The following is a 54826-nucleotide window of genomic DNA, read 5'->3' on the forward strand; positions in this document are numbered from 1 at the left end:
CCGACCCGACCCTGTACCGGGATTAACCCGAGACCTGCACCCGCCGGTCGGCTGCCGTCTTCGGCACCGTCGTCGTATCGGTGTCGCCGAATTGTTTGGTCCAGCAGGCGAATTCGAGGGTAATCCCGTCCGGGTCGAGGAAATAGAAGGACCGCACGTACACGCCGGGGTGCACAGTCGCCGAGACCTGCGCCTCGCTCTCGTCATGGTTGAGGACCGGACCGACCCGAACCCCCTTGTCCTTGAGCCGCTGCCGGTACTCGTCGAACTTCTCCGCAGGGACATGGAAGGCGAGGTGGTTCATGGTGCTCACCGCGCTGACGATGTCCCCGATACCGGGGATGGCCTCCGGCGACGAGATGCCCGGCACCCGGTCGGGCGCGTCGGCGAACCAGAAGAACGCGACACAGTCACCGTTGCCCGCGTCGAAGAAGAAGTGCTGCCCCATCCCGCCTGGCAGATCGAGCGACTTGACCAGCGGCATACCGAGCACGTTGGTGTAGAAGTCCACGGTCTTGCCCATGTCCGAACAGACCAGGGCCACATGGTTGATGCCGCCGAGCTCGAACTCGGTATTGGTGTTGTGTGGCTTGATCATGCTTCGGAGCCTTCCTGGAGCGCTGCCGAAATTGCATTCCAGCAGCGAAAGTTCGAGTGCGCGCCTGCTGGAATGCAATTTCGGCGCGCGGGTGTGAAACTGAATCTAACATCAGGTTCAGTTTCAGATCAATGACCGCAAGGAGTGCAGCGCGAGTGAGTATCAGTCCCCGCGAAGAGCTGCCGACGGTGCGCGGCCGCCAGACCCAGGCCGCGATCGACATGGCGGCACGCTCCGTCATCGCGCGCAAAGGGATCCTGGCCACCACCGTCGCCGACATCGCGGGCGAGGCGGGCCGGTCCACGGCGTCGTTCTACAACTACTACGACTCCAAGGAGGCGATGGTCCGCGAATGGGCGGTGCGCTTCCGTGACGAGGCGCGCACCCGTTCGGTGTCGGCGGCGCGACCGGGACTGAGCAACTGGGAGCGCTCGTACCAGGCGGCTGCCGCGCATTGGAACACCTACCGCAACCGGCTCGCCGAGATCATCGCCGTGAGCCAGATGGCGATGATCAGCGACGACTTCGCCGAATACTGGAACGAAATCTGTTCGCTGCCGATCGCATTGATCACCTCCCTGGTGAAACAGGCTCAGCGAGAAGGATTCTGCCCCGAAGACGACGCCCGCCTGGTGGCGGTGGCCCTGGTGTCGATGCTCAACCAGTTCTGCTACACCCAGCTCTCCGGGGTGAACGCCGACGCAAGCGCCGACATCGACGACGAGGCATGCATCAAGACCCTCGCCGACATCTTCTACCGGACCATCTACTACCCGGAGAACGGACAGCCATGACCCGCACCGCAGCCACCCAGATGCCGGGTGTCACCCGGGAATTCCTCGGGCTGGACTCGTCCACCGCACGGCGCGCAGGCTCGGGCGGGCATCCCTGCCAAGGCATCTACCACCGCGGCATGGGCCGCAAGCCCAAGGTGGCGATGATCGCGGCGCACTACCAGATCGACTTCTCCGAGCACTATCTGGCCGACTACATGGCCACCCGCGGCATCGGCTTCCTGGGCTGGAACACCCGCTACCGTGGATTCGAGAGCAGCTTCCTGCTCGACCACGCGCTTGTCGACATCGGTGTCGGTGTGCGCTGGCTGCGTGAGGTGCAGGGCGTCGAAACCGTGATCCTGCTCGGCAATTCGGGCGGCGGCTCGTTGATGGCCGCGTACCAGGCCAATGCCGTCGACAAGCACGTCACCCCGCTGGACGGCATGCGGCCGGCGGCGGGCCTCGACGACCTGCCACCCGCCGACGGGTACGTCGCCAGCGCCGCGCATCCTGGCCGCCCCGACGTGCTCACCGCATGGATGGACGCCTCTGTGATCGACGAGAACGACGCGGTGGCAACCGATCCCGATCTGGATCTGTTCAACGAACGCAACGGCCCCGGCTACGACGCCGAGTTCGTCGCTCGCTACCGGGCGGCCCAGGTCGCGCGCAACGAGGCCATCACCGACTGGGCGGAGGCGGAACTGGCCCGCGTCCGGGCCGCGGGCTTCTCCGACCGGCCGTTCACGGTGATGCGCACCTGGGCCGATCCACGCATGGTGGATCCCGCCCTGGAACCGACCAAGCGCCCGGCCAACATGTGTTACGCGGGCGTACCGGCCAAGGCGAACCGGTCCACGCACGGGATCGCAGCGGCCTGCACCCTGCGCAACTGGCTCGGGATGTGGAGCCTGCGCCACGCGCAGACGCGCGCCGAACCGCATCTGGCGCGCATCACCTGTCCGGCGCTGGTGATCAACGCCGAACAGGACACCGGCGTGTATCCCTCCGACGCGCGGCGCATCCACGACGCCCTCGGCAGCGCCGACAAGACGATGCGCTCGGTGGACACCGACCATTACTTCACCACCCCGGGCGCGCGGTCGGAGAAGGCCGATACCATCGCCAAGTGGATCACGCGCCGCTGGTGAGGGTGCTCGCGCATTTCGTTCCGGGTGGACCCGACAGCAAGGTCATCGAATTCCTTGCGCCGTGCCGTGATTGGCTTGATGTCCGATTCTGCGCCGAAGACGACGACGACACCTTCTACCGGGAACTGGCCGACGCCGAGGTGATCTGGCATGTACTGCGGCCGCTTTCCGGGGAGGATCTGGCCAGGGCGCCGCGGCTGCGGCTGGTCCACAAGCTAGGCGCGGGCGTCAACACCATCGACGTGGACGCCGCGACAGCGCGCGGCGTGGCGGTCGCGAACATGCCCGGCGCGAACGCGGAGTCGGTCGCCGAGGGCACGCTGCTGCTCATGCTGGCCGCGCTGCGCCGGCTCCCCGTACTCGACCGGGCCACCCGCGAAGGCCGCGGCTGGCCGTCGGATCCCACGCTGGGCGAAACGGTTCGCGACATCGGCGGCTGCACGGTCGGGCTGGTCGGCTACGGCAACATCGCCAAGCAGGTGGAGCGCATCCTGGTGGCGATGGGCGCCGACGTGATCCACACCAGCACCAGGGACGACGGCAGCGCGGGTTGGCGCAGCCTGCCCGACCTGCTGTCCGCCTGCGACATCGTCTCGCTGCACCTGCCGCTCACCGACGCCACCGCCGGATTACTGGGCCGCGATGCGCTGGCCCGCATGAAATCCGATGCGGTGCTGGTCAACACTTCTCGCGGGCCGATCGTCGACGAGGAGGCGCTCGCCGACGCGCTGCGCACCGGAAAACTCGCCGCGGCCGGACTCGACGTGTTCGCCGTCGAGCCGGTACCCGCCGACAACCCGTTGCTGCGCCTGCCCAATGTGGTGCTCACCCCACACGTGACCTGGTACACCGCCGACACCATGCGCCGCTATCTCGAGTTCGCCGTCGACAATTGCGAACGATTGCGTGACGGGCGCAACCTCGTCAACGTGGTGAACGATGTCGCCGGGTAACCTCGGTCCCAACCAACCGGTTAGCTAGCCACGACGTAGTGGAGAGGTGTAGCAGCCATGCCCATCGCCATTCTTGAAGAGCACAACGATCTGGCCGATTCGGTTCGCTCGTTCGTCGAGCGCGTCGCTCCGTCGGAGGTTCTGCACGACGCCCTGGAGAACCCGGTCCCCAACCCGCCGCCTTATTGGAAGCCCGCGGCCGAGCAGGGCCTGCAGGGGGTGCACCTCGCCGAGTCGGTCGGCGGGCAGGGTTTCGGCATCCTCGAGTTGGCCGTCGTGGTGGCCGAATTCGGTTACGGCGCGGTGCCGGGACCGTTCGTCCCGTCGGCCATCGCCAGCGCGCTGATCGCCGCGAACGACCCCGATGCCGCGGTACTCGGCGATCTCGCCTCCGGTGAGCTCATCGCGGCCTACGCGATCGACTCCGGACTGACGGCGACCCGGCACGGGGACAAGCTGGTGATCCGCGGTGAGGTCCGGGCCGTGCCCGCCGCCGCGCAGGCGTCACTGCTGGTGCTCCCCGTCGCGATCGAGTCCGGCGAGGAATGGGTGGTGCTCGACGCCGCCTCGCTGGAGATCGAACCGGTGCGCAGCGTCGACCCGTTGCGGCCGGTGGCACATGTGCGCGCCAACGCCGTCGAGGTCGGCGACGACCGGGTGCTGGCCAACCTGAGCCGTGGCCACGCCCGGGCGCTGATGTCGACGCTGTTGTCCGCGGAGGCCATCGGGGTCGCCCGGTGGGCCACCGACACCGCCGCGGCCTACGCCAAGATCCGTGAACAGTTCGGCCGCCCGATCGGCCAGTTCCAGGCCATCAAGCACAAGTGCGCGAACATGATCGCCGAGACCGAGCGGGCCACCGCCGCCGTCTGGGATGCCGCCCGCGCCCTCGACGAGGCCTGCGGAGCCGGCGATGACGCCGGAGTGCGCGAGAACCCGGACAGCTCCTACGAATTCGCCGCCGCCGTGGCCGCGACGCTGGCCCCCGTCGCCGCGCAGCACTGCACCCAGGACTGCATCCAGGTGCACGGCGGTATCGGCTTCACCTGGGAGCACGACACCAACGTCTACTACCGCCGGGCGCTGGTGCTGGCGGCGTCGTTCGGTCGCGCCTCGGACTACCCGCAGCGGGTGGTCGACCTCGCCACCACGACCGGGATGCGGGCCCTGAACATCGACCTGGATCCGGAGACGGAGAAGCTGCGCGCCGAGATCCGCGCGGAAGTGGCTGCGCTGAAGGAGATTCCGCGGGAGCAGCGGGCCGCCGCGATCGCCGAGGCCGGATGGGTCCAGCCGCACCTACCGGTGCCGTGGGGGCGGGCATCCAGCCCGATCGAGCAGATCATCATCGCCCAGGAGTTCTCGTCCGGCCGGGTCAAGCGGCCCCAGATGGGCATCGCGGCCTGGATCATCCCGTCGATCGTCGCGTTCGGCACCGACGAGCAGAAGCAGCGTTTCCTCCCGCCGACGTTCCGCGGCGAGATGATCTGGTGCCAGCTGTTCTCCGAGCCCGGCGCCGGGTCCGACCTGGCCAGCCTGACCACCAAGGCCACCAAGGTCGACGGCGGCTGGCGCATCACCGGCCAGAAGATCTGGACCACCGGAGCGCAGTATTCCGAATGGGGTGCGCTGCTCGCGCGCACCGACCCGAGCGCACCCAAGCATGCCGGCATCACCTACTTCCTGCTCGACATGAAGAGCGCGGGCGTGGAGGTCAAGCCGCTGCGTGAGCTCACCGGCAACGCGATGTTCAACACCGTGTTCATCGACGACGTGTTCGTCCCCGACGAGATGGTGCTCGGCGAGGTGAACCGCGGCTGGGAGGTCAGCCGCAACACGCTGACCAACGAGAGGGTGTCGATCGGCAGCAGTGAGCCGCCGTTCCTGCCCAGCCTGGACAAGTTCGTCGAGTTCCTCGGTGAGGGACAGTTCGACCAGATCGCGCAGAACCATGCCGGTGTGCTGATCGCCGAGGGCCACGCCGCCAAGGTTCTGAACATGCGGTCCACGCTGCTGACGCTGGCCGGTGGGGACCCGATGCCCGCGGCGGCGATCTCGAAGCTGCTGTCCATGAAGACCGGGCAGGGTTACGCCGAGTTCGCGGTGTCCTCGTTCGGCACCGACGCCGTCGTCGGGGAGCCGGACCAGGTCACCGGCCGCTGGGCCGAGTACCTGCTGGCCAGCCGCTCGACCACGATCTACGGCGGCACCTCCGAGGTACAGCTGAACATCATCGCCGAGCGACTGCTCGGGCTGCCGCGCGACCCGTAAACCGGGTTTCCGCGGCGCGAGAGCGGGAACCCCTCCCGTGATGTCCAACGATCGTGATTTCGTCGAGAAACGGTTCAGCCGGCCCGGGGAGTACCGCGCCGCGGTGATCTACACGTTCGTGGTCGTCGTGCTGGCGGCGATCGCGTTCGCGGTCTACGCGTTCGGTGACCGCAGCTCGGTGTTCAGTGCCGCGCTGGTTCCGGTGTTCCTGTTCGCCGGCGGCGTCGGCGCGCTGCTGCGTACTTACCGGCAGTGGAAAGGCGGCGGCGGCTGGACCGCGTGGCAGGGCGCCGGCTGGTTCCTGCTCCTGCTGATGCTGCTGACGCTGGCGGTCCCCGGCGGCGCGGCGTTCTCGAACTAGCCGCCGAACGAGGCACGAGCCGCCCGTCAGTCGCCGATGGCCTCGACGTCGACGAGCACGTGACGCGGCCCGCGGAAGATCTGACTCTGCCGGTACGGCGGAGGGTCGCTGACCAGCCGCGGCCGGTGCACGCGCCGCAGGAAGATCTCCAGCGCGAGGTTCACCTCCAGCCGCGCCAGCGGACCTCCGACACAGGTGTGAATGCCACTGCCCCAACCGAAGTGCTCGTTGTCCGGCCGGAAGATGTCGAACGTGTCGGGGTCGGCGAACCGGCGGGGATCGCGGTTCGCTGCGCCGTACATCAGGTGGACCGCGGCGCCCTCGGGGATCACGGTGCCGCCCACCTCGATGTCGGCGGTGGCGCTCCGACTGGGGAAGAACTGCACGGCCGACTGCAGGCGCTGCACCTCCTCGATCGCACGGGGGATCAGTTCCGGGCGGTCACGCAGCAGTTCGACGGTGCCGGGGTTGCGCAGGAAGGTCAGCACGCAGTTGGAGATGGTGTTGACCGTCGAGTCGTGTCCGGCGATGAGCAGCAGCACCGCGTTGGCGAGCACCTGACCGGGCGGCATCGCGCCGTCGGGACCGGAGGCGTCGTTGACCAGTGCGGACAGCAGGCCGTCGCCGCCGGCACCGCGGTAGCCCTCGATCAGGCCGGCCAGATAGTCGCGCAGCGCCGCCTGGGCGTCGCGTGCCCTCGCGGCTCTGCCCTGGCCCTCGTCGGTGGTGGCGTCGGGACCGAGGTCCACGCCGGCGAGCATGTCGAATATCCAGGCGTGGAACCTCGGCTCGTCCTCCAGTGGCACTCCGAGGATCTTGCAGATCACCATGACGGGCACGGGGTAGGCGTAGTCGTCGACAACGTCGATCCTGGTGCGCCCGTTGGCCTTCGCTGTGTCGAGCAGGTCGTTACACAGCGCGACGACGGCAGGCTCCATGCTCGGGATCAGGTCGGGTGAGTGCGGCGGCGCGAAGTGACGGCTGACCTGGCGGCGCGCCCTGTCGTGGCTGGGCGGGTCGGTGACGATCAGGCTGGGTTCCGATCCGTAGGCGCCGACGTCGTCGGCGGGTTCGGCCGGTGCCCGGTCGGAGCTCAGCGGACTGCGCCGGAAATCGGAGCTCACTCGCGGGTCGTGAGCCAGCGCGAGCAGCTCGTAGTACCCGGTCACGACGTAGAGGTCGTCGGCGACCCGCGCCACGGGCGTCTTGCGCAGCTCGGCGAAGAACGGGTAGGGGTCGGCGCGGTGGGCGAAGGCCATCGCCTGCGCCCAGGCCTGCGATGCGGTCGTCATCGGGTTTCCTCGGGCATCATCGGCGCAGGAATTCTGCGCCGCGGTCGGTCGGGTCGTGCCCGGTGAGAACCACGTCGGGAATCCCGGTGGGCACGCGGGGGTCGGGGAAACGCGCCGGCATGGGCTCGCCGAGGACCGGCCGGTCGAAGCCGGGCGGGGGCGGGGGGAACGGCGCCGAGCGCTCGATCAGATCGGCGTAATAGGGCAGCCACTTGCCGTGGTTGAAGGTGACCGCGCCGACGATGCGTCCGCGCCGGCCGTACGCCGCCGCGAACCGGTACTCCCCGGGCGAGCCTTGGGTGAACACGATCTCGTCGCCGAACGAGCAGACCCCGACACCCTTGATGTTCACCCCGAACTGACCGGACCAGAACGACGGCAAGGGCAGGTGCGGGCGCCGGCCGGTCTCCAGGTTGATCATGTTGTTCGCCGCGACCTCACCGCCCGAGACGGCGTTGTCCCAGTGTTCCAGCGACATGAACTGGTACTCGTAGAGCACGTGTGGCGCCCGGGCCACATCGCCGGCGACGAAGATGTTGTCGGTGACCACACCGTTGACGTCGAAGGCGCGGCAGCCGGCATCGCAGGCCACTCCCCAGAATCCCGTCGCCAGCCCGGCGTCGTCGAGCCATTCGACATTGCGGATCGATCCCAACGACGCCACCACCACGTCGACGGGCAGCGTGGTCCCGTCGGACAGCCGCGCGCTGCGCACGTGACCGGTGTCGTCACCGTCGAGTCCGAGCACCGACACCCCGGTGCGCAGGTCGACACCGGCATCGCGTTGCATCGCGGCGGCCAACTCGCCGATCACCCCGCCCAGCGCTCCGACCAGCGGTGCCGGACCGCGTTCGGCGACCGTGACGGCAAGGTCGAGTTCGCGGCACACCGAGGCCATCTCGGACCCGATGAATCCGGAGCCGACGACGAGCACCCGGTTCGGCCGCGCGTGCAGCGCCGCCTGCAATGCGGCGGCGTCGTCCCGGGTGCGCAGCGTGAACACGCCGTCCAGCGCCGCCTCATCCGGATTCGGCCACTGCCGGGCCCGCACCCCGGTGGCGATCAGCAGCCGGTCGTACTCCACCGCCGAACCGTCCGCCAGCAGAACGCGTTTGGCGCGGCGGTCCAGACCGGTCGCGGCGACACCGAGTCGCCAGTCCGCGTCCACCCGGCGCAGCCGCGGCAGCTTCGTGTGGTCGGCCGGCACCCAGCCTTTGAGGACCTGTTTGGACAGCGGCGGCCGGTCATAGGGCTCATGTGGTTCGTCGCCGATGATCGTCAACGAGCCGCTGAACCCGCCGTCGCGCAGCGCTTCTGCCGCGCGCAACCCGGCCAGCGAGGCTCCGACGATGACGATGCGGCCGGTTCTGCGGAACGAGTCGACGAGTTCGCCGATCAGTTCGACCGTCACAGACTGTCCCGATCCTCGGGCGGGTCAGCCTCGACGACGATCGCCTGCACCGGGCAGGATGCGGCAGCCCGCAGCACACGTTGTCGTTGGGAGACATCGGGGTTCGGGTCGTAGGCCAGGGCCTCCTCGCCAAGCATCTTCAACACCTCGGGAGCCAGCGGGACGCACTGCGCATATCCCTGGCATCGGTTGAGGTCCACCACGAGCCGCATCAGATCTCCTGTCCGCAGTGGTTACACGCAGCCGCTGACACTGATGCGCCCGCCCACTCCGGCGCACACATCGGCGGTCGCCGGCGCGGGCTCAGCCAGCAATGTGCACCCGGCGACGCCCGCAGACCGGTAGGCCGGAATCGCGATTCTGCCGCGCAGCGGCCAGTGGCACAGTGACTTCACGCGCCGATTCTGACGCCATCGTCAGAGCCGCGTCTTGGTTTCAGGCGACACAGCCACAAGATTTCGGTGGGTGTTCACGATCCGCGCCACCTGCCTACGCGACACCGGCCTCAGCCCGACTCGAACGCTCGCGCACCAGGCACCGGGGTGGGAGCAAACCCTGACGCGCGCCGGGTGTTCCCGATCGAGCGCGAGATCAGGGCAGGATCGCGTCGACGTAGCCGCCGTCGACGCGCAGTGCGCCACCGGTCGTCGCCGACGCCAGTGGCGACGCCAGGTAGGTGACCATGTTGGCGATCTCCTCGGGCCCGATGAGGCGCTCGATCAGCGACTGCGGCCGGTGTAACCGCATGAACTCGCGCTGCGCCTGCTCCCAGGGCAGCGATTTGTCGACCAGCTGGTAGACGAAGTCCTCCACCCCTGCGGTGTGGGTGGGTCCGGCGATGACGGAGTTGACGGTGACGCCGGTGCCCGACGCGTCCTTGGCGAAACCCCGCGACAGGGCCAGCAGCGCGGTCTTGGACACCCCGTAATGGATCATCTCCTCCGGGATGACGATCGCCGAATCGCTGGCGATCTGCAGCACCCGGCCCCACCCGCGATCCACCATGCCGGGCAGATAGTGCCGGATGAGCCGCGCGGCGGCGAGCACGTTGACCTCGAAATAGCTGCGCCACTGGTCGTCGGTGATCTCGCGCGCCGGCACCGCGCCGAAGATGCCGAGGTTGTTGACCAGGATGTCGATGTGCGGGAGTTCCGCGGCCAAGGCCTGCGCGCCTGCCGCGTCGGCGACGTCGGCCGCGACGCCGACGACATCGCCGTCGAGTGTCGCCACGGCCTCGTCGACCCGGTCCCGGCTGCGTCCGTTCACTGCGACGCGCGCTCCGGAGGCGGCCAGCGACCGGGCGATCGCGAGACCGATTCCCTGGGTCGAGCCGGTGACGAGAGCGGTCTTACCTGTCAGATCGATTTTCACGCACGGGTACGACGACCGCCGGCCGCCGAGTATTCCGCGAGCGTGCGCGAAATCGCGAGATCTGACGGCGTGGCGCCCGCAGACACGCCCGCTCGCGGGGTTAGTCCGGGATCTCCATCTCGCGCAGTTGGCGCTTGAGGATCTTGCCCGTGGGGTTGCGCGGCAGCTCGTCGAGGAAGACCACCTCGCGCGGCACCTTGTAGCGGGCCAGGTTGTCCCGCACGTACGCCTTGATCGCGTCCTCGTCGACCGCCGCGCCCTCGACCTTGACGACAAAGCAGCGCAGCCGGGCGCCCCACTCCTTGTCCTCCACCCCGATCGCGGTGGCCTCCACCACCTCGGGGTGGCCGCTGACGAGGTCCTCGATCTCGGCGGGGAACACGTTCTCACCGCCGGAGACGATCATCTCGTCGTCGCGGCCGCTGACGTAGAGCAGGTCGTTCTCGTCGAAGTAACCCACGTCGCCCGAGGACAGCAGCCCGTCGATGATCTGCTTACCGCCGCCGCCGGTGTAGCCCTGGAACGGGAAGAAGTTGCCGACGAAGATCCGGCCGACCTGACCGCGCGGCACATCATTGCCGTTGTCGTCGAGGATCCTGACCTTCATCCCCTTGACCACCGGCCCCACGGTCGCCGGGTTGATCGAAAGATGTTGTGGGCCTGCGATGGTCGCAAACGCCACCTCGGTGGAGCCGTAGAGGTTGTACACGACCGGTCCGAGTTCCTTGAGCGCCCTGGTGGCCAGTTCGGCGCCCAGCTGCGAGCCGGACACGAACACGATCCGCAGCGACGACAGGTCCGGCTTCGGGGAGGTCTTGTCGAGCTCGTCGAGCATCCGCGACAGCATCACCGGGACCACGACGATCGCAGTGGCCCTGTGCTTCTCGATGTCGGCCAGCACGGTGGCCGGCTTGAACCGCCGGCGCAGCACCAGTGTGGTGCCCAGCATCATCGCGATCGTCGCGTGCAGGAAGCCCAGCGCGTGGAACATCGGCGCGGGCAGCGACGTCACTTCCTGCGACTTGAACGGCACCGAAGACAGGATCCCGCCGATCGGCGCCAGAGACGGTGGCGCGCTGCGGTTCGCACCCTTCGGCGTGCCGGTGGTGCCGCTGGTCAGGATGATGATCGACGAGTGTTTGGTCGCCTTCGGCGGCGGGTTCGAGGTGGTGCGCGCGATCAACTCCTCCAGCGTCTCGTCGGTGCTGCCCGACGGCTCCTCCTTGTCCGGGTTCACGCCCAGGGAACGCAACTTGCCGAGCTCGGGCTCGGCGGCCGCGACGGCGGCGGTGTACTCGTCGTCGTAGATCACGAGCTTGGCGCCCTCGCGCTCGGAGACCTCCTTGATCTGCGGGCCGGAGAACTCGCTGTTGAGCAGGATGATTCGCGCGCCCACCTTCCCTGCGGCGTACACCGACACCAGGAACCACCGGTGGTTGCGGGCCAGGATCGCCACCCCGTCTCCGCCCTTGACGCCCTTGGCGAGCAGCCCGTTGGCCACCGCGTTGGCCGCGTCGTCCAGTTCCTTGAACGTCATCTCGCCGAAGTCGTCGATGACGGCCGCCCGGTGCGGGTAACGACGCGCGTTGAGCGCCGGGATCATCCCGAACTCGCCCCAGCGGCGCATGTCCGCCACGAACGCGGCGATGTCCTGCGGCGGCTCCAGTTTCAGTGCGCCCGCCTCGAACATCTTGCGTGCGTAGTGCAGCTCGGCCGAGCCCCGCTCCAGGTAGGTGCCGACGGTCTGCTGGAGCTTGGCGGCGGCCTGCAACGGAAGATCGCTGAGCTTGGGCATACGTCAACCTTATGTGACGGAGGTCGCAGCGCGGTCTGGAACCTACGATGAGGAGATGGCCGCTCGCGAGTCGTTCGAGATCGCCGGCGAGCAGGTGCCGATCACCAATCCGGACAAGGTGGTGTTCGGCGATCTCGGGCTCACCAAGCTCGACCTGATGCGCTACTACGCCGCCGTCGCCGACGGGGCGCTGCGCGGCGTCCGGGATCGTCCGATGATCCTGAAGCGGTTCGTCAAGGGCATCGAGCAGGAGGCCGTCTTTCAGAAGCGGGCCCCGGAGAAGCGGCCGGACTTCGTCGACGTCGCCGAGTTGAAGTACGCGTCGGGCACGTCGGCCAAGGAGGCGGTGCTGCACGACGCCGCCGGCCTGATCTGGGCGGTGAACCTCGGCTGCGTCGACCTGAACCCGCACCCGGTGCGCGCCGACGACCTCGAGCACCCCGACGAATTGCGGGTCGACCTCGACCCGATGCCCGGGGTGGGCTGGCGCCAGATCCTCGACGTGGCGTTCGTGGCGCGGGAGGTGCTGGAGGACCACGGCCTGGTGGCCTGGCCGAAGACGTCCGGCTCGCGTGGCTTCCACATCTATGCGCGCATCCACCGCCGCTGGCCGTTCAAGCTCGTCCGGCTGGCGGCCGAGACCGTTGCCCGCGAGGTCGAACGCCGGGCCCCGGAGTCGGCGACGGCGCGGTGGTGGAAGGAGGAACGCCAGGGTGTGTTCGTCGACTTCAACCAGAACGCCAAGGACCGCACCGTGGCGTCGGCGTACTCCGTGCGGGCCACCCCGGATGCGCGGGTGTCGACGCCGCTGTTCTGGGACGAAGTCGCCGACTGCCGCCCCGAGGAGTTCACGGTGCGCACCGTGCCGCGCCGGCTCTCCGAGCGCGGCGATCCCTGGGAGGGAATGGACGATGCCGCGGGCGGCCTGGAGGCCTTGCTCGACCTCGCCGACCGGCTCGGGCCGGCCGAGAAGGCGCCCAGGGGTGCCCGCAAGTCAGCCGACGGCCGCAGGGTTTCGGTCATGCCGTTGATCGAGATCGCCCGGACCAAGACCAAAGACGAGGCCATGGCGGCGCTGCAGCAGTGGCGCGACAAGTATCCGGCTGCAGCCGAAAAGCTGGAGCCCGCAGACGTTCTCGTCGACGGCATGCGCGGCCCCAGCTCGATCTGGTACCGGATCCGGATCAACCTGCAACACGTCGCCGAGGACGCGCGGCCCGCACAGGAGGAGCTGCTGGCGGACTACAATCCGTGGCACAACTACACCGGCGCGCAGCAACAGCGCCGCGACTAAGTTACCGACGAGTTTGCTGGCGGACCGTAACGAGGTTCTTAGCGAAGTATTAGTAGATACACCCAGCGGCCTTAAGTTGCCTCACTACCTTGAAGCATGTGTAGCCCACCGACGGGCTACGGGAGCTCTAGATCGAGGGAGGCTGCGATGTACGGCAATCCGACGTTTCACTGCGATGGCGCCGACATTCGGGCGCACTGCCGTCAGTTGGCTACCGTCGTGACGATCTCCGGCCATCTCGACGACGTCAACGTCGAGACCGCCAGCCACTACGTCGATCGCTTCATCCTCACCGAGAAGCCCTTCGTTCTCGACCTCTCCGGCGTCGATTCGTTTACCCGCGAAGCGATTTCGCTGCTGTTTGCCATCGACGACGTCTGCGCCTCGGCAGGCGTGGACTGGTCGATGATCGCCAGCCGTGCGGTCGAGCAAACACTGCGGGACGCCGGCATCGAGTTCCCGGCCGCCGGCTCGGTTCCCGAGGCGCTCAACCACTTCGCCGACGCGATGGTGGCACGCCGGCAACTGCTCCCCCTCCTGACCAAGACTGCGTAAGGATCACTGTGTTACTTGATGTCCGGTGGCTCCGGTACCTGCTTCAGCGTCACCACAGGTCGCACGTCGAGCACCTCGCCCTGACCCGCGGCTGAACCGTTCGCCCTCCGACCGGCCGGTTGGCCGTCGGTCGGCGCGCGCACTGATTTAGTGTGCAGCTATGGGCACTGATGCCGACCGGGTTGCCGACGCCGCCCGCCGGGTGGTCGACGAACACGACCCCAAGACCGTCCCGATTCCCGAATTCCTCGGCGCCTGCTTCGACGCGGGACTGTCGTGGGTGCACTTCCCCGAAGGCTTCGGTGGCCTCGGCCTGTCCCGCGGACTGCAGGCGGTTGCGGATCGCATCCTGCAGGGCGCCGGCGGTCCGGTCCCACTGGGGCTGAACCCGATGGGGTACGGCATGGCCGCCCCGACGGTGCGGGAGCACGCCCAGACCGACGAAGTCCGCCATCGGCTGCTGCGGCCGCTGGCGACCACCGAGGAGATCTGGTGCCAGCTGTTCTCCGAACCCGGCGCCGGATCGGATCTCGCAGGGCTGGCCACGTCGGCCGTCCTCGACGGTGACACCTGGGTCGTCAACGGCCAGAAGGTGTGGACCAGCCTCGCCCACCGCGCCAAGTGGGGGCTGCTGCTGGCGCGCACCGACCCCGACGTCCCCAAACACAAGGGCCTCACGTACTTCGTCATCGACATGCACGCCGACGGCGTGCAGACCCGCCCGCTGCGGCAGCTCACCGGGCACGCGGAGTTCAACGAGGTCTACATGACCGATGCCCGCATCCCCGACGCCTACCGGCTCGGCGCGGTCGGCGACGGCTGGCGGGTCGCGATGACCACGCTGATGAACGAGCGCAGCGCGCTCGGGGGCAGCGGCAGCAGGCGCGGGGCGGGCACCGTCTCGGACGCGGTCGCGCTGTGGGCGTCGCGCCCGGACCTGCACACCCCGGTGTTGCGCGACCGGCTGACCAGGCTGTGGCTCCGGGCCGAGGCGCAGCGGCTCACCTCCGAGCGGTCCAGGGCGTCGGCGACCGTCGGCGGACCCGGCCCGGAGGGTTCGGTCGGCAAGCTCGTCGGAGCCGAGCTCAACCAGCACATCTACGAGTTCTGCATGGATCTGCTCGGTCCCGAAGGGATTCTGTACGGCAGCTACGGAATGCAGGACACTTCCTCGAATGGCGACGCCCAGGACTGGCGCGGACCGATCCAGCAGCGGTTCCTGCGCAGCCGCGCCAACACGATCGAGGGCGGAACGTCCGAGGTGATGCGCAACATTCTCGCCGAGCGGGTGCTCGGCCTGCCGGGAGACCTCCGCGCGGATGCGGGGATGCCGTGGAAGGAGGTGCCGCGTGGCTGAGGAGCTTGCGGATCAGCCCGACAAGATGGCTGAGGAGCTTGCGGATCAGCCCGACAAGATGGCTGAGGAGCTTACGGATCAGCCCGACAAAGTGGCTGATTCGCAGGGCGCTGAGTACGTGTTCACCGAGGAGCAGGGTCAGCTGCGCGCCGCGGTGCGCAGATTCTGTGCAGACCACATCGACGAGACCGCGGTGCGCGCTCAGATGGCGTCCGAGCCCCGGTTCGACCCGAAGGTCTGGGCCAGGCTCGGCTCCGAGCTGGGCGTGCTGGGGATGTCGGTTCCGGAGTCCCACGGTGGCGCGGGCGGCACGCTGGTCGACCAGGCGGTCGCCGTCGAGCAGCTCGGCGCCGCGCTGGCATGCGGCCCGCTTTTCGGCACCGTGTATCTCGCGATCCCCGCGCTGGTCGCGTCGTCGCAGCCGGGTGATCTGCTGGCACCGCTGATCGAGGGCATCCGCACCGCGGCATTCGCCGTCCCCGACGCCGGCGGCGACTTCGATGCCGACGCCGTCACCGTGGAAGCGATTCCCACCGACCAGGGCTGGACCCTGACCGGCACGGTCCAGCGGGTGGTCGACGCAGGCGCCGCGGACGTCGTCCTGGTCGCCGCCGCCGGCCCCGACGGCCTCGGCCTCTACGCGATCGAGGCGGACAACATCGGCGTGCAACGCATTCCGCTGACCACGCTCGATCTGACCCGGCCCCAGGCCACCGTCGGGCTGTTCCATGCGCCGGCCAGGCTGGTGGCCGGGCCCGCCGAGGCGGAACGGGTGATCACCCATGCGCTCCAGATCGGCGCGGCGCTGCTGGCGGTCGAGCAGGTCGGCGCGGCACAACATCTGCTGGACCTCACCGTCGACTACGCGAAGAACCGGCTGCAGTTCGGCAGGCCGATCGGCTCGTTCCAGGCGGTCAAGCACAGGCTCGCCGACGACCTGGTCGCGCTCGAGCACGCCCGATCGACGGCCTACCACGCGGTGTGGGCGCTCACCGATGGGTCCGACGACCCTGCCCTGGCGGTGAGCATCGCACAGGCGACGTGTTCGGAGGCGCTCGTTCGAGTTGCGACCGACACCATCCAGGTACACGGTGGTATCGGCTTCACCTGGGAACATCAGGCGCATCTGTACTACAAGCGGGCCTACACCGACGCGGCCCTGCTCGGCAGCGCGGAAGCGCACCGGGCCCGGGTGGCCGAGCTGGTACTCGACGTCGCGCCACGCAAGGACGCTCCGCGGGTGGCGACGGGCATGCCGAGCTGAGAGGAAGCCAAGTGACGCAACAGATTTCGCGATATCTGGCGGCTGCGGCCGTCGCTGCCGCCACCGTGGTCGCGCCGCTCGCGGCATCGGCGCTCACCGCCCCTGCCACCTGGACCGCGCAATGCCCGCCCGGCCAGACGGGCGTGATCTACGGTTGCGCGCCGTTCTGCGTGGCCGGTAAGTACCTCGACACCCAGACCGGTCTGTGCATGCCGGTCGCGCCGCCGCCGCCTGCCGCCGCGCCGCGGTACTAGGGACCGCCCGTGAATCCAGTGGACCGCTTCTTCGAGATCACGGCCCGCCAGTCGAGCGTGGCCACCGAAATCCGTGGTGGCGTGGTCACGTTCATCGCGATGGCCTACATCATCGTGCTGAACCCGATCATCCTGTCGGGTTCGGCGGACGTCGACGGCAACAAGCTCGACTTCGCGCAGGTGTCGGCGATGACCTCGCTGGCCGCCGGCGTGATGACGATCCTGTTCGGCGTGGTCGCCCGGTTGCCGTTCGCGCTGGCCGCCGGCCTCGGTATCAACTCGTTTCTCGCCACCACGGTGGTCGGCTCGCTGACGTGGCCCGAGGCGATGGGCCTGGTGGTCATCAACGGCCTGATCATCGTGCTGTTGGCCGTGACAGGTCTGCGCCGGTTGGTGTTCGACGCGGTGCCGATGCAGCTCAAGCTCGCGATCACCGCGGGCATCGGGCTGTTCATCCTGTTCATCGGCCTGGTCGACGCCGGCTTCATCTCCTCCACGGGCGTGCCGTCCCCGCCCGTGGGCCTCGGCGGCGGCGGGCAGGGCTCCATCAGCACCGTCCCGACCGTGATCTTCGTGTTCACGCTGCTGCTCACCGGGGTGCTGGTGGCCAAGCGGGTGCGTGGCGGAATCCTGATCGGGCTCGTGATCGGCACCGTGATCGCAGTGGTGGTGGAGGCCATCTGGCATCTCGGATCGGCCACCGAGAAGCCCGGCGGTTGGAGCCTGTCGGTGCCCACGCTGTCGGGATCGCCGTTCTCCCTTCCCGACCTGTCCCTGGTCGGGGCGTTCAGCCTCGACAGCTTCGGCCGCATCGGGGTCCTCGCCGCCGTAATGCTGGTCTTCACACTGGTTTTCGCGAACTTCTTCGACGCGATGGGCACGATGACGGGGTTGTCGCGGGAAGCCGGGTTGTCGGACGCCAACGGCACGTTCCCACGGCTGCGGTCCGCACTGGTGGTCGAAGGTGCCGGCGCGGTGGTCGGCGGCGCGACGTCCTCGTCGTCGAACACCGTGTTCATCGAGTCCGGTGCCGGCATCGAGGAGGGCGCCCGCACCGGCCTGGCCAACGTGGTGACCGGGTTGCTGTTCCTGGCTGCGATGTTCGTCGCCCCGTTGGCCTCGATCGTGCCGACGGAGGTGGCGGCCGCCGCCCTGGTGGTGGTGGGCGCGATGATGGTGTCGCATCTGCGCCACATCGACCTGTCCGAGTTCTCGGTGGCGCTGCCGGTCGTGTTGACCGTCGCGGTGATGCCGTTCAGCTACTCGATCGCCAACGGCATCGGCGTCGGCTTCATCACCTGGGTGGTGATGCGCACCGCAGCGGGCAAGGTCCGCGAGGTCAGCCCACTGTTGTGGGTGGTGGCGGCGGGTTTCGCCGTGTACTTCGCGCGGACCCCGCTGGAATCGCTGATCGGGGTGTGAGAGCGGCTCTACCGCGGGGCGGCGGTGACGCGCTCGCGGCGCGTGAGCACCAGCGCCGGACCGTCGGTGATCGCGATGGTGTGCTCGCTGTGGGCGGTGCGGGATCCGTCGGCGGAGCGGATCGTCCACCCGTCCGGGTCGTAGACGATCTTGTCGGTGCCCGCGGCGAACCACGGTTCCAGCGCGAGCGTGAGCCCCTGGCGCAGCTTGAGCCCCCGCCCGGCACGCCCGACGTTGGAGACGTGCGGGTCTTCGTGCATGGTCCTTCCGAGCCCGTGACCGCCGAACTCGGTGTTGACCGGATAGCCGTAGTCGGCCGCCACGGCACCGATCGCCGCCGAGATGTCGCCGAGGCGGTTTCCCGGCAGCGCCGCGGCGATGCCTGCCGCCAGTGCTTCCTCGGTGGCCGCGATCAGGCGCCGATCCTCGGCGCGCGGGGTGCCGACAATGATGCTGCGCGCGGAATCGGCGACCCATCCGTCGATCGACACCGCGATGTCCATGCTCAGCAGGTCACCGTCGGCGAGTACATAGTCGTGCGGAAGTCCGTGCAGCACTGCGTCGTTGACGGACAGGCAGATGACATTGCGAAAAGGTCCGCGGCCGAACGACGGCGCGTAGTCCCAGTAGCACGACTGCGCACCGCGCTCGGCGAGCAGTGTGCGGGCGCGCAGTTCCAGGTCGAGGAGGTTCACGCCCGGGCGGGCACGGCCGGCGAGATCGTCGAGCAGCTCGGCGATGAACGTGCCGGTGACGTCCATCGCCGCGATTTCCTGTGGTGTCTTCAGCTCCAGCACGAGCCGTCCTTCCTCTGCCGCCCGAAACCGGTATAGAAATACCAGGCTAGCCGAAGGTTCGGTATTTTCATACCGGAGCGGGGTACGCTGCCCGCATGGTGCGTCTCCCGCTGACCGCAGAACAGCTCGCCGCAGGCAAGCGCCTCGGCGAACAGCTCCGGCGGGCCAGGGGCGAGCGCACGCTGACCGATGTGGCTCAGGCGGCGGCCATTTCCCCCGAGACGCTGCGCAAGATCGAGACCGGTCGGCTGGCCACCCCGGCGTTCGCGACCATCGCCGCACTGGCACGGGTGCTCGACCTGTCCCTCGACGAACTCGCCGTCAGCGCTCTGGCGCGTGTCGATCTGAAGCACACCGGCTAGCTCGTCTGCGACAGGCGCTCGGCTGCCACGCCGATGACCACCGCTCGGATCTGCCGTTGGATGTCGCGGCTGGTCATCGGCTCGGTCGACCCGTTGGCGAAGGCGAAGACCAGCCCGCTGAGGTAGGTCAACACCACCGACACCTGTTCGTCCAGCAGTGACCGGTCCAGGGGCGCGGTGAGGCCGTTCTGCATCGCCGTCACGAGCCGTTCGGTCAACGCACGATAGCTCTCGGACACCTGCTGGAATCCCGCCGCGATGCCGGCGTCGCCCTTGGCCAGCATGGTCAGCTCCAGCCGGGCGCGGGTCCGCGACAGGTGCGGTTCGTCTCGGACGAGCAGAACCTGCTCGGCGAGCATGGGCAGAAGATCGTCGCCGGCGCCGTCGGGAACGTCGTCGAACGCCTGGGCAAACGCTTCGGCGTCGTAGCGGGCCAGATGGTCGGCGACGCCCTGCAGCAGCGCCACCCTGGTCCGGTAGTAGAACGACGTCGTGCCGTCGGGCACACCGGCGCGGCGATCGACCTTGAGGTGACTCAGGCCGCGCGGACCGTCTTCGGCGAGCAGCGTGATGGCGGCGTCACACAGCTGGTGACGCCGCTGTGCGGCATTGGGTCTACGGCGGCTGTCAACACGTGTCATCGTACGGGCGCTGCCGATGTTCCGCCCAAGTTGGGTGACCGCCGAAATTGCGCTCCATGCGGTGTTTTCGGGCCTTCTGCCGGCGTGGCGGACAATTTCGGCGGGTGGTCAGCGGTACTTGTCGACGTACTCGGTCATGGTCTTGAGCTGGTAGCGCGAGACGTCATGGGCGTGCTCGTCCTCGGCGAAGACCGAGGAGACCATCACGGTGTCGTCGCGGTCGTAGAAGCCGAGCTTGCCCAGGCCGCCGAAAAATTCGTCCCAGTCGACGTCACCGTCACCGATCTTGAGGTGCTGGTGCACCCGCACCGGGTTGCCCGGAGGGTTGGTGATGTAGCGCAGCCCGTGTGAGCGGTGGTGGTCCATCGTGTCGGCGACATGCACCAGCCGCAGCTTCTCGCCTGCCGCGGCGATGATCTCGGCCATCCCGCCGCCCATATGGAAGGTGTGGCACGCGACGTACACCATTCCGATGTTCGGCGAGTTCACCCCGCGGATGATGCGCACCGCCTCCATGCCGTCCTCGACGAAATCGTCGGGGTGCGGATCGATCCGTACATCGATGCCCTCGCGCTCGAAGATCGGCACCAGTTCCTCCATCGACCGGAAGAATGCCCGCTCGGATTCCTCGGCCTTTTCCGGGCGTCCGGAGAACTCGGTGTTGATCACGTTGACCCCGAGGTCGACGGCGATCTGCACGACGCGTTTCCAATTGCGCACCGCCGCCTCCCGGGCGTCCTCGTCCGGACCCGACCAGCGCAGCACCGGCAGCACCGACGCGATGCCGACGCCTGCAGATGCGCACGCCTTGCGGAACCTGGCTACCAGGGTGTCGTCGGCTCGCGGATGGTTGAAGAACGGGATGAAATCGCGGTGCGGAGTCAACTGCAGGTACTCGTAACCCAATTCCGCGACCAGCGCCGGGAATTCGAGCAGGTCGTAGTCGTGGTGGAACGGCGTCGGATCGAGTGCGATCTTCATGACGTCAGGCTCCAGGGATCGAGACGCGGTCGACCATGCTGACCGCGACGGGTTGACCGGACTGCAGGGCCTGCACGCCCGCCTCGCACACCGCGGTGGCGGCGTAGCCGTCCCACGCGGTGGGGCCATCTGTGTAGATCCCCGTCGTGCCGCCGGATCGGACCGCGTCGACCCACCGCTGGATCTCGGTGTCGTAGGCCTGACCGAACCGCTCCTTGAAGCTCGGGGTGATGGTGCCGCCCCACGTGCCGGGTGCGCTCTTGCGGACCAGGCCGACGTCCAGACCGATGATGACGCTGCCCTTTTCGGCGACCAGTTCGGTACGCACCTCATACGCGACACCGGTGGTGACGAACAGCTCGACATCGACGTGGCGGCCACTCGCGGTACGCAAGATCGCGATCTGGGGATCGCACAGTCCCTCGCGGGCAAGTGAATTCGGTGTGGGCTTGACGATCTGGATCGAGACGATCTCCTCGTCGAACAGGAAGCGTGTGACGTCGACCTCGTGGACCAGCGAATCCCGCACCGTCATGGCCGAATCGAAGTGGCCGGGCACCACAGGGTTGCGGTGTACGCAGTGCAGCACCAGTGGGTTTCCCAGCTCACCGCCGTCGATCAGCGCCTTGAGCGCGCGGTACTCGTCGTCGAACCGACGCATGAAGCCGACCTGGATCAGCCGGACGCCCAGCTCCGCTTCCCGACGCACCACCTCGAGCGAGGTCTCGACGTCGGTGGTCAGCGGCTTCTCGCACAGCACCGGCTTGCGGTGTTCCAGGCATGCCAGCAGCTGCTTCTCGTGCGTGGGTCCCGGCGTCGCGAGCACCACGGCGTCGACGTCCCGGTCGGCGATCGCATCCAGCGGGTCGGCGATGGCACGGCAGCCCGTGATGGTCGCGGCGAGCCGCTCGGCCTTCTCGGTGACCTGGTCGTTGACGACGGCAACGCGGGCACCGGAGATGCGGGATGCGATGCGCGCGACATGGTCTGCGCCCATCAGGCCGACCCCGAGGACGGCGACACCGATTTCAGACATGGGGAACGGCTCCTACTTGAAGGTGACGGAAGGGATGCCGCACGACCCGAGGTAGCTGCGGGTGCGCTTGGCGATGGGCAGGGGGGCGTCCGGCTCACAGGGGTACATGTCCTGCTCGACGATCGCGAAGACCTCGATGCCGAGCTTTTCGATCTCGGCGAGCAGTGATGGCATGTCCGGGATTCCGCGGGGAGGCTCGGTCATCGCGCCGAGCTTCACCGCCTCACCGAACGGCAGGTCCTCGGCCTCGACCTTGGTGCGGACCTCCGGATCGACCTGTTTGAGGTGCAGGTATCCGATGCGTTCGGGTGCCCGCCGGACGATGGCGATGTTGTCGCCGCCGCAGTAGGAGATGTGACCGGTGTCCAGGCACAGGTTCACGTACCGGCCGTCAGTGCCGTCGAGGAACCGGTAGACGTTCTCCTCGGTGTCGACGTGCGAGTCGGCGTGCGGATGGTATTGCGCACGCACACCGTAGGTTTCGAACATGGCCTTGCCGAGGTCGTTCATGCCGGCGGTCTTCTTCGCCCACTGCTCGGCGGTGAGGTTGCGGTCTTCGAGCACCTCCCCGGTGGCCGGGTCGCGCCACATCTCCGGGATGACGACGACGTGCGTGCCCCCGACCGCGGCGGTCAGCTTGGCGACGTCCTCGATCTGCCTCCAGACCGAGTTCCACGCGTCATCCCCACGGGATCCGGATTGGTGCAGGTGTTCGAACACCGTCCCCGCCGAGAGCTTCAGCCCGCGGGCGGCCAGCTCGTCGGAGAGCTTCGCCGGGTCGGTGGGCAGGTAACCGTAGGGGCCGAGTTCGATCCACTCGTAACCGGATTCGGCGACCTCGTCGAGGAAGCGGGAGTAGGGCGTCTGTTGCGGGTCATCGGGGAACCACACACCCCAGGAATCCGGGGCGGAGCCGACGCGGATGGTGCTCATACTGCGGTCCTTTCGATCAGTGACGTCGAGACGCCTTCGGATTCGAGACGTTCTTCGAGTTCTTCGAGGGTGCTGCCCTTGGTCGGGCACCGTGCGGTGCACGAACATCCACGACACGGGGACGGAACGGACACCGGGCACCTCATTTCGGAATCTAACGCGCGTTAGTAACGCGCGTGAGGTCTACTATGAATCGGCTCCACGAATGTGTCAACCGTCACGTATCGAAGGGATCTCGCCAGTGAGCACACCGCGCCGGCGTCGCCCGACGATGGCCGACGTCGCCGAACGTGCCGGGGTGTCGCGCACCCTGGTGTCATTCATCCTCGACGGCAAGCCCGGCGCCAGCGACGAGACGCGTCGGCGCGTGCTGGCGATGGCCGACGAGATCGGTTACCGACCCGACTCAGCGGCCCGGCTGCTGGCTCAGGGGCGCAGTCGCACGCTCGGCGTGATGACCGATGTGCGGCAGCTGTTCCAGGCCGAGCTCGTCACGCACATCTATCCGGCCGCCGAACGGCTCGGCTACGAGGTGTTGCTGTCGGCGAACCTGCCCGACCGCACCGAAGCCACCGTGGTGGACTCACTGCTCAGCCACCGGTGTGGCGCGCTGATCCTGCTCGGGCCCACGGGCGACCAGAGCTTCCTCGAGAAGCTCGCCCAACGGGCCCCGGTGGTGGTGGCCTGCCGGCGACTGACCGGACTGAATCAGCAGACACCGCTGGCCACGGTGCGGACCAACGACGCCAAGGGCATCCGGCAGGCCGTCGACTACCTGGTCGGGCTCGGGCACCGCAGGATCCACCACGTCGACGGCGGCTGGGACCCCGGCTCGGCCGACCGGTCCCGCGCCTACAAGGCGGCCATGCGCGCCCACGGGCTGGCCGAGGAGATCGTGGTGATTCCGGGTGCCCACAACGAGGACGCCGGCGCCGCGGCCGCACGCGCCATGCTGGCCGCGCCCACGCTGCCGACGGCGGTGCTGGCCGGCAACGACCGCTGCGCGCTGGGCATTCTCGACGTGTTCACCCGCGCCGGGGTGGACGTGCCCGCGCAGGTGTCGCTGATGGGATACGACGACACCCGACTGTCGGAGAACCCTCGCATCGACCTGTCGACCATCCATCAGGACGCCGCCGAGATCGCCCGCCACGCGGTGCAACTCGCGGTGCAGATGCTTGTCGAAGGACCGCCGCACGCCATGGACGTCGTGCTGGAACCGACGCTGGTCGTGCGGGGAACCACGGCCCCGCCCCGCGGTGGGCCCGCGGCGCGCTCCGGCATTGCTGACACAATCGAGGGATGACCACCGGCGAGCAGCCCAGTCTGCGGGAGCGCAAGAAGACGCGCACCCGCGAGACCGTGCGCCGGGAGGCCTTCCGGCTCTTCGAGCTCAACGGATACGCACAGACCACCGTCGACCAGATCGCCGAGGCCGCCGACGTCTCGCCGAGGACGTTCTTCCGCTACTTCCCGACCAAGGAGTCGGTGCTGTTCTCCGACGACCTGCTCACACCGATCATCGAGGCCTTCCTGGCCGCGCCCGCGGAATTGTCCCCGGTGGCCGCCTACCGCCATGCCGCCGCGCAGGTGTTCGCCGCCATGGCCGGGCCCGACTTCGACTACGTGATCGCCCGTCAGCGGCTTCTGTACGCCCTTCCCGAAGCCAAGGGCGCGCTGTGGAACGAGCACGTCAAGGCCATCCGGGTGCTCACGACGGCGATCGCGGAGCGGCTGGACCGGCCCGAGGACGACCAGGTGCGCGTGACGGCCGGGGCGATCATCGGCGTGTTCATGGCCGCCTCCGACGACGCACCGTTGGACGGCGAGGCGTTCCTGCAGGCGCTCGACATCCTCGAGACGGGCCTCCCGGAGTAGCCACTCGCCCATACCGTTGCCTTTACAGTACGATTGTCTGGAAGCAGCGGCCAGCAGTGAATCCCGGAGGTAACCGATGACAGAATCCGCCGAGCAGTTCCGGGATGCGCCGATCTTCGACGCCGACCAGCACATGTACGAGACCCCGGAGGCGCTGACGAAGCACCTCCCCCAGCGGTACTCCCGGGCCGTGCAGTTCGCGAACTTCGGCAGGCACACCCGCATCGTCATCAACAACCGGGTCTCCGACTTCATCCCCAACCCGACCTTCGAGCGGGTCGCCGCACCGGGTGCGCACGAGAAGTTCTTCGCGGGTGAGAACACCGAGGGCCTGACGCTGCGGGAGATGCAGGGCCCGGCGATCGAGGCGCCTGCCGCGACCCGCAATCCGGCCGACCGGGTCGCCGAGCTCGACCGCCAGGGGGTGCGCGAGGCGCTCAACTACCCGACCCTGGCCAGCCTCATCGAGCACGCCACCGCCGACGATCCCGAGTTGACGCTGGCGGTGATCCACGCACTGAACCAGTGGATGCTCGAGCACTGGGGTTTCGACTACCAGGGCCGGGTGTTCTCCACGCCCATCATCAACCTCTCCGAGGTCGACGGCGCCCAGCGCGAACTGGACTACGTCCTGACCCACGGCGCGAAGGTGGCGCTGATCAAGCCGGGGCCGGTGAACGGGCTGCGCGGCTGGCGCTCGCCCGCGCTGCCCGAATTCGACCCGTTCTGGCGCGACGTCGAGGCCGCCGGGCTGCCGATCGTGCTGCACGCCAGCTACCCGCCACTGGACGACTACGTCGGCAAGTGGGAGCCTCCGCACACCCAGAACTTCATGGCGATGAGCGCATTCCGCTGGATGGTGCTCGGGCACCGCGAGATCGCCGACATGATCACCAGCCTGATCTGCCACGGCACCCTGACCCGGTTCCCGAAGCTGCGCATCGCCTCCGTCGAGAACGGCAGCTCGTGGATCTTCCCGCTGTTCAACGACTTCGACGAACTGGCCAAGAAGATGCCGCAGAACTTCGGTGAGCATCCGCTGGACGTGTTCCGCCGCAACATCTGGGTCAGCCCGTTCTGGGAGGGCTGTGTCTCCGACGTCGTCAATACCGTCGGCTGGGACAAGGTGATGTTCGGCTCGGACTATCCACATCCGGAGGGCCTGGCCGAGCCGAAGGGCTTCTGGAAGTACGCCGAGGGCATGGACGTGCGCCGCACGTACGACTTCATGGGTGACAACGCCCGCCGCTTCATGGGACTGCCGATCGCCAACCCGGATCCGGCCGCGGCCCGGCCTCCGGCGCTGACCACCGCCTGAGACGTCGGCGGCGCCCGTATCTAGACTCCGGGGCGATGAATGATCGTGCGGTGCACTTCGTCGGCGCCGGGCCCGGCGCCGCGGATCTGCTGACCGTGCGTGCGGCCCGGTTCCTCGCCGACGCCGAACTGGTGCTGTACCCCGGCACCTACCTGGATGCCGCGGTGCTCGCCCACTGTTCACCCGACGCCGACCTGGTTGACACCGAGAACCTGGACCTGGACACGATCGTGGCCCGGCTCGTCGACGGCCACCGCGCCGGCCTTCGGGTGGTGCGGCTGGTCTCGGGCGATCCGTCGGTGTATTCGGCGCTCTCCGAGCAGACGCGCAGGCTCGACGCGGTCCGGGTGCCCTGGGAGGTGACGCCGGGGGTGCCCGCCTACGCGGCGGCCGCGGCGCGCGTCGGCCGGGAGCTCACCGTCCCGCTGGTCGCCCAGTCGGTGGTGCTCACCCGCACCCGGCAGCGTTCGACGGTGATGCCGGATACCGAGTCGCTCAAGGCTTTTGCCGCCACCCGCGCGACGCTGGTATTGCACCTGGCCATCACCCGGATCCGGGAGTTGATGGCCGAGATCGAACCGGAGTACGGCGCGGATTGTCCGGTGGTCGTGGTGTACCGGGCCTCCCAGCCCCAGGAATTGGTGCTGCGCGGCACGGTCGCCGACATCGCCGACGCGGTGCAGGAGGCCGGACTGCGGCAGGCCGCGGTGATCCTGGTCGGCCGCGCGCTGGCGGGCCGACCCGACCCGGACGCCGGGGAGAGCTACCTGTACGACCCGGCGCGCGACCGGTCGGGGCGCAGCTCGTGAGCGACGACTGCGCGGCGGCGCTGTACGACGTCATCAACCGCCGCCGTGACACCCGCCGCGAGTTCACCGGGGAGCCGGTCGCCGGCGACGTGCTGCAGCGGGTGTTGCTCGCCGCGCACGCGGCGCCGTCGGTCGGCATGTCCCAGCCGTGGGATTTCATCCTGGTGCGCTCACCGCAGACCCTGACGACCTTCCGGGACCACGTGGCCGCTGAACGGGAAACGTTCGCGGGCGAGCTGTCCGGGGAACGCGCCGAAACCTTCGGGCGCATCAAGATCGAGGGCATCTGCGAATCCGGCCTCGGCATCGTCGTCGGCTACGACCCCACCCGGGCCGGCCCGCAGGTGCTGGGCCGGCACGCCGTTCCCGACGCCGGCCTCTACTCGGTGGTGTGCGCGATCCAAAACCTCTGGCTGGCAGCGACGGTCGAGGGACTCGGGGTCGGCTGGGTGTCGTTCTACCGCGAGGAGTTCCTCCGCTCCCTGGTCGGGATGCCCGACCACGTGCGGCCGGTCGCCTGGTTGTGCGTCGGACCGGTGGCCGAGCTGCCCGACGTCCCCGATCTGGAACGCTTCGGCTGGCGGGCCCGATCCTCCCTGGAGACCGTGCTGCACCAGGAGTGCTATCAGGCGCGTTGAATGGGCGCCATGACAGTTCGCGATATCCAGGTGACGTTCGACTGCGGCGACCCCGGCGCCCTCGCCGGTTTCTGGGCGCATGTCCTCGGCTATGTCCTGCAGCCCCCGCCTGCCGAATTCGACACCTGGGAGGACGCCCTTGCCGCGATGCAGGTGCCGCCCGAGCGATGGAACGACGCCTCGGCGCTGATCGACCCGGACGGGCGGAGGCCGGGGGTGTTCTTCCAGCGCGTGCCGGAGGGCAAGACCGCCAAGAACCGGGTTCACCTCGACGTACGCGCGGCCGAGGGCCACGACGGTGCCGAGCGGATGGCCGCACTGGAACGGGAGTGCACGCGGCTGGTCGCGCTGGGTGCGACCCGCCTCGAACGCCACGAACCGATCTCCCTGCTTCAGGGTGGCCACATCGTGATGGCCGATCCGGAGGGCAACGAGTTCTGCCTCGACTGATCGCGCCCGTCAGATCTTGAGCACCCGGCCGGCGATCACCAGATGCACTTCGTCGCAGACCGCCGCGACCCGCTGATTGGCGGTACCGAGCAGATCACGGAACAGCACGCCGGACCGGTGCGAGGGCACCACCCCGAGCCCCACCTCGTTGGTCACGACGACGACCGCCTCGCGGCGTGCGGTCAGCGCGGCGCACAGCGCGGTGAGACGAGCGTCCACGGCGTCGTGCACCTCCCGGGAGCCCTTGTCCCACAGATTGTTCCGGTCCAGCACGGCCGTCAGCCAGGTGCCCAGACAGTCGACGAGGACCGCGCCGTCGGCGTCGCGGACCGCGGCGGCGACGTCGGCGGTCTCGACGGTCTGCCAGTGCGCGGGCCTGCGTGTGCGGTGGCCGGCGACACGCGCGTCCCAGTCCGGATCGCTGCCGTCGGCGGGACGCCCGGGCGCCAGATAGGTGACCTGTCGCGCGTCGCTCAGAAGTGCTTCTGCGTGGCGGGATTTCCCGGAGCGGACGCCACCGGTGACCAGGATCATCATCTCGACGCCCCGGGGAGGTTCCGGACCCAGGCCACGGCCTCGGTGGCGTCGTGGACGGTGGGCACCCCTGCGGCACGGGCCGGGCGCCGCACGACGACGACGGGCACGTCGAGCTGCGCAGCGGCCTCCATCTTCGGCCAGGTGTGTTGTCCCCCTGAGTCTTTGGTGATGAGTACGTCGGCGCGGTGTTCGCGCATCAGGTGCAGTTCGCCGGGCAGTTCGTACGGGCCGCGGCTGGTCAGCAGTCGCCAGGTCGGAGGCAGGGCCACGTCGGGGGCCTGCACCACCCGGGCCAGCACGGCGCGGTCGCGCAGGTCGGGGATGAACCGTGCGATCTCCTGGCGTCCGACGGTCAGGAACGGGCGGCGGCCAAGCTGCGCCGCGGCGGCGGCCGCCTCCTCGTGGGTGTCCACCCAGTGCCAGGAGTCCCGGCTGCGGTCCGCCCAGCCGGGACGCTCCAGGCGCAGCAGCGGTGTGTCCCCCGCCGCTGCGGCGGCGTTGGCCGAGATGTTCCTGGCGAACGGATGGGTGGCGTCGACGACGGCGTCGTAGCCCGACAGTGCGGCGCGCAGCCCATCTACGCCGCCGAAGCCGCCGATGCGGACCTCGCCGACCGGCAGGCGGGGGTCGTTGACCCGCCCCGCCAGCGAGGTGGTGACCTCGACGCTCTCCGCGGTCAGCAGTTCGGCCAACGCCCGCGCCTCGGAGGTGCCGCCCAGCAGCATGATTCGCATCACGGCGATCCGGGCGGCAGGAACGGAAGGCCTTGCGGCGGAGCATGTTCGGCGAGGAGCAGCAGCGCGTCGACGTCGAGGTGTTCCTCGACGAGATCCCCGAGGAGGTCGATTCGGTCTTCGCGAGCCTTCGGGAACGAGGCGCCGGATGCCGGCACTCCGAGGGTTTCGGTCAGGAAGCGCGCGCGCAGCGCGTCACCCTCGAACGCGCCGTGCCACATCGTGCCGAACACCGGGCCGCACCGGACGCCGCCGGGGAACTCGTCGCCGCCGGGGCCCGGGGTGATCCGTCCGTGGTGGATCTCGTAACCCGACGCGGAGGTGCCCTCCCACTGCCCCTCGGGAAGCCGAAGTGCCTTGTCGGCAACGAAATCCGTCTCGACGTCCAGCAGTCCCAGCCCGTCGGCCTCGGCGGCGCCGCCCTCGACGCCGTGCGGGTCGCGGATCACACGGCCCAGCATCTGGAAGCCGCCGCAGATGCCGAGCACCGGTCTGCCCGCCGCGGCGTGGGCCAGCACCGCCCGGTCCAGCCCGCGTGACCGCAGCCAGGCCAGATCGGCGATGGTGGAGCGCGTCCCCGGCAGCACCACCAGGTCGGCGTCGGCCAGAGCGCTTGGGTGCGAGGCGAATACGACGTCGAGGTCGGGTTCCAGACCGAACGCGTCGACGTCGGTGAAGTTGCTGATCCGCGGCAGCCGCACTACCGCGACCCGGCGCGCGCCCGGCCGGGCGGACCTGCGGCCCTGCAGTTCCAGGGCGTCCTCGGAGTCGAGCCAGAGGTCGGGGTGCCATGGCAGGGTGCCGTAGACCCGCCGGCCCGTGAGGCGCTCAAGGTCACGTAGCCCGGGCGCCAACAGGGCCGGGTCGCCGCGGAACTTGTTCACCACGAAGCCCGCGATCAACGCCTGGTCTTCGGGTGAGAGCAGTGCGACCGTGCCGAAGAACGCCGCGAACACTCCGCCGCGGTCGATGTCACCGACCACCACGGTCGGCAGTCCCGCGTGGCGGGCCAGCCCGAGGTTGACGTAATCGCCTGCACGCAAGTTGATCTCGGTGGGGCTACCGGCCCCCTCGGCGACGATGACGTCGTAGCGGCCGGCCAGGTCGTCGTAGGCGGCGTGCGCCGCGGCGGCCAGCGCGCGCCGGCCCTCCAGCCAATCCGACGAGGACACGTGCCCCCACGGCCGGCCCATCAGCACCACGTGGCTGCGGCGGTCGCTGCCCGGTTTGAGCAGCACCGGGTTCATCGCGGCTTCCGGGGTGGCACGCGCGGCCAGCGCCTGCACCCACTGCGCCCGCCCGATCTCGACTCCGCCGTCGTCCCCCGCGCAGACCATCGAGTTGTTGGACATGTTCTGCGCCTTGTACGGGGCCACCTTCAGCCCGCGGCGCGCCAGGGCCCGGCACAGCCCCGTGGTCACCGCGGTCTTGCCGGCGTCGCTGGTGGTACCTGCGATCAGCAGGCCCGTCATCGGTCTCTCCGGATCAGAAAGACATCCATCACCCAGCCGTCGTACGCGTCGGCCGCGGCACGGGCGTCGGCGACGGCGGGAAGCACGTCGCGCAGCCGCCCGGTGACCAGTCGCTCTCCCGGGGCGCCGAGGTTGGCGCCCCACCAGATCGTCCAGTCGTCGAGGCCGGTGAAATCCAGCCGCTCGGGCGGCGGGTTGAGCATCGCGACGATGTTGTCCATGCCCGCCGCGACCGCTTCCTGCAGCCGCCGGCCGGTGGTGACGTGCACGGGTTTGCCGACCTCATGCAGCACGATGCGGTGCCGCGCGGCCAGCAGCTGCGGCGCACTGATCCCGGGCAGTACGTCGAAGTCCAGCGCGACGTGAGGTTCCAGGAGGGCACGCACCTTCTCCACGACCCGGATCGTCGAGTCGTACAGCGAGGGGTCCCCCCACACCAGGAACGCGGCAGTGCCCCCGCGCTCCTTCAGGACGCCGGCGTACTGGGCCGCGCGGGCGTCATGCCAGTCGGAGACGGCGGACTCATAGCCGCCGGCGCTCAGTCGCTCGGAGCGGTCACGGGGCGGGTCGGGCAGTGCGACGAGCTCGGCGCCGCCGTGGGCGCGCACGATCGCGCGACGCAGCGCGAGCAGCCGGTCGTCGTCGGCCTTCTCGGCGGCCAGCACGTAGTCGACCGTGCGCAGGGCGCCGGCGACCTCCGGCGTGACGTGCTGCGGGCCCATGCCGACGCCGAGAATCCGGACCTTGACCGCGGCGACCATGTCAGCGATTGTCCCTGTCCGCGCTCACCGGTCGCGAAGCAGCCCCGACGCGGCCGAGTCGACCGCTGCGGTGACCTGCCTGACGGTGTCGCTGTCGAGCTTCCAGCACTGCCAGTACAGGGGCACGTCGAGATGCTGGTCGGTGATCGGCACGAACGACGCGTCCAGCAGCTGGATGGGGTACATGCCCCACCCCAGCCCGGCGTGCACGGCCGCGCCGAACCCGGCCGCCGTCGGGACGTAATGGACCGGACGTGCCACCGACCTGCGAAACACCTTGCGCACCAGTTGATCCTGCAGCGCATCGGCGCGATTCCAAGCCAGCGACGGTACCCGTTCCGCCGCCTCGCGGGTGAATCCGTCGGGGAGGTGACGCTGCACGTAGGCCTCGGTGGCCACCGGCACATACCGCATGACTCCGAGCGGTTGCACCCGGCAACCGGCCACCGGTGCGCGTTCGGTGGTGACGGCCCCCATCACCACGCCCTCACGCAGCAGCTGCGCCGAATGGTCCTGGTCTTCGATCCGGATGTCGAACAGCACGTGAGGCAACCGGGCGAACACCTCGGTGAACCACGTCGCCATCGAATCGGCGTTGACGGCCATCGCGATTCGGGGCAGTTCGGCGCTGCCGCCGCGCATCTCGGCGAGCGCCTCGGCCTGCAGCAGGGCCGTCTGCGCCGCCAACCGCAGCAGCGGTACACCCGCCGGTGTTGCCACACAGGGTTTTTCCCGCAGCACCAGCACCTGGCCGACGCGTTGTTCAAGGGCCTTGATGCGTTGACTGATCGCCGACGGTGTGACGTGCAGGCGCTCGGCCGCGGCGTCGAAACTGCCGAATTCGACGACTGCCGACAGCGCCGCCAGTTGCCCGGTGTCGAGCTGGTCCACCACATCAGCGATCCTAATCAATGCGCTGGTTTCATCAGCGATACTGATGCGAAACGGTGCACCGGGTCGCGTCGTCGTCGCCTAGGCTGCTCTCGTGGTGCTGACCGCCCGCTCCGACGCCGATCCCCCGGGTCGGCATCTGGACGAGCGCCTGCGGCGGAAGATGCTCCTCATCAACCTCGGCCTGCTGTCGGCCGTGTACGCGTTGGCAGTTGTCCAGGCACTGGTCCTCGACAGCCCCCGCTCGGATGCCCGCGGCGAGATCGTCGCCGTGGCGCTGACCGTTGCGGGCCTTCTGGTGTCGCTGCGCGCGCCGCTGGCCGGGTGGCGGTACGTGGTGGCGCTCTTCTGCATCAGCGCGGCCCCTATCCTGAGCGTCCTGTTCCACGAACTGATTGCCGCCCAGATCTGGTCGGTGGTGCCGCTGATGTTCGTGGCCATCTTCATCCGCACCTGGCACAGCGCGACGACGGCGCGGGTGGTGGTGGCGGGTATCGCCGCCGCGGCGGTGATCGCACTGCTGGTGGCGCCCGCTCCCATCCCGGTGGTGTGGCTGGCCTTCTACGCGGTGAGCGTGCTGGGAGCGGCCGAGGTGTTCGGGCTGGGCAACGCCGCACTGCTCGACGCGGCGTTCCGCGATCCGCTCACATTGGTGTGGAACCGCGCCGGGGTCAGCCGTCGAGTCGGCCGACTGGTCAGACAGGCACGCCGCCGCAGCCAGGAGATCGCCGTGCTGGTGTTCGACGTCGATGACTTCAAACGCGTCAACGACCAGCGTGGGCACGCCGCCGGTGATCGCCTGCTGACCGACCTCGCCGGCCGCTGGGTCGCGGAGATCCCGCGATCCAGCGTCATGGGCAGGATCGGTGGCGACGAGTTCGTGCTGATCGTGGGCGGATTCGACGAGACGCAGGCCCGGGCGCTTGCCGACCAGCTGACGAGCGGACTGCCCGTGCCCGTCACCTACGGTGTCGCGGCGGGACCACCCGGGCACCGTGCGCTCGACACCCTGTTCGCGGCCGCCGACCGCGATCTCTATGAACGCAAACGGCTACGCAAAGCGTAGGTGGACATACATATCGGGCGACTATGTAAGGGATTCAGCGCGGGATCATGCATTCGCCTGCCTGTTTCCGCCTGATGGTCATACATTGTTGTTGATTCGTAAATCCAGTCGGCCCGGAAGCGAGGCGACGATGGTCGTCAGCCCCACGGTGGCAAACGTGTTCGACGCAGGCCTGCCCACATTGACCTACGACGTGTTCTCGACCCCCGCCGAGGTGTGGCCGGACCTGCATGACGCCCAGCGGACAGCCCCGATCGCCATCGGCCCGATGGGCCCCGAGGTGCTGTCCTACGAGATGGCCCGCGCTGTACTGCGCGACACTCGCTTCACGATTCCGCCGGGCATCAACCTCGCGGCCCAGGGCATCACATCCGGCCCCCTGTTCGACAAGGTGATGTCCACCCTGCTGTGCTTGGAAGGCAGCGAGCACCAGCGACTGCGGAAGCTGGTGTCCAAGGCGTTCACCCCCCGTGCCACCGAGCGTCTGCACGACACCATCGTCGCGGTGGTCGACGAACTGGTCGACAACATCGCCGGCGCCCGCCGCTGCGACGTCGTCGCCGACATCGCCCGCCCGTATCCGATCCCGATCATCTGTGCGCTTCTCGGCGCGCCGCGCGAGGACTGGCGGTTGTTCTCGGACTGGACCGAAGACGTCTTCCGGGCCTTCAGCTTCAGCACCGACGTCGCCACGGTCCAGGACGATGTCATGCGGGCGTGGAACGAGTTGGACGACTACGTCGACCGGATGGTCGCCCACCGCCGCAGGCACCTCACCGACGATCTGCTCTCCGACCTGATCCGGGCCGAGGATGACGGCGACCGGCTGAGCACGTCGGAGCTGCAGATGCTGGCCGCCAGCCTTCTGATGGCGGGCACCGACACCACCCGAAACCAACTGGCGGCGTCCGTGCAGGCGCTCAGCGAGCGACCCGACCAGTGGGCGCTGCTGGCAGACCGTCCCGAGCTCGCGATGCGCGCGGTTGAGGAGACGATGCGGCACTCCCCTGTGGTGTGCGGCGCACCGCGGATCGTGCTCTACGACGTCGAGTTCGACGGATACCTCTTTCCGGCAGGCACTTTCGTGTTCGTGAACACTTTCGCAGCCAACCGGGACCCGGCCGTGTATGCCGAGGCCGACCGGTTGGACCTCACGCGCGATCAGGCACCGGCCATCCTGACGTTCGGCGGCGGCGTGCACTACTGCCTGGGCGCCAACCTGGCCCGACGGGAGCTGGCCGAGGCGCTCCGCATCCTCGCGGGCCGCCTGTCGAATCCACGCCGAAGCGGCTCTGCCCCATGGAAACCGATGCTCGGCATGACGGGGCCAACCGTCCTCGAGCTCGAGTTCGATGCGTAGCCGCGGATGGTCCGGCCGGTGGCCGGCCTCCGACGAGGAGGCGATCAACCGGATCCTCGACGCCGCCGACGACATCGTCGCCGAGCACGGAGCGGCGATGCGCCTCACCGATGTGGCCCGCGCGTTGGGGGTGACCCGCCAGACGGTGTACCGCTACTTCCCCGGGCCGGAGGCCATCGTGGTTGCCTGTGCGATGCGAGCGGCCGACGGCTTCATCGACCAACTCGCCGCGCACGTGCGCGGTCTGACCGATCCGGTGGCGGCCATGGTCGAGAGCGTGTCCTACTCGGTGGAGCGGCTGGCCGGTGATCACCAGTTCGAGAACCTGCTCACCTCACGGCGCCGGGGCAACGTGACGACATCGCTGACGTCAGAGACCGCGATGACGTTCGCAAGGTCGATCCTGCAGCGATTCGACATCGATTGGAAGCAGCACGGTTTCGACGAGACGGCGCTCGACGAGCTCGCGGAGCTGAGCCTGCGCACCATGCACTCGCTTCTCGTCGACCCCGGGGAGCCACCACGCGATGGCGTCGCATTGCGTCGCTTCGTCGCTCGCTGGCTGGGACCGGCGATCCTGTACCCGCGCCTGGCGCGGGCAGTGGACGTCATCTCGCCGAGGCGTTGATCACCACGTCGGAGGGGCTGTGCCCGGCCACCCTGCCCGCGACGAAGTCGGCCGCCTGCTGCGCGAGCCCGGCCTGCACGTACTGGCTGTGGGCGGGCCGGTCATCGCCGCTGGAGCACACCGGGTCCGCGCCGTTGCAGAGGTCGATCGCCTTCGCGCCGTACAGCGGGCTCACCGCGGTCAGCGGACGTCCGATCTTGGTCGACGGGTTCCCGAACACCGCCACGGCCGCCACATGGTCGGCGACCGCGGGCGGCAGCGGCCGGCCGAATCCGAAGGTGGCGTTGGGATCTGCGGTGATGAGATCGACCGCAGCGGCGCCCTGCGAGTAGCCGCCGATCACGATGCTGGTGGCGGGGCACGTGGCGACGGTCGCCTGGATCCGTGCGCTGGCATCGTCCGCGCCCACCGGAGCGGACTGCAGGAAGTCGTAGGACGCAGGGTAATTCACCGCGTACGCGGACACGGTGCGGCCGCCCAGCTCGTTCTGCAGGTCGTCGACGAAGGCCTGTCCCACCCGGCCGAGGCCGGCGGGTTCCGCCGTACCGCGGGCGAACACCACCTGCACGTCCGGACACGATTCCGCGGCTTGAGCGCTGGCCGCGCCGGGGCCGATGAGCCCGGCGGCGAGCACACCACCGACCCCGGCCATCACGAGAGCGCGGCGGACGGACGTATCGGAGGCGGCAGGGGCGGTGGAACGGCGCTCGGACATGACGGGTCTCCTCGGTCGTGGCCGCCCCGTGCGGCGACACAGAGTGAAATGTCCGGACTACTCCAGAAATTCCACCCGACAGCAGAGACTTCAGTTAATGGCGGCTAGCACCCACCAGCACCACCTGTTGGCTGGTGGCCGGGTTCGCCGCCGTCTCGTAGCCGCGCAGCGGCTCGTACACGAAGAGGTAGCGGCCGCCGAAGTCGAAGATGGCGGTCAGGATTGCGTCGAGCAGCGGCGGCCACACCGGACGTGCGGGCACACCCAGGGGCAGCACGACCGCGGTGGCGGTGCCGGACGGGGTCACCACCGGAATGTGCTGCCCGGGCGCACCGTAGATCCCGTCGCTGGTGGTGCCGGCGAACAGGTCATTGACCCAGCCGTCCGTGATGTCGGCCGCGGCGTCGATGTTCCTGGGCAGGGAGAACCCACCGACGAGGTACTCGCCGAACTGCACGATCGGGTTGCCGCCCTCCATGTGGTCGATGTGCAGGCCGCCCTTGAGCCCGACACCGCTGAAGCGATCCGGGCGGGCCAGCTGCAACTTGTCGGCCATATCACCGCCGCGGCTCCAGAAGTACCGTTCCGAGGAGATCAGGTAGATCGGCCGGTCGTGCGCGCCACGCAGCTTGGCCAGCGCGTCACCGACCAACCGTGACCCGGCAGGCTCCACCCCGTCGAGCATCACCACACCGGCAAGGTCCTCGATCGCGCCGTTGTCGACCATGAAACCGGCTGCGCTGGTGACCAGCGTGCCGCCCGCGGAGTGGCCGACCAACACGAACTTGTCAGGCAGCGTGATCATGTGACCGGCTGCGGCACCGGCGCTTTCGGCCAGTGCGGCGCGGTCGCCGACGAACAGGTCGGCAACGGCTCGGTGCATGGTGGACCCGCCCACCCATGCGGCGTCGGGGGCGAAGAAGTTCGACGTCAGCGACGGCGCCACCACGATGGCGTTGGTCCGTTCGGCCAGCCGCGCCGCGGTGTAGCTGTACATCGGTCCGCTGGCCAGGAAGCCGTGCTGGAAATACACCAACCGGGTGGACTCGTCGACAGTCTCGGGAAAGTACCAGTCGGCTTGCACGGACCGGCCGCTGCCGATCGGCAGGTTCAGCGTCGACGTCCGTACCGTCACGCCGCTGTTCGCGGGCAGTACCGGCGGACCGTCGATCAGTTGGATGAAGCCCACCAGCACGTTGAGGACGACCGAACCCACGACGTTGAGCAGAGACGGCGCCCGGGAGGGGGTCGTTTCCGCGGTGGCGCCCACCGGAACCGACTCGGTCTCGGCCAGTGATCGCTGCGGGCTGTCCCTGTCGGTTCGGGACTCTTCGGTGACCGTGACGGTGGCCGGGGTGATCGCGCCATCGGACTCGACGATGACGGCGGGATCGTCGGGTTCGGCGGGTTCGGCGATGTCCCCGTCGCCCACCACCTCCTCGTCGCCCACCACCTCCTCGTCGCCGACCACCTCCTCGTCGCCGGCCGGGTCCTCACCGACTGCGGGATCGTCGGCCACGTCGCCGTCAGCGCCGATCATGCTGTCGGCATGGCGCTTTCGGTCGGGGTCCTCGGGGTCCTCGGCTTCGAGATCGACCTCGGGCGGTGGGTCGTCGGCGTCGATGTCTTCTTCGGGTGCCGACTGCTCGTCCTCATGCTCGGTGTCGGGGACGCTGGTTTCCGCACGGGCGGCATCGGACGTGGTGTCCGACTCGGTCGCGGACGTGGTTTCCGACTCACCCGGCGCGGCGAACGCGGTCGGCACACCCAGCACCACCATGCCCGACATCGTCGCTGCGACGAAGCCGGTGCCGATCAGCACCGTCCACCGACTACCCATGTATCTCTCCGAATTAAATAGACGTATAGAAGCGAATGTCTATTTATATGCTCTGGGCGTCGTTGAGCACAAGGGTTGGCATACTGGGACACCGATGGCAGAACCTGATTCGCCCGACGCCCCGCCGCGGCGACGCGCGCGCGGACGGCCCGTCGGCGGCGGGAACACCGCAGAACAGGCGAGAACCGTCCTGATGGACGCCGCGGAGCGCTCGATTCTGCAGCGCGGCTTTCAAGCGTCGACGATGGAACTCATCGCCCGGGAAGCCGGATACTCCCGCGCGGCGATGTACCGGCAATTCCCCAGCAGGCAGCATCTGCTCGAAGCGCTGGTGGCGCGCAAGACCCACAGGCATCAAACCGAGATCGTCAGCCGACTGCCCGAAAATGCCGATCTGGCAGAGATTCTCGTCGAGGGACTGGTGATCGTCGCCACCGAGCTGGTCCACGACCCGCTGTTGCAGACGCTGTCCGAGCAGACCGACGAGGGCACCGTCGCGCACCTCGTCGCCGGCGCCGCGCGACTCCCCGAGCTCGTGGAGCAGCTGTTCGAGGCGATGGACGACGGTGAGGCCGGGCCGGTGTTCCGGCCGGGTCTGCGTCCCGGCGACGTCGGGCAGTTCCTCGTCACCACCTCGCTGAGCATGCTGCTCGGCGTGATCCCCGGCATCGACGACCCGGAGACCGCACGCCGCTACGTGCAGACGTTCGTACTCCCTGCGATCCTCGCCGAACCGCCGGCGCCGCGGGAGGTGTTCGGGCGTGAGACGCCGGCGCGCTGCACGTAGTTCTCGGCGGCCCGCGCGATGAAGTGCTCGGTGGGTTTCGGATGCCAGCCCAACTCGCGGGTGGCCTTGGCGTGGCTGGCCGGTGAGGTGTGCGCCAGCAGGAAGGCGCTCTGTCGGCTCATCGGAACCTGAACGGGCAGTATCGATCCCACCGCATCAGCGAGGCGGGCGAAGCCGTACAGCACGGCCATCGGGATACCGAACCGGGGCCGACGGGCGCCCACCGCGTCCGCCGCGGTGGTGAGCAGCTCGCGGTGCGTCATGAACCGTTCGGAAGCGATGTAGCGCTCACCGACGCGCCCCCGAAGCGAGGCCCGCAGCATCGCGTCGGCCGCGTCGTCGATGCCGACGACTTCGGCGCCGACCCCGCGGACGTAGAACGGCAACCTTCCGAGGGCCGCGAGTTGGACGAACATGCCCTGGCGCGGCTGAAAGTCCGGTGGCCCGTAGGGGTTCGAGACGTTGACCACGACGGCGGGCACCCCGCGTTCGGCGGCGTAGGACAGCACCAGCCGCTCGGCGGCGCGCCTGGATTCGATGTAGCCGCCTGCGCGGTCGGCCCAGTTGAACGGTGTGTCCTCGTCGACGGTCTCCCCGTTCTCCCCGACCGCGATGGTGCCGATCGTGCTCAGGAACACGAACCTCTTCAGGTTCGCGGCCGCGGCGACGTCGAGCACCTTGCGAAGGCCTTCGACGTTGGTCTCGAACAGCGGTGCGGGGTCCTTGAGCTCAGCCCTGGTGTCGACGATGCAGTAGTACACGACGTCGCGGTCGGCCATCGCGGCGGCGGCCGTCGCGGGATCGAACGGGTCCCCGATGGTCCGTTCGACGTCCACCCCGTCGATTCCTTTGGTGGAACTGGACTTTCGCAGCAGCACACGGACGTCGGCGCCACCGGTGGCGAGATGGCGGGCCACACAGGCCCCCACGTTGCCGCTGGCCCCCATCACCAGGGCCCGCTGGCCTGCCACGTTCACGTCGTCGTCGCTCGTCACAGCGACACGATAACCGACGAAGATACCGTAAGCGCGACGGTTGGCGGTTACTCGACGTGCTGGCGCAGCTCGGAAGCGGCGTCCGACTCGGTGTCGTACACCCGCACGATCGCCTCGTCACCCTTCTTGAGGTAGGTGGACTCACCCAGCGGCGTGTAACGGGTCGCCCCGATACCGATCAACACGTGTTCGGGATGACCGCTGGCGACCATCAGCGCGCCGACATCCTCGAGCGGGGTGTCCGGCGAGCCCTTCTGGTTCGCCAGCCGCTCCACGATCCAGTCGAGCAGCACTTCGCCGTAATAGGAGTAACCGATGAGCGGGCTGTCGACGCCGTAGTCGTGCTCCTCACCGTCGCTGTTGAGATGGCAGACCAGCCGCAGGGTCGCCGTGGGACCGTCCGGGGTCAGGTCGCTGATGTCGAAGAACTCGGCGGCGACCCCCTTGGACGCGGGCCCCCAGTTCTTCTTGTGGCTGATCTTCTTGGCGCCGGGCCTGCGGATCGAGCAGTCGTTGAACGCCCCCAGCGCGAACGGTTGCAGCGTGACGATGGTGTCGCCCTCCCACACCACCCGGCACGCCAGTCCCACTTCGGGCTCGATCTGCAGGTTGAGCGGGCCGGAGAACTCTGGGCTTTCGGCCGGCAGCACGATCGCGTCGCGGGACAGCGGGAACTCGCCGAGGAAGGTGTCCGACCCGGGCGCGTACCAGGGGAAGATGCCCTTCGGCGCGGCACCCTCAGTCGTCACGTTGACGAAATCGGCGGCCTCGCCGGCCTGTTCCAGATGCCCGGCGAAGTTGCCGGCGACTCCGAAACCGAACCAGGTGCGCATCTCGTCCAGGGAGATTTCGATCACGCCCAGCAGCGTACGCGCAGGCCCTAGTCAGCTCGCGAGCGTGGTTTCCGGGTGGACGCCGTACCTGCCCCGGTAATACACCGCAAACGCTTCGACCACACCGAACCCCCAGCGCGCCGCGATGTCGGCCACGGTGGCGGTCGCGGGGTTGTTGGCGATCAGATCGCGGTGGGCGTGGTGCAACCGCACCTTGCGCAAGTGTTCCTTCGGGGTGCAGTTCAAGTGGCACCGAAACATCGCGTCGACCGACTGCGGAGTCACGCGGGCGGCCGCGGCGATGTCGCCCAGTGAGATGTCTTTGTCGGCGTTGTCGTCGATGAACGCCAGCGCGCGTTCCAGCAGCCGCCGACTGCTGTCCTGGACGCGGGGCGGGGCGGCGGCGGTGTTGGGGAACGCGGCGAGCACACATCCCGCGAGGTAGCGGAGCAGTGGACCGGTGACCAGGGGTTGCGAAACCGCGTGGGCATTGGACGCGACGTCGCGCCGCAGGTGTGACATCACGTCGGCGAGGTGGCGGTTCGCCTCTTCCGAGACCGGCGACAGCGACGTCAGGTCGACCGGCTCGCCGTCTGCGTCCAACCCTCCGGATGCCACCTCTGCCAACAGGTTCCGGTCCAGCAGGATCGTGTCGTAGCGGGCGCGGTCGATATCGCCGTGGATCCGTTCACCGCAGCGCCCCCCGAACGCCAGCACCGTGCCGGCGCCATGGCGTTCCGGCGGCCGACCGGGCAGGTGGCCGCCCAGCACTCCGCCGCGCACCCGGCAAAGATGTACAACGTCGGACGGATCCATGTCGGCGATCACGTGGAAGTCGAACTCGGCGTCGTCGACAGTCAGCGGTCCGACCCTGGTCCGGAAGATTCGGGTCCGTCCGCTCGGGACGTCGCGGTCGGACACCAGTCGCATCGCCGTATAGGCCGCGCTCAAGGCGGCCTCTGCCTCGCCGATGTTATCGGCGTCGACGATCACCGCCTCGCTCACGAGCCCCCCAACTGCGAATATGCCGTCCGACAGTCAGCAGCCATCTTCGCACCGACAAACCCACTTCAGGGACTTTCAGCAAAGAACGCCGGCTCACCGCATGTCTGGCCGGTGTGCTGCGTGGGTACTGAAGAACCCAGACGGAGGGAGTTGACATGGCCGGTGACCGCACATCCGAAGAGAAGACCGAGGAGCCAGCCGGGGGCAGGCCCGGTCCCGAAGACCACGGCCGTGAGGGCGGCATGGCAACTCGGGAGATCGCGCCCGAGCTGACCGAACCCGACGGGGACCGCGACTGATTCAGCGGCGGCGCCGCAGCCAGACGACCAGACCGATCCCGGCCCCCGCCGCGAGCAGCGCGCCGACCGGGACGGCGGGACGACTCTTTGCGTTCTGCTTCGCGTCGGCGACCGCCTGTCGGGCGCGTGCTTTGACGTCCAGCTTGTCCGAGAGCGCGCCGACCGTTGCGCCCAGTTCCCCGCGGGTCTGTTCGATGTCAGCCTGAAGCTCGGCGATGCCGGCGTCGGGCCCGGGCTCGGGCCGCGGGTCAGGTCCTGCTGCCATGGCGTGCCACCTTGATCTCGTCGATGTCGGACTTGACGCTGTCCACGGACTGCGCGGCCGGCGGTGGAACCTGTTCGGCCTGCTTCTTCCCGACCAGCGCGGCGATGCCGGCAGCGGCGAACACCACGACTGCGACGATCACCGCCGACAACCACACCGGCAGCGCCAGCGCCAGAGCCGCCACCGCGCCGGCGATCAGCGTCGCCAGGCCAAGTACGGACAGCAGCGCGGCAGCGCCGACCATTCCCGCACCCAGCCCGGCATGCTTGGCCGACTCCTGCATCTCCTTCTGCGCCAACCGCATCTCGTCGCGGACAAGCCGGGACGTCTGCTCGGAGAGTTGACTCACCAACTCCCCCATCGATGGCTCCGTCTTCGAATGCGTCACCGCATCTCACCTCCTGAGCGTCAGGGACCTCGTTCCGTCGAATGCCCACTGCGGAGGTGCGCAAACCGCGTCAGCGCGGGTAGCCGTCCTCGCAGGTCACCTCTACGGTCACGACGTTCGCCTCTTCTTCCTCCACAACGTTGGCCACGTCGCAGCTCTGCAGGGGTGAGTCTTCGGCACCCACCACGTGCACGCTCTTTCCTTCGCTCTGGAGCTGCGCGATCGCATCGACGGCGCTCTTCGGTTCTTCGGACTCGTCTGGTTGCGCGATCGCGCTCCCCGCAAGGCCCAAGGCGGCCGAGACAGTCAACGCGGCGGCAGCTGGATAGATGAGACAGTTCATATCAACCGGGTTCCCTGGGCACGACGCCGCTAACCCTTTGCGCCGTGCGCATCTCTCGTCGAAAAGTGCTCAGATGCAATCGAATTGACCCGAGCGACAAACGCGCGGTCACCGCCGCAACACAGCCTCGGGTGGCGTCAGTGCGACCACCCGGTAGCTGACGCCGGCGGGCCACCCGAGATGGCCCTGCAGGTACAGCTGGATCCACGTCGGCTCACCGGAGGGGTCGGCGGCGAAGGTGGCGGCGGCGCGGGTGACCGCACCGACCTCTCCGGACCCACACAGCGCGACCGACACGCTGAGCCCGGCGCCGGCGAGCGCGGCACCCGAATACGGCAGGCTGTCGGGCAGGTAGAACGACGCCTCGACATTCGGCGTCCTGATTCCCTTCGGCGCATTCGCGGCCCGGCGCAGCAGCATGCCTGCCACCTCCGGCTTGCCGTCGAACCACACGACTCCCGCGTAGTCGGTGCGGCGCGCCTCGCCACCCCCGGGAAGACGCACCAGGGTGTCGACACGAGGCTGCGGTTCGACCTCGATCAGCGTCATGGTTGCACTCTAGATTGCCGAACTGGCGTCCAACTGCACGTATTCGCCAGTCCGTCCATGGCGGAGTGGGACCTTCCTTGCGGAGCGCTTCACCGGTTTGGATGAAAGGTGTCGATCTTCGGTGCGTCTACGAGTGTCGTTTCGGTGGGCGGGGTTGCGCCGTTGCGGGTGCGGATCCAGCTTGCGGTAATGGCGATGGCGAGCAGGGCTACGACGACGGCCAAGGAAATGCCAGTCGGGATTTTGTAGATCTCCAGCAGCAGCATCTTGACGCCGACCCAGACCAGCACCAGAGCGAGACCCAGTTTGAGATAGATGAAGCGGTGCATCAGGTCGGCCAGAAGGAAGTACATGGCGCGCAGGCCGAGGATGGCAAAGGCGTTGGAAGTGAACACCAGAAACGGCTGCTGGGTGACGGCGAAGATTGCGGGGATAGAGTCCACGGCGAAGACGATGTCGGTGACCTCGACCAGAACGAGTACCGCCAGCAATGGAGTGGCCACCCAGCGGCCGGCTTGCCGAATGAGGAATTTCTGGCCGTGGTAGGTGTCGGTGACCGAGATGAGGCGACGAAACAGCCGCAGCACCATGCTGCGCTCGGGATTGATAGTTTCGTTGCGGTGCAGCGCCATTCGGATTCCGGTGGCTACCAGGAATGCGCCGAAGATGTACAGGATCCAGGCGAAGCTGGCGATGAGGACTGAGCCGGCGGCGATGAACACCGCTCGGAATACCAGCGCGCCGAGTACTCCGTAGAACAACACCCGGTGCTGGTATTCCCGTGGCACCGCGAAGTAGCTGAAGATGATCGCGAAGACGAACACGTTATCGACCGCGAGCGATTTCTCGATGACGTAGCCGGCGTAGTACTGGGCGGCGAACTCCGCCCCCCACATCCACCACACGATGGCCCCGAAGGCCAGCCCGAGGGTGACCCATACCGCTGACCAGGCGGCAGCCTCACGCACAGTCACGACGTGCGCGTCACGGTGGGCGAACAGGTCGATGGCGAGCATCGCCAAGATGACGCCAAGGACCGCAGCCCACGCCCACAACGGAACAACCATGTGCTTTTCCTCCGGTTCGAACGGGTGAACCGGAGGTCTCCCCAACCATCGGACGCTGGTATTGCGAGCGGTGGTGCTCAGACCGGGCAGCCGCAGGGGGCTGCCGTAATGACGATCCGAGCGAGGCGGGTACTCCCCTCCACGGACCAAGAATGACGAACTTCAGTTCGTCTGTCAAGCCGAATGCAGCACACCGTAGGTTCTCAATCCCGGTTCGAGTGCGTTCTGGCGCCACCGAGTTTCGATGCCTTAACGTCGTCGGCATGCGATCCGCTGAACCCTCCGCCGTGAACTCGGCGCTCGACGCCCCGCACGGCACTGCGGGCACCGGAGCGGCGGTCGGGGGATCGTGGACCTTCCTGAGCAACCACGCCCATGTACTGCTCTGCCTCGCCGATGACCCACACCAAACTCTGCCCACGATCGCCGCACGTGTCGGAATCACAAGCCGCGCAGTGCAGCTGATCGTGTCCGACCTGATCCTCGGCGGCTACCTCACGCGCACGAAAGTCGGCCGCCGCAATCACTACCAAATCAACCCCGGCGGGCACCTACGCCACCCACTGGAGGCTCACCATCGCGTCGCCGACCTCATTTCGGCGCTCGGCCCGACTGCGCGGTCGTAATCGCTTGTCGACCTCACCATGGCAACTCCTTGACACGCGAACTGGAGTTCGTCATTCTGGTGTCGAGGGGAGTACCTCATTTCAGCCTGACGTTCGTCAACACGTTCCGGCCATCCGGACCCGGCGCAGGCAGCCCGCCTGATGAGAGTCGCTGACGGGCCGAGGAAGACCTCGTTCTAGAGCGCATCACACCCGCTTAGGCGGCGTTGAGGCCTTTCCAGACGGGACCTGCCGTGACCATGACCCCATCCGCCCCCCACCGCATCGGCGATACATCAGCTGTCGCAACCGCATTCGGCATCACCGACACCGACCACCTCGTCCCGGTCACTACAGACATGGTGACCGTGCTGCAGTCGATGCGGTCCGATCCGAGCATCTCCATCTTGGCCAGCACCCAGCCCGGCCCCCGCCCGGGGGGCAAGGACATCGCCACGCTGCGATCCCTCGCGAGTCAGGCGCGTCAACGGCTGGCGGTCGAAGGCTGCACGGACGCCGTTGCGCTGCTTGATGCGCTGTCGGCGATGATCACCGAAGCGCTCGGCCAACCCGCTGACCGAGCAATAGCGCTGTTCGTCAACCGTGCTTACAGCTGCTGGGCCACTCTGCCGGTTCCCGTGATTGACCGCTGCGTCATCGATCCCACCTTCGCCACCCGCGACCTGGTGCGGACCCTACACCACACCCCACGCCACACGGTGCTCCTGCTGTCCACCGACCAAGCCCGCCTCCTGCACGGACATGGCGCCACCCTCACCCCCTCCCCCGCCAGCGCCTTCCCCATCCACCGTCGCGTCGCCGGCAAGAACCGGGGCCCCACCGCCGAACGGCCCGACGACTTCTTGCGCCGCGTCGACCGCGCACTGGGCGCCGCGCTGAAGCTCAACCCCACACCGCTCGTGCTGGCCGCCGCCGAACCGACCGCCTCCACCTTTCACAACCTGTCCCGCAACACCGCCCGCCTCGCCGGCACCGTGAAAGGCAACCACCTCACCACCCCCACCGAAGGCCTGGTGGACCTCATCCGCCCGGTGCTCCGCGACTACCTGACCTCACGGGGCCACGAAGCTCTCGTCCACGTGGAGCGTCGCGCCCGCACCGGACGAGTACTGCGCGACATCGACAGTGCCTGGCTGGCCGCCCGCTGGGAACGCCCCGAAATGCTCGCCGTCGAGGAGCACTACTACTACCCCGCCCGCCTCGACGACACCGGGGACACCCTCATCCCCGCAACCGACGTCGATCACCCCGACGTCATCGACGACGCCGTCGACGAACTCATCGAAACCGTACTCAGCCGCGGCGGCTGGATCGCCCTGGTTGCACCGGGCGAGCTACCGGACAACACCCACTTGGCCCTAACGCTGCGCAGTCGCTGATCTGGCCGCCGCGCCGCAGCCGCGGCGGCCGATCGAGTTCCCCGGTCACGCCCAAGCCGATCCTTCGGGCCACGAATGCGACCGCCTCACCTCCAGCGGCGCACCGTGTCGGCACGTACGGATTTCATAAGAACTCCAAACATCCATCTAGAAGGCGCATTTCGCATGGCCTGGTGCACAACGCTCCTGCCAACGACCGGAGCATCGCTGCGCAGCCCCGCCGATTCACTGCGCGCGGGCGTCAGCGGCGGCATCGAGCAGGGCGTCTGCGAGGCGGGCCGTGGCCGGCGTGAGGTGGTCAACCGGACGCGAGGCCAGATACACCTGCCACAGCACATGGTCGGCAAGTTCGACGGGCCGCAGGTCACTGAACCGGCGGGCTTCTGATGCGGGCATGAAGGCGGTGCCCAACCCGTTGCGAACGAGGTCGGCGATCGCAGCGAACCCGGCCGGAACCTCGTACTGGGTGCGGGGGGCAACGCCCACGGCGCGAAAGGCCCCTTCCATCAGGCGGCGCAAGCCGAACTCAGGCGGGAACCCGACGATGTCCTCGAGGGCGACATCGGCGAGATCAAGGGTCCCTCGATCGGCGAACGCATGGTCACCACGGCACACGAAGACCATCGGCTCCGCGAAGAGCAGCCGCATCTCCAGCTGACGAGGGAACCGGTCGGGCACCGAGACCAGCGCGAGGTCCAGCGAACCCTCCACGAGGGCGCCCAGGTAGGCCGACGCGCCTGCTTGGCTCAGCCGCAATCGGAGCCGGACAAAGGGGTGCGCGCGGTGGAAGTCCCCCAGCGCGCGTCCGACATCCATGGGCCCGAACGAGATCAGTGATCCGAACTCAACTGTGCCCATGAGTGATTGGCGGAACTCGCCGACCGAATCGGCGGCCGCGCGGCTTACGCGCAGCACCTCGTAGGCGTGGGTGAGGAACCGATCACCCGCTGCCGTGAGTCGAATCTGCTGGCGAGACCGGTCGAACAAATCGACGTCGAGTTCGCGTTCGAGCTTCGCGATGGACGTCGACAACGCCGACTGCACCACATGGACACGCTCCGCGGCGCGCGTGAAGCTCATTTCGCCGGCGACGGCGAGGAAATGCTCGACCTGGCGTAACTCCACGGACCGTAGCGTATCTACAAAATTGATGATATCTATCAAAATGAATCGTTGGACACGATATGGCGGCCCGGGGTCAGATGGGAGACATGCCCATCGTCACGTCACCAGCTCGGTCCTACGACTTCATCGTGTGCGGCGCCGGTACCGCCGGATCGGTGGTTGCTCGCCGGCTCGCCGAGAATCCCGCCGTGTCGGTATTGCTGGTCGAAGCGGGCGGCACCGATCAGGTGCCCAGCGTTGCTGCGGCCGATCAGTGGCCACTGAACTTGGGAAGCGAACGGGACTGGGGCTTCTCGGCGGTGGCGACCTCCCACCTGAACGGGCGCGCGGTGCCGCTGTCGATGGGGAAGGTGCTCGGTGGCGGATCCAGCATCAACCTGATGGTGTGGGCGCGCGGACACAAAGCCGACTGGGACTACTTCGCCTTCGAATCCGGCGACGAGGGCTGGGGTTACGAATCGGTCCTGGATCTCTATCGCCGGATCGAGGACTTCCACGGCGACCCGGACCCGGACTACCGCGGCACTGGCGGACCGGTTTACGTCACGCCCGCACCGGATCCGAATCCGTTGGCGCCGGCCACCATCGAGGCCGCTCGAACCGTGGGGATCCCGACGTTCGAGAATCAGAACGGGCGAATGATGGAGCAGTCCGCGGGTGCGGCGATCAGCGACATCCGCGCGCGTGGCGGCCGCCGTCAGTCGGTGTTCACCTCGTACGTGGCGCCGGTTCTTCACCAGCCCAACCTCGACGTCCTCACCTGCGCACTCGTCACCCGAGTGAGCTTCGACGGTGACCGGGCAACCGGCGTGGAACTTGTGCTCGACGGACAATCGCATCGCATCGCCGTGAATACCGAGGTCATCCTCTCGCTCGGGGCGCTCCACACCCCAAAGGTATTGCTGCACTCCGGAATTGGAGACGAGACGGAGCTGCGTCGCGTCGGCATCCCGCTTCGCACCCACCTACCCGGGGTCGGCCGCAATCTTCAAGACCATCCTGGCTTCGACTGCGTGTGGGAGTACAGCGAACCGCTGGCCCCACGCAACAACGCATCCGAGGCCACCTACTTCGCAACCAGCGCAGCCGGCATGGACGCCCCCGACCTGCAGACCTGCCAAGCCGAAGTGCCGAAATCCAGCGCCGAGAACATCGCGCGGTTCGGCCTCCCGGAATTCGGATGGACGCTGTTCGCCGGTGTGGTCCGACCCAAGAGCCGCGGCCACCTCGCGCTGCGGTCAGCTGATCCAGTCGACCCGATCGACATCCACGCCAACATGCTCGCCCACCCAGACGACGTCAAGGCCGCCGTCGCTGCCGTCGAACTATGCCGGGAGATCGGCAACTCCGCACCCCTGCGGCCCTTCGCCAAACGCGAGGTCATGCCGGGCAACCTGCGGGGGCCGGATCTGGAGCGGTTTGTCCGCGACGCCGCTTCGAGCTACTGGCATCAAACGTGCACCGCCAAGATGGGCCGCGACGCGATGTCGGTCGTTGATGCTGCGCTCAACGTCTACGGCGTCAAGGGCCTTCGCGTCGCCGACGGGTCCATCATGCCCAGAGTGACCACGGGCAACACGATGGCACCGTGCGTCGTCATCGGCGAACGCGCCGCTGACATCATCCGAAAGGAGCACGCACTGTGAACGGCTTCAGCAGAAGGGACTTCGGCCTTCTCGCCACAGCAGCCGCAGGTGCCGTCACCCTGACGGCGTGTACGTCGACACCCGCCACCGCGGGCCCACCGCCCGCGCCGAGGAACCAGCTCGGCCCGATCAAACAGATCGACGCCGGCGACCTCAACGTCGGGTACGCCGAAGCAGGCCCGCCCGACGGCCAACCCGTCATCCTGCTCCACGGCTGGCCCTACGACATCCACAGCTACGCCGACGTCACCGCGATACTGGCCGCCCAAGGCTTCCGGGTCATCGTGCCCCACCTTCGCGGCTTCGGAACCACCCGGTTCCGGTCGGCCAACACCGTCCGCAACGGCCAGCAGGCCGCGCTCGCGCACGACGCGATCTCGCTCATGGACGCGCTGAACATTCCCGATGCCATCCTCGGCGGGTACGACTGGGGCGGACGCACCGCCAACGCCGTCGCCGCGCTCTGGCCGCAGCGGTGCACCGGACTCGTCGCCGTCAGCGGCTACATCGTCGTCAACCTCGCGACCAACCTCGAACCCTTGGCACCGCAGTCCGAATACGGCTGGTGGTACCAGTACTACTTCGCCACCCCACGCGGCGAACTCGGATACCGACGCAATACCAAGGACTTCAACCGGCTCATCTGGACCAACGCCTCCCCACTGTGGCACTTCGACGACGCGGCCTACGACATGGCCGCGAGGGCGTTCGACAACCCCGACCACGCCGACATCGTCATCCACAACTACCGGTGGCGGCTCAGCCTCGCGCCGGGCGAAAGCCGATACGACGCTGACGAACAACGCTTGGCTGCCAAACCGCCCATCGAAGTTCCGACCATCACCATCGGCAGCGACTTCGACGGTCCCGCGAAGGACGGCAGCACCTACCGCGCGCTCTACACCGGCCCCTACCAACACCGCGTCCTCGACGGCATCGGGCACAACGTGCCACAGGAAGCCCCTCAGGAATTCGCTTCAGCGATCACCGACGTCACTCGACAGTAAGGAACGACCTCATGAACACCACTGCGGCAACACTTTCCGGGCGCACCGCACTGGTCACCGGTTCGACCTCCGGACTCGGCGCCGGCATCGCCGAGGCTCTCGCCGACGCGGGCGCCCACGTGGTCATCACCGGGCGCACGCGAGCACGCGGTGAACAGGTCGTCACGCAGATCGAATCCCAGGGCGGCCGCGCGGTGTTCGTTCCCGTCGACTTCGCGGCAGGACCCGGCACCATCACCGATCTCGTGGTGACGGCGACCGAGGCCCTCGGTGGCCGGCTCGACATCCTGGTCAACAACGTCGCCACCCTCGTGCAACCGGCACCCACCGCTGACGTCACCGCCGAGGAGATCACCACTGCATTCGGCGTCAGCGTCGCCACACCGTTCCTGCTCACCGGGCTCATAGCCCCGGCAATGGTGCAGCGTGGCGATGGCGCGATCGTCAACATCGGCTCGATCAGCGGCATCATCGGCGCCGCAGGCTCGGCGCTTTACGGGGCCACCAAGGCGAGCGTGCACTTGCTGACGAAGGCCTGGGCCGCCGAATACGGACCCTCCGGCGTCCGGGTCAATGCCGTGGCCCCCGGTCCCATCGCCACCGAACGCACCCGAGAGTTCGGCGACGCCATCGCACCGGTCCTGGCTCGCGTGCCGTCGCACCGGATGAGCACCGTCGCCGAAGTAGCCTCCGCCGTGGTGTTTCTCGCCGGGCCCGAGGCCGCCAACATCCACGGCACGATCCTGAGCGTCGACGGCGGCGCGACAGCGGTCTGAGACGAGCCGGCCGCCGTCACCAAGCTTGGCAACCACCCACACCCCGGATAGGAAAACCCATGCCCACCGTTCGTCTGCAGATGACCTCTGCGCTCAGCGCACCCGACCTCATGGCCGTGCTTACCGACTTCTCGCCCGCCCGGCCCGCCATGTGGCCCACCATCGACGCCGAACTGACCCGCCGTCCAACGACATTCGCACGACGATCCCTGGCCGCCCTGCTGCCGCTGGCCGCACCGAAGGCGCTGAGGAAGTCGTTCACCGGCCCGCTGCAGGCCCAGTAGCCGACTCACACCACGGAGCACACCATGTCGATCCTGCCCGTCCCCGTCGTCGCCGACACCGTGGCCCGGGTGTTCGCCGCCGCGGTCAATCCCGCTCCGAAGGCGGCGGTGCGCTTCGCCGACATCCCCGGCCGCACCGCACAGGTCACCATCCCCACTCGCCATGGACCCGTCACCGCAACGATCTATCACCCACCATCGGAAGTTCAATCCCCACCGGTGTACGCCAACGTCCACGGCGGCGGGTTCGTCGTCGGGCATCCCGAGCAAGACGACCCGTGGTGCCGGTACCTGGCCGCCAACGCCGGCGTCGTGGTGGTGAACCCCGACTACGCGCTGGCGCCGCGTCGCCGCTTTCCTGCAGCGCCGCAACAGATCTACGACATCGTGTGCTGGGCCGCCGACGAGGCCCGGGACTGGGACGGCACCCGGCTGTGCGTCGGTGGCCAGAGCGCGGGCGGCAACCTCAGCGCCGCGGCCGCACGACTGGCACTGGAGAACCGCACACCGATCATCTCGTTGCAGGTACTGCACTACGCCCCATTGGATTTGGTGACACCCACCCGGGACAAGCCGTCGGCGTTTGGCGCACGCGCTGTCTTGAAACCCTGGATGGGTGAGGTGTTCGACACCGCCTACATACCCGATCCGGCGCAGCGCAGTGACCGTCTCGCGTCCCCGGCCTGGGGTGCCAACGCCGAAGACATCGTGGGCATCGCGCCCGCTGTGGTGGTGACCGCCGAGCACGACCGGTTGCGAAACGAAGGGCACCGCTACGCCAAGAAGCTCGATGCCGCCGGATCCTTGGTCGAATACCACGAGGTTGCCGGTGTCGACCACGGCTACAACATCATGGGCGGGGCCCTCGGCGCCACCGAGCAGGTCTACTCGCGGATCGCCGGCCACGTCGCGCGCGCGACAGGTTCAGCGTGACGGCCCGCACAATGCCGTCAACTCAACTGTAGGTTGCCAAACTGCGTGTCATTTGTCCGCGCGTCGACCAGGTGCAACCGTTGCATTGCCATTGAAATGTCGGCCGAGTTCTGCCATCTAAATGGCGAATCCTAGAACCAAACGGTTGTCCAAGAAATCGCATCGCGTCAACCGCTGACATCTCGCGCATGCAGCGCGACACGCGACCTCGAAGTTGTGAGCCGGCCGGTTGCGGTCTTCCACTTCTTCCTACGTCGCTAACGGGCAGGTGGGGTGGGGATTGGCATCTCCCATGTCACATGGTGTCGAGGCGGTCGCCATTGTTCTGCACAGCCTCGTTCACAAATCCGTTCACAATGTTCGTGCCGTCCGACCTCGACAGAAAGGTCGAAAGACCAGCCGGCTGGACGCTGTGATTTCGTTGTGCCTACCGAGCTAGACGCGCGGGGCGGCCCGTCTGCTGGTTGCTATCTTCGACTCTTTGGCGTCGCTATCGGTCTTGCGGTGGGCGGCGAGAAAGTCATCGACGATGTTCGCGCAGTCATTGTGAGTGATGGTGCGAATCCCGGTCATTCGGGCGAAGGCGAGTGGTCCGACGAGTTGGCAGAGCGCCAGTTCCCGGTCGAAGTCGTCAAGTTCGGCTTGTGCTTTCGGGCTGGTGAGTATGGCGTCAAATGGTTGACGGTACTGGTCAACGACTCGGGCCCGCAGCGCCCCCGATGTGTGGCGGTCATCAGCTTCGTTATTGGAGCCGGTGGGCCCCAATGAGAGCCACGCGAGTGTCGTGACATGCAGCGGTGCGTCGTTGAAGAGTGCGGCTTGGCGGCTGAGCAATTCGATCAGCTGCTCACGGAGGGGTCCGCTGGTCGGTGCCGGAGTGGTCACTTGTGGGAGTAGGCGTTCGAACGTGGCTGCGAGCAGATGCGACGAACTGTGGAAGTGGCGGTACAGCGTGGTTCGGGCCACTTTGGATGCTTTGGTGACCGCATCAATGGTGACTGCTTCCACCCCACCGGTGCTCAGAAGCGTTGCAGCAGCATCCAGCAGCCGGGTGCGGGACCGGATGCGCCGAGGGTCCACGTCGTCGTCAGGGACTGGCACTGACTGACTGTCGCTCACTCATTCACCTCGGCGGTCGATCTTTCACGCGATGCTGTCACAGCAGTCTAGCAGTGTGGTACTAACGGTAGCGCAGCGAAACCGATCGTATTGGAGGGTGATGGTGCCCAAAAGCGTGTTGCCGCCTGAGCGGCTGCCCTCGCACACCACGACCTGCATGGGTTGCGGCCCGGACAACCCCCACGGACTGCGGTTGGTGGTGCATCGCAGCGGCGACGCGGTGTACTCCGATGTGACGTTCGACGAGCGCCATATCGGGGCCCCGGGCCTGGCTCATGGCGGAGCCGTGGCCGCCGCGTGTGATGACGTCCTGGGCTTCACGTTGTGGATCGCCGGCACCCCGGCGGTGACCCGCACCCTGACGGTCGAATATTTGCGGCCGGTGCCGCTGCATCAGACCCACCGGATTACTGCCCACATCGTCTCTCGTGAAGGGCGGGCGCTGCATGTCACGGCGACAGGCACGGGTGAGGGTGGGATCGCCCGCTTCACCGCCAGTGCAGTGTTCATTGTCGTCAGCCCTGAGCACTTCGCCGCACACGGCGATGTCAACGCTTTCGGCGATCTTCTGGAGCAGTTCTCGCGCGGCGGCGGTCTGGACCCGGGGCCGTCATGACTTTCCCTCAGGCGCGCAGCCGCGGGACAACCCTGCCTTCGGAAGCGAACTCGGTCGCTACAGAGAAGCGGGCCGCTAACGCGTCGCGTTCACGCGCCTCCGCACGGCGCCGGGAAACGATTCTGGATGCAGCTTTGGCCGTGGCCGCGGCGGGTGGTTACGAGGCGGTTCAGATGCGGACGGTTGCCGAGCGGGTCGGCATCGCCGTCGGCACGCTTTACCGCTATTTCCCGGCGAAAACCCACTTGCTGGTAGCAGCGCTGACGCGCGAGTTCCGTCGACTCGACTCCGCCGGCGACTGGGCGGGTGGTGAGGGCACACCGCTGGAACGGCTCGAACGGCTCACCGCACATCTGCATGACCGCTGGCAGCGCGACCCATGGCTGACGACGGCCATGACACGGGCCTTCGCCGTCGCAGACACCCGCGCCGCCGCGGAACTCGACCGCGCGGCCGATGAGATCCAGATCCTGCTAGCCCGCACGCTCAGGGGCGGCGAACCCACCCCCGCCGATCTGCACGTCGCTGGGGTCATCTCCGACATCTGGTTGGCCAACCTCGTGGCCTTCAGCGGCGACCGCGCGACAGCCGCCGACACCCGCGACCGCATTGACCGAGCCACCAGGCGCGTCGTGACCAACGCTGCTCGGCCCACCGCCAACCGATAACGATACTACTGGTATCGCAGCGCTACTTAGCGTACTCTTTGGGGATACGGCTCAACGATGCGTCGAAAAGAGACTGCCATGTACACCCAATGGATCGAAAACCTTGTCGTACAACGCCTCTCGCTGCATGGCGGCCTGGTTCTG

Annotated in this window: 63 protein-coding genes (2 of these 63 only partly in view); 34 read left to right on the plus strand and 29 right to left on the minus strand. The window is 68.1% G+C overall.

Features of this window, described 5'->3' with window-relative positions:
- Positions 1–26: the 3' end of a TetR/AcrR family transcriptional regulator gene (locus BN976_RS03855; protein WP_036368090.1), read on the plus strand. The gene continues 604 nt to the left of window position 1, outside the view; the window shows 26 of its 630 coding nt (coding positions 605–630); the start codon falls outside the window, past its left edge; its stop codon occupies positions 24–26.
- Here the strand turns inward: BN976_RS03855 and BN976_RS03860 are convergent.
- Positions 23–598: a VOC family protein gene (locus tag BN976_RS03860; protein ID WP_036368091.1), complete on the minus strand. Its 576-nt coding sequence runs from the start codon at positions 596–598 to the stop codon at positions 23–25. The genes BN976_RS03855 and BN976_RS03860 overlap by 4 nt on opposite strands.
- A 155-nt stretch (positions 599–753) precedes the next feature.
- Between BN976_RS03860 and BN976_RS03865 the strand changes: the two genes are divergently transcribed.
- The 5 genes from BN976_RS03865 to BN976_RS03885 are packed head-to-tail and all read left to right on the plus strand — an operon-like array spanning position 754 to position 6110.
- Positions 754–1392, plus strand: coding sequence for a TetR/AcrR family transcriptional regulator (locus tag BN976_RS03865; RefSeq protein ID WP_036368093.1), 639 nt, complete (start codon positions 754–756; stop codon positions 1390–1392).
- Positions 1389–2525, plus strand: a complete 1137-nt coding sequence (locus BN976_RS03870) for an alpha/beta fold hydrolase domain-containing protein (protein ID WP_011777726.1) — start codon at positions 1389–1391, stop codon at positions 2523–2525. Before BN976_RS03865 ends, BN976_RS03870 begins: the two co-directional genes overlap by 4 nt.
- Positions 2522–3478 (plus strand): 2-hydroxyacid dehydrogenase, encoded by a 957-nt coding sequence (locus tag BN976_RS03875; RefSeq protein ID WP_011777725.1) that lies wholly within the window; start codon positions 2522–2524, stop codon positions 3476–3478. The genes BN976_RS03870 and BN976_RS03875 overlap by 4 nt, the downstream gene beginning before the upstream one ends.
- Before the next feature lie 57 nt (positions 3479–3535).
- Entirely contained in the window at positions 3536–5749 is a 2214-nt protein-coding gene (locus BN976_RS03880) for an acyl-CoA dehydrogenase family protein (RefSeq protein ID WP_011777724.1), read from the plus strand.
- A 40-nt stretch (positions 5750–5789) separates the two neighbouring features.
- A complete protein-coding gene (locus BN976_RS03885) occupies positions 5790–6110 on the plus strand; it encodes a hypothetical protein (protein WP_011777723.1) in 321 nt (106 codons plus the stop codon).
- A 26-nt stretch (positions 6111–6136) separates the two neighbouring features.
- Here BN976_RS03885 and BN976_RS03890 read toward each other — a convergent pair whose 3' ends face one another.
- The 6 genes from BN976_RS03890 to fadD2 all read right to left on the minus strand — a co-directional run bounded on the left by BN976_RS03890 (position 6137) and on the right by fadD2 (position 11979).
- Positions 6137–7402, minus strand: coding sequence for a cytochrome P450 (locus tag BN976_RS03890; protein ID WP_036368095.1), 1266 nt, complete (start codon positions 7400–7402; stop codon positions 6137–6139).
- Positions 7403–7418: 16 nt separating this feature from the next.
- Positions 7419–8813: an NAD(P)/FAD-dependent oxidoreductase gene (locus tag BN976_RS03895; protein WP_011777721.1), complete on the minus strand. Its 1395-nt coding sequence runs from the start codon at positions 8811–8813 to the stop codon at positions 7419–7421.
- On the minus strand, positions 8810–9025 hold the full coding sequence (locus BN976_RS03900; protein WP_011777720.1) for a ferredoxin: 216 nt from the start codon (positions 9023–9025) through the stop codon (positions 8810–8812). Before BN976_RS03900 ends, BN976_RS03895 begins: the two co-directional genes overlap by 4 nt.
- Positions 9026–9046: 21 nt before the next feature.
- Positions 9047–9208: a hypothetical protein gene (locus tag BN976_RS33720; RefSeq protein WP_158497995.1), complete on the minus strand. Its 162-nt coding sequence runs from the start codon at positions 9206–9208 to the stop codon at positions 9047–9049.
- 196 nt (positions 9209–9404) lie between these two features.
- On the minus strand, positions 9405–10184 hold the full coding sequence (locus tag BN976_RS03905; protein WP_036368097.1) for an SDR family NAD(P)-dependent oxidoreductase: 780 nt from the start codon (positions 10182–10184) through the stop codon (positions 9405–9407).
- A 100-nt stretch (positions 10185–10284) separates the two neighbouring features.
- Complete coding sequence (fadD2, locus tag BN976_RS03910) at positions 10285–11979, minus strand: long-chain-fatty-acid--CoA ligase FadD2 (RefSeq protein ID WP_036368099.1); 1695 nt, start codon at positions 11977–11979, stop codon at positions 10285–10287.
- Between the two features lie 55 nt (positions 11980–12034).
- On the opposite strand from fadD2, the gene BN976_RS03915 reads away from it, so the two are divergent.
- The 6 genes from BN976_RS03915 to BN976_RS03940 all read left to right on the plus strand — a co-directional run bounded on the left by BN976_RS03915 (position 12035) and on the right by BN976_RS03940 (position 18125).
- Positions 12035–13273, plus strand: a complete 1239-nt coding sequence (locus BN976_RS03915) for a DNA polymerase domain-containing protein (protein WP_036368102.1) — start codon at positions 12035–12037, stop codon at positions 13271–13273.
- A gap of 147 nt (positions 13274–13420) precedes the next feature.
- A complete protein-coding gene (locus BN976_RS03920; RefSeq protein WP_036368105.1) occupies positions 13421–13828 on the plus strand; it encodes an STAS domain-containing protein in 408 nt (135 codons plus the stop codon).
- A gap of 160 nt (positions 13829–13988) precedes the next feature.
- Positions 13989–15185, plus strand: a complete 1197-nt coding sequence (locus BN976_RS03925) for an acyl-CoA dehydrogenase family protein (RefSeq protein WP_011777715.1) — start codon at positions 13989–13991, stop codon at positions 15183–15185.
- Positions 15186–15276: 91 nt separating this feature from the next.
- On the plus strand, positions 15277–16449 hold the full coding sequence (locus tag BN976_RS03930) for an acyl-CoA dehydrogenase family protein (protein ID WP_011777714.1): 1173 nt from the start codon (positions 15277–15279) through the stop codon (positions 16447–16449).
- An 11-nt stretch (positions 16450–16460) separates the two neighbouring features.
- Complete coding sequence (locus BN976_RS03935; protein ID WP_036368107.1) at positions 16461–16703, plus strand: hypothetical protein; 243 nt, start codon at positions 16461–16463, stop codon at positions 16701–16703.
- A gap of 9 nt (positions 16704–16712) precedes the next feature.
- Positions 16713–18125, plus strand: coding sequence for an NCS2 family permease (locus tag BN976_RS03940; protein ID WP_036368110.1), 1413 nt, complete (start codon positions 16713–16715; stop codon positions 18123–18125).
- Positions 18126–18133: 8 nt separating this feature from the next.
- Here the strand turns inward: BN976_RS03940 and map are convergent, their stop codons facing one another.
- The gene (gene map, locus BN976_RS03945) at positions 18134–18922 is read right to left on the minus strand and encodes a type I methionyl aminopeptidase (RefSeq protein WP_011777712.1); all 789 of its coding nucleotides are present in this window, start codon (positions 18920–18922) and stop codon (positions 18134–18136) included.
- Between the two features lie 95 nt (positions 18923–19017).
- Between map and BN976_RS03950 the strand changes: the two genes are divergently transcribed.
- Positions 19018–19284 (plus strand): helix-turn-helix domain-containing protein, encoded by a 267-nt coding sequence (locus tag BN976_RS03950; RefSeq protein ID WP_011777711.1) that lies wholly within the window; start codon positions 19018–19020, stop codon positions 19282–19284.
- Here the strand turns inward: BN976_RS03950 and BN976_RS03955 are convergent.
- The 4 genes from BN976_RS03955 to BN976_RS03970 form a co-directional block, all read right to left on the minus strand.
- A complete protein-coding gene (locus BN976_RS03955) occupies positions 19281–19925 on the minus strand; it encodes a TetR/AcrR family transcriptional regulator (RefSeq protein WP_234935410.1) in 645 nt (214 codons plus the stop codon). The genes BN976_RS03950 and BN976_RS03955 overlap by 4 nt on opposite strands.
- A 108-nt stretch (positions 19926–20033) precedes the next feature.
- The gene (locus tag BN976_RS03960) at positions 20034–20906 is read right to left on the minus strand and encodes a sugar phosphate isomerase/epimerase family protein (RefSeq protein WP_011777709.1); all 873 of its coding nucleotides are present in this window, start codon (positions 20904–20906) and stop codon (positions 20034–20036) included.
- 4 nt (positions 20907–20910) lie between these two features.
- Complete coding sequence (locus BN976_RS03965; protein ID WP_036368114.1) at positions 20911–21942, minus strand: Gfo/Idh/MocA family protein; 1032 nt, start codon at positions 21940–21942, stop codon at positions 20911–20913.
- A gap of 12 nt (positions 21943–21954) precedes the next feature.
- On the minus strand, positions 21955–22875 hold the full coding sequence (locus BN976_RS03970; protein WP_036368117.1) for a sugar phosphate isomerase/epimerase family protein: 921 nt from the start codon (positions 22873–22875) through the stop codon (positions 21955–21957).
- Between the two features lie 271 nt (positions 22876–23146).
- Here BN976_RS03970 and BN976_RS03975 point away from each other — a divergent pair, with 271 nt between their 5' ends.
- From BN976_RS03975 to BN976_RS04000, 6 genes are all read left to right on the plus strand, one after another.
- Positions 23147–24181, plus strand: coding sequence for a LacI family DNA-binding transcriptional regulator (locus BN976_RS03975; RefSeq protein WP_235621992.1), 1035 nt, complete (start codon positions 23147–23149; stop codon positions 24179–24181).
- Entirely contained in the window at positions 24178–24753 is a 576-nt protein-coding gene (locus BN976_RS03980) for a TetR family transcriptional regulator (protein ID WP_011777705.1), read from the plus strand. The genes BN976_RS03975 and BN976_RS03980 overlap by 4 nt, the downstream gene beginning before the upstream one ends.
- Positions 24754–24829: 76 nt before the next feature.
- Complete coding sequence (locus BN976_RS03985) at positions 24830–26071, plus strand: amidohydrolase family protein (RefSeq protein WP_011777704.1); 1242 nt, start codon at positions 24830–24832, stop codon at positions 26069–26071.
- 35 nt (positions 26072–26106) lie between these two features.
- The gene (locus BN976_RS03990) at positions 26107–26880 is read left to right on the plus strand and encodes a cobalt-precorrin-4/precorrin-4 C(11)-methyltransferase (protein WP_036368122.1); all 774 of its coding nucleotides are present in this window, start codon (positions 26107–26109) and stop codon (positions 26878–26880) included.
- Positions 26877–27518, plus strand: coding sequence for a 5,6-dimethylbenzimidazole synthase (bluB, locus tag BN976_RS03995; protein ID WP_036368124.1), 642 nt, complete (start codon positions 26877–26879; stop codon positions 27516–27518). Before BN976_RS03990 ends, bluB begins: the two co-directional genes overlap by 4 nt.
- Entirely contained in the window at positions 27519–27968 is a 450-nt protein-coding gene (locus tag BN976_RS04000) for a VOC family protein (RefSeq protein ID WP_084182189.1), read from the plus strand. It abuts the gene before it with no gap.
- Between the two features lie 9 nt (positions 27969–27977).
- Here BN976_RS04000 and cobU read toward each other — a convergent pair whose 3' ends face one another.
- Genes cobU through BN976_RS04025 form a run of 5 tightly spaced genes read right to left on the minus strand, consistent with a single transcriptional unit; the run spans position 27978 to position 32366 of the window.
- The gene (gene cobU, locus BN976_RS04005) at positions 27978–28505 is read right to left on the minus strand and encodes a bifunctional adenosylcobinamide kinase/adenosylcobinamide-phosphate guanylyltransferase (protein WP_011777700.1); all 528 of its coding nucleotides are present in this window, start codon (positions 28503–28505) and stop codon (positions 27978–27980) included.
- On the minus strand, positions 28502–29239 hold the full coding sequence (locus tag BN976_RS04010) for a cobalt-precorrin-6A reductase (RefSeq protein ID WP_011777699.1): 738 nt from the start codon (positions 29237–29239) through the stop codon (positions 28502–28504). The genes cobU and BN976_RS04010 overlap by 4 nt, the downstream gene beginning before the upstream one ends.
- Positions 29239–30711 carry a cobyric acid synthase gene (locus BN976_RS04015; RefSeq protein ID WP_036368129.1) on the minus strand — a complete coding sequence of 491 codons (1473 nt, stop codon included), beginning with the start codon at positions 30709–30711 and terminating at the stop codon, positions 29239–29241. The genes BN976_RS04010 and BN976_RS04015 overlap by 1 nt, the downstream gene beginning before the upstream one ends.
- The gene (gene cobF / locus BN976_RS04020) at positions 30708–31472 is read right to left on the minus strand and encodes a precorrin-6A synthase (deacetylating) (RefSeq protein ID WP_036368132.1); all 765 of its coding nucleotides are present in this window, start codon (positions 31470–31472) and stop codon (positions 30708–30710) included. The genes BN976_RS04015 and cobF overlap by 4 nt, the downstream gene beginning before the upstream one ends.
- A gap of 24 nt (positions 31473–31496) precedes the next feature.
- Positions 31497–32366 (minus strand): LysR family transcriptional regulator ArgP, encoded by an 870-nt coding sequence (locus tag BN976_RS04025; protein ID WP_036368135.1) that lies wholly within the window; start codon positions 32364–32366, stop codon positions 31497–31499.
- A 91-nt stretch (positions 32367–32457) separates the two neighbouring features.
- Here BN976_RS04025 and BN976_RS04030 point away from each other — a divergent pair, with 91 nt between their 5' ends.
- From BN976_RS04030 to BN976_RS04040, 3 genes are all read left to right on the plus strand, one after another.
- The gene (locus tag BN976_RS04030; RefSeq protein ID WP_011777695.1) at positions 32458–33429 is read left to right on the plus strand and encodes a GGDEF domain-containing protein; all 972 of its coding nucleotides are present in this window, start codon (positions 32458–32460) and stop codon (positions 33427–33429) included.
- 130 nt (positions 33430–33559) lie between these two features.
- Positions 33560–34789, plus strand: a complete 1230-nt coding sequence (locus BN976_RS04035) for a cytochrome P450 (protein ID WP_036368138.1) — start codon at positions 33560–33562, stop codon at positions 34787–34789.
- Positions 34782–35417, plus strand: coding sequence for a TetR/AcrR family transcriptional regulator (locus BN976_RS04040; RefSeq protein WP_011777693.1), 636 nt, complete (start codon positions 34782–34784; stop codon positions 35415–35417). The genes BN976_RS04035 and BN976_RS04040 overlap by 8 nt, the downstream gene beginning before the upstream one ends.
- Here the strand turns inward: BN976_RS04040 and BN976_RS04045 are convergent.
- Complete coding sequence (locus BN976_RS04045) at positions 35398–36132, minus strand: cutinase family protein (protein WP_051558272.1); 735 nt, start codon at positions 36130–36132, stop codon at positions 35398–35400. The genes BN976_RS04040 and BN976_RS04045 overlap by 20 nt on opposite strands.
- 94 nt (positions 36133–36226) lie before the next feature.
- Entirely contained in the window at positions 36227–37972 is a 1746-nt protein-coding gene (locus tag BN976_RS04050) for an alpha/beta hydrolase family protein (RefSeq protein ID WP_036368144.1), read from the minus strand.
- A 94-nt stretch (positions 37973–38066) separates the two neighbouring features.
- Here BN976_RS04050 and BN976_RS04055 point away from each other — a divergent pair, with 94 nt between their 5' ends.
- A complete protein-coding gene (locus BN976_RS04055) occupies positions 38067–38759 on the plus strand; it encodes a TetR/AcrR family transcriptional regulator (protein WP_036368147.1) in 693 nt (230 codons plus the stop codon).
- Here BN976_RS04055 and BN976_RS04060 read toward each other — a convergent pair.
- From BN976_RS04060 to BN976_RS04070, 3 genes are all read right to left on the minus strand, one after another.
- Positions 38666–39706 (minus strand): NAD-dependent epimerase/dehydratase family protein, encoded by a 1041-nt coding sequence (locus BN976_RS04060; protein ID WP_199558898.1) that lies wholly within the window; start codon positions 39704–39706, stop codon positions 38666–38668. The genes BN976_RS04055 and BN976_RS04060 overlap by 94 nt on opposite strands.
- 95 nt (positions 39707–39801) lie before the next feature.
- Positions 39802–40587, minus strand: coding sequence for a DUF5718 family protein (locus BN976_RS04065; protein WP_375167673.1), 786 nt, complete (start codon positions 40585–40587; stop codon positions 39802–39804).
- 51 nt (positions 40588–40638) lie between these two features.
- Positions 40639–41592, minus strand: coding sequence for a helix-turn-helix transcriptional regulator (locus BN976_RS04070; protein WP_051558273.1), 954 nt, complete (start codon positions 41590–41592; stop codon positions 40639–40641).
- 155 nt (positions 41593–41747) lie between these two features.
- On the opposite strand from BN976_RS04070, the gene BN976_RS34020 reads away from it, so the two are divergent.
- A complete protein-coding gene (locus tag BN976_RS34020) occupies positions 41748–41891 on the plus strand; it encodes a hypothetical protein (RefSeq protein ID WP_165804702.1) in 144 nt (47 codons plus the stop codon).
- A gap of 1 nt (position 41892) precedes the next feature.
- Here the strand turns inward: BN976_RS34020 and BN976_RS04075 are convergent, their stop codons facing one another.
- From BN976_RS04075 to BN976_RS04095, 5 genes are all read right to left on the minus strand, one after another.
- A complete protein-coding gene (locus tag BN976_RS04075) occupies positions 41893–42156 on the minus strand; it encodes a DUF3618 domain-containing protein (RefSeq protein WP_036368153.1) in 264 nt (87 codons plus the stop codon).
- Positions 42140–42517 carry a phage holin family protein gene (locus BN976_RS04080; RefSeq protein ID WP_036368160.1) on the minus strand — a complete coding sequence of 126 codons (378 nt, stop codon included), beginning with the start codon at positions 42515–42517 and terminating at the stop codon, positions 42140–42142. The genes BN976_RS04075 and BN976_RS04080 overlap by 17 nt, the downstream gene beginning before the upstream one ends.
- Positions 42518–42614: 97 nt before the next feature.
- On the minus strand, positions 42615–42887 hold the full coding sequence (locus tag BN976_RS04085) for a hypothetical protein (protein WP_011777654.1): 273 nt from the start codon (positions 42885–42887) through the stop codon (positions 42615–42617).
- A 108-nt stretch (positions 42888–42995) separates the two neighbouring features.
- A complete protein-coding gene (locus tag BN976_RS04090; protein WP_036368162.1) occupies positions 42996–43436 on the minus strand; it encodes a hypothetical protein in 441 nt (146 codons plus the stop codon).
- Positions 43437–43525: 89 nt separating this feature from the next.
- Positions 43526–44503, minus strand: a complete 978-nt coding sequence (locus BN976_RS04095; RefSeq protein WP_036368166.1) for a TerC family protein — start codon at positions 44501–44503, stop codon at positions 43526–43528.
- Between the two features lie 263 nt (positions 44504–44766).
- Here BN976_RS04095 and BN976_RS04100 point away from each other — a divergent pair, with 263 nt between their 5' ends.
- A complete protein-coding gene (locus BN976_RS04100; RefSeq protein ID WP_235621961.1) occupies positions 44767–45129 on the plus strand; it encodes a helix-turn-helix transcriptional regulator in 363 nt (120 codons plus the stop codon).
- Positions 45130–45368: 239 nt separating this feature from the next.
- Positions 45369–46508 (plus strand): baeRF3 domain-containing protein, encoded by a 1140-nt coding sequence (locus BN976_RS04105; RefSeq protein WP_036369143.1) that lies wholly within the window; start codon positions 45369–45371, stop codon positions 46506–46508.
- Positions 46509–46733: 225 nt separating this feature from the next.
- Here BN976_RS04105 and BN976_RS04110 read toward each other — a convergent pair whose 3' ends face one another.
- On the minus strand, positions 46734–47633 hold the full coding sequence (locus BN976_RS04110; RefSeq protein WP_011777649.1) for a LysR family transcriptional regulator: 900 nt from the start codon (positions 47631–47633) through the stop codon (positions 46734–46736).
- Positions 47634–47710: 77 nt separating this feature from the next.
- On the opposite strand from BN976_RS04110, the gene BN976_RS04115 reads away from it, so the two are divergent.
- Genes BN976_RS04115 through BN976_RS04135 form a run of 5 tightly spaced genes read left to right on the plus strand, consistent with a single transcriptional unit; the run spans position 47711 to position 52279 of the window.
- Positions 47711–49279: a GMC family oxidoreductase gene (locus BN976_RS04115; protein ID WP_051558331.1), complete on the plus strand. Its 1569-nt coding sequence runs from the start codon at positions 47711–47713 to the stop codon at positions 49277–49279.
- Positions 49276–50286: an alpha/beta fold hydrolase gene (locus BN976_RS04120; RefSeq protein WP_011777647.1), complete on the plus strand. Its 1011-nt coding sequence runs from the start codon at positions 49276–49278 to the stop codon at positions 50284–50286. The genes BN976_RS04115 and BN976_RS04120 overlap by 4 nt, the downstream gene beginning before the upstream one ends.
- Positions 50287–50297: 11 nt before the next feature.
- Positions 50298–51062 (plus strand): SDR family NAD(P)-dependent oxidoreductase, encoded by a 765-nt coding sequence (locus BN976_RS04125; RefSeq protein ID WP_036368169.1) that lies wholly within the window; start codon positions 50298–50300, stop codon positions 51060–51062.
- 59 nt (positions 51063–51121) lie between these two features.
- Positions 51122–51346: a hypothetical protein gene (locus tag BN976_RS04130; protein WP_036368173.1), complete on the plus strand. Its 225-nt coding sequence runs from the start codon at positions 51122–51124 to the stop codon at positions 51344–51346.
- Positions 51347–51370: 24 nt separating this feature from the next.
- Positions 51371–52279 carry an alpha/beta hydrolase gene (locus BN976_RS04135; protein ID WP_011777645.1) on the plus strand — a complete coding sequence of 303 codons (909 nt, stop codon included), beginning with the start codon at positions 51371–51373 and terminating at the stop codon, positions 52277–52279.
- A 435-nt stretch (positions 52280–52714) separates the two neighbouring features.
- Here the strand turns inward: BN976_RS04135 and BN976_RS04140 are convergent, their stop codons facing one another.
- A complete protein-coding gene (locus tag BN976_RS04140; protein WP_051558274.1) occupies positions 52715–53398 on the minus strand; it encodes a TetR/AcrR family transcriptional regulator in 684 nt (227 codons plus the stop codon).
- 100 nt (positions 53399–53498) lie between these two features.
- Here BN976_RS04140 and BN976_RS04145 point away from each other — a divergent pair, with 100 nt between their 5' ends.
- The 3 genes from BN976_RS04145 to BN976_RS04155 form a co-directional block, all read left to right on the plus strand.
- Positions 53499–54014, plus strand: a complete 516-nt coding sequence (locus tag BN976_RS04145) for a PaaI family thioesterase (RefSeq protein WP_199558884.1) — start codon at positions 53499–53501, stop codon at positions 54012–54014.
- Positions 54011–54682 (plus strand): TetR family transcriptional regulator, encoded by a 672-nt coding sequence (locus tag BN976_RS04150; protein ID WP_011777642.1) that lies wholly within the window; start codon positions 54011–54013, stop codon positions 54680–54682. Before BN976_RS04145 ends, BN976_RS04150 begins: the two co-directional genes overlap by 4 nt.
- Before the next feature lie 78 nt (positions 54683–54760).
- Positions 54761–54826 carry the start of a DUF6188 family protein gene (locus tag BN976_RS04155; RefSeq protein ID WP_036368176.1) on the plus strand. The gene runs 399 nt beyond the window's last position, so only the first 66 of its 465 coding nucleotides appear in the window; it begins with the start codon at positions 54761–54763; the stop codon falls past the right edge of the window.

Source organism: Mycolicibacterium austroafricanum (genome assembly GCF_000612725.1).
Classification (GTDB): Bacteria; Actinomycetota; Actinomycetes; order Mycobacteriales; family Mycobacteriaceae; genus Mycobacterium; species Mycobacterium austroafricanum.

Bases quoted from the DNA above. Each gene is read 5' to 3' on its own strand.
- BN976_RS04125 (WP_036368169.1), top strand. From the start codon at position 50,298: ATGAACACCACTGCGGCAACACTTTCCGGGCGCACCGCACTGGTCACC.
- BN976_RS03880 (WP_011777724.1), top strand. From the start codon at position 3,536: ATGCCCATCGCCATTCTTGAAGAGCACAACGATCTGGCCGATTCGGTT.
- BN976_RS04055 (WP_036368147.1), top strand. From the start codon at position 38,067: ATGGCAGAACCTGATTCGCCCGACGCCCCGCCGCGGCGACGCGCGCGC.
- BN976_RS03970 (WP_036368117.1), bottom strand. From the start codon at position 22,875: ATGAGCACCATCCGCGTCGGCTCCGCCCCGGATTCCTGGGGTGTGTGG.
- BN976_RS03925 (WP_011777715.1), top strand. From the start codon at position 13,989: ATGGGCACTGATGCCGACCGGGTTGCCGACGCCGCCCGCCGGGTGGTC.
- BN976_RS04080 (WP_036368160.1), bottom strand. From the start codon at position 42,517: ATGGGGGAGTTGGTGAGTCAACTCTCCGAGCAGACGTCCCGGCTTGTC.
- BN976_RS03980 (WP_011777705.1), top strand. From the start codon at position 24,178: ATGACCACCGGCGAGCAGCCCAGTCTGCGGGAGCGCAAGAAGACGCGC.
- BN976_RS04145 (WP_199558884.1), top strand. From the start codon at position 53,499: ATGGTGCCCAAAAGCGTGTTGCCGCCTGAGCGGCTGCCCTCGCACACC.
- BN976_RS03965 (WP_036368114.1), bottom strand. From the start codon at position 21,942: ATGTCTGAAATCGGTGTCGCCGTCCTCGGGGTCGGCCTGATGGGCGCA.
- BN976_RS04115 (WP_051558331.1), top strand. From the start codon at position 47,711: ATGGGAGACATGCCCATCGTCACGTCACCAGCTCGGTCCTACGACTTC.
- cobF (WP_036368132.1), bottom strand. From the start codon at position 31,472: ATGGTCGCCGCGGTCAAGGTCCGGATTCTCGGCGTCGGCATGGGCCCG.
- BN976_RS03900 (WP_011777720.1), bottom strand. From the start codon at position 9,025: ATGCGGCTCGTGGTGGACCTCAACCGATGCCAGGGATATGCGCAGTGC.
- BN976_RS04105 (WP_036369143.1), top strand. From the start codon at position 45,369: ATGACCCCATCCGCCCCCCACCGCATCGGCGATACATCAGCTGTCGCA.
- BN976_RS03955 (WP_234935410.1), bottom strand. From the start codon at position 19,925: ATGACACGTGTTGACAGCCGCCGTAGACCCAATGCCGCACAGCGGCGT.
- BN976_RS04085 (WP_011777654.1), bottom strand. From the start codon at position 42,887: ATGAACTGTCTCATCTATCCAGCTGCCGCCGCGTTGACTGTCTCGGCC.
- BN976_RS04135 (WP_011777645.1), top strand. From the start codon at position 51,371: ATGTCGATCCTGCCCGTCCCCGTCGTCGCCGACACCGTGGCCCGGGTG.
- BN976_RS04150 (WP_011777642.1), top strand. From the start codon at position 54,011: ATGACTTTCCCTCAGGCGCGCAGCCGCGGGACAACCCTGCCTTCGGAA.
- BN976_RS04075 (WP_036368153.1), bottom strand. From the start codon at position 42,156: ATGGCAGCAGGACCTGACCCGCGGCCCGAGCCCGGGCCCGACGCCGGC.
- fadD2 (WP_036368099.1), bottom strand. From the start codon at position 11,979: ATGCCCAAGCTCAGCGATCTTCCGTTGCAGGCCGCCGCCAAGCTCCAG.
- BN976_RS03885 (WP_011777723.1), top strand. From the start codon at position 5,790: ATGTCCAACGATCGTGATTTCGTCGAGAAACGGTTCAGCCGGCCCGGG.
- BN976_RS04015 (WP_036368129.1), bottom strand. From the start codon at position 30,711: ATGACGGGCCTGCTGATCGCAGGTACCACCAGCGACGCCGGCAAGACC.
- BN976_RS03985 (WP_011777704.1), top strand. From the start codon at position 24,830: ATGACAGAATCCGCCGAGCAGTTCCGGGATGCGCCGATCTTCGACGCC.
- BN976_RS34020 (WP_165804702.1), top strand. From the start codon at position 41,748: ATGGCCGGTGACCGCACATCCGAAGAGAAGACCGAGGAGCCAGCCGGG.
- BN976_RS04040 (WP_011777693.1), top strand. From the start codon at position 34,782: ATGCGTAGCCGCGGATGGTCCGGCCGGTGGCCGGCCTCCGACGAGGAG.
- cobU (WP_011777700.1), bottom strand. From the start codon at position 28,505: ATGATGATCCTGGTCACCGGTGGCGTCCGCTCCGGGAAATCCCGCCAC.
- BN976_RS03890 (WP_036368095.1), bottom strand. From the start codon at position 7,402: ATGACGACCGCATCGCAGGCCTGGGCGCAGGCGATGGCCTTCGCCCAC.
- BN976_RS04060 (WP_199558898.1), bottom strand. From the start codon at position 39,706: ATGGGGGCCAGCGGCAACGTGGGGGCCTGTGTGGCCCGCCATCTCGCC.
- BN976_RS04065 (WP_375167673.1), bottom strand. From the start codon at position 40,587: ATGCGCACCTGGTTCGGTTTCGGAGTCGCCGGCAACTTCGCCGGGCAT.
- BN976_RS04130 (WP_036368173.1), top strand. From the start codon at position 51,122: ATGCCCACCGTTCGTCTGCAGATGACCTCTGCGCTCAGCGCACCCGAC.
- BN976_RS03990 (WP_036368122.1), top strand. From the start codon at position 26,107: ATGAATGATCGTGCGGTGCACTTCGTCGGCGCCGGGCCCGGCGCCGCG.
- BN976_RS04095 (WP_036368166.1), bottom strand. From the start codon at position 44,503: ATGGTTGTTCCGTTGTGGGCGTGGGCTGCGGTCCTTGGCGTCATCTTG.
- BN976_RS03860 (WP_036368091.1), bottom strand. From the start codon at position 598: ATGATCAAGCCACACAACACCAATACCGAGTTCGAGCTCGGCGGCATC.
- BN976_RS03915 (WP_036368102.1), top strand. From the start codon at position 12,035: ATGGCCGCTCGCGAGTCGTTCGAGATCGCCGGCGAGCAGGTGCCGATC.
- BN976_RS03920 (WP_036368105.1), top strand. From the start codon at position 13,421: ATGTACGGCAATCCGACGTTTCACTGCGATGGCGCCGACATTCGGGCG.
- BN976_RS04010 (WP_011777699.1), bottom strand. From the start codon at position 29,239: ATGCGAATCATGCTGCTGGGCGGCACCTCCGAGGCGCGGGCGTTGGCC.
- BN976_RS03975 (WP_235621992.1), top strand. From the start codon at position 23,147: ATGGCCGACGTCGCCGAACGTGCCGGGGTGTCGCGCACCCTGGTGTCA.
- BN976_RS04090 (WP_036368162.1), bottom strand. From the start codon at position 43,436: ATGACGCTGATCGAGGTCGAACCGCAGCCTCGTGTCGACACCCTGGTG.
- BN976_RS04035 (WP_036368138.1), top strand. From the start codon at position 33,560: ATGGTCGTCAGCCCCACGGTGGCAAACGTGTTCGACGCAGGCCTGCCC.
- BN976_RS04045 (WP_051558272.1), bottom strand. From the start codon at position 36,132: ATGTCCGAGCGCCGTTCCACCGCCCCTGCCGCCTCCGATACGTCCGTC.
- BN976_RS04100 (WP_235621961.1), top strand. From the start codon at position 44,767: ATGCGATCCGCTGAACCCTCCGCCGTGAACTCGGCGCTCGACGCCCCG.
- BN976_RS04050 (WP_036368144.1), bottom strand. From the start codon at position 37,972: ATGGGTAGTCGGTGGACGGTGCTGATCGGCACCGGCTTCGTCGCAGCG.
- BN976_RS04000 (WP_084182189.1), top strand. From the start codon at position 27,519: ATGGGCGCCATGACAGTTCGCGATATCCAGGTGACGTTCGACTGCGGC.
- BN976_RS03870 (WP_011777726.1), top strand. From the start codon at position 1,389: ATGACCCGCACCGCAGCCACCCAGATGCCGGGTGTCACCCGGGAATTC.
- BN976_RS03960 (WP_011777709.1), bottom strand. From the start codon at position 20,906: ATGAAGATCGCACTCGATCCGACGCCGTTCCACCACGACTACGACCTG.
- BN976_RS03950 (WP_011777711.1), top strand. From the start codon at position 19,018: ATGGTGCGTCTCCCGCTGACCGCAGAACAGCTCGCCGCAGGCAAGCGC.